The sequence below is a fragment of the Mameliella sp. MMSF_3455 genome, from assembly GCF_030733205.1.
Taxonomy (GTDB): domain Bacteria; phylum Pseudomonadota; class Alphaproteobacteria; order Rhodobacterales; family Rhodobacteraceae; genus Antarctobacter.
Genome location: NZ_JASHJL010000041.1, coordinates 1 through 47,274, shown reverse-complemented (window position 1 = coordinate 47,274; position 47,274 = coordinate 1). Strand labels below are relative to the sequence as shown.

Sequence of the window (47,274 nt, the reverse complement as noted above, 5' to 3'; positions counted from 1 at the left end):
CCCCCCCCCCCCCACGCAGGGGGCTCAAGGCGCGTTCTGTTGGTTCGCAGGCCGCTTGATCAGTCGAACTTGCGCGAGGGCGCCAGAACCTTGGCCTCGCCGATCAACACCTTCTTGCCATCGACCGAGCAATGGGTTTCCAGTGTCACGCGGCGCTTGGCGTGGTCGATGTCGACCACCTTGACCTCGGCATAGACCATGTCGCCGGGGCGCACGGGCCCAAGGAATTTCAGCGTCTGACCCATGTAGACCGTGCCGTGACCGGGGAGTTGCTCGCCGATGACGGCAGAGATCAGGCCAGCCGTCAGCATCCCGTGGGCGATCCGCCCCTCGAAGATCGTGTCCTGGGCATAGTCATCATCCAGGTGCACCGGGTTCCGGTCGGTCGAGACCTCGGCGAACATCTCGATGTCCTGGTCCGTCACCTGTTTGCGCAGGTAGCGGGTCATCCCCATTTCGATGTCTTCGATGCAGATCGTGCCGCGGGGCATATTGTCCAACATCCGGCCCTCCATGTGCAAAACGTGCGGTAATAAATGCGCGACATGTCCGCGCTTTCGGTAATTTTATTACTTTGCGGTTGCAGCAAAGGCAAGCAAAATCTGCCTCAGCGGAGGGTGCCAATGGTAAAGCTGGGATTGATCATTTCCTTTTCGGTATAGGCTTTTAGCGCGTCAGGGTCGGGTTGTTGCGTCGTTTTGGTCTCTGCCCGCGCCAATCCGCCGCTGATGAAGAGGGAATCGATATCCTCGCCCATCGCACCGTCGATGTCGGTGTGCGCACCGTCGCCGATGGCCAGGATGCCCGCGTCTTGCACCCCCTTGCGGTGTTCGGCAAGACGGCGGCGGGCAAGGTCATAGATCGGCGGATGCGGCTTGCCGAAATACAGGCTCTCTCCGCCCATCTCGGTATAAAGTTTCGCAAGCGCGCCGGCGCACCATTCGCGCCGCTCGCCCCGATCGACGACGATGTCGGGGTTGGCGCAGAGCAGCTTGATGCCCTTCTGCTTGGCATAGAGGAATTCCGGGCGGTTCACCTCGGGGTCGGCGTGGGGGTCGAAGGGACCGCAGCAGATGATGCCCTCGGCCTCCTCCAGTTCGACCCGCTCGATCTCGACCGGGTCCTCGATGATCTTGAGCGGTTCGAAAAAGGAATGGTCAAAGGCCTGTCCCATGAACCAGACCTTGCGCCCCACTGCGCCGCGGAACATCGCGGCGCGGGCGCTGTCACCCGAGGTGGCGATATCGTCCCAGGCGTCCTGCGGCACGCCGAAGCGGTCCAGCTGCTTGGCAACCTCGTGGCGAGAGCGGGGCGCGTTGGTCACGAGGATCACGCAGCCGCCGCGCTGGCGATAGCCCTGCAACGCCTCGACGGCCGAGGGGATCGCCTGCACGCCGTTGTGCACGCAGCCCCAGAGGTCGACGAAGAGCGCGTCGTAACGATCGGAGATTTCGGAAAGGGCGGTGATGATCTGGGTCATGTCGGCGGGTCCTCGTCGCGCGATTGTCGACCCGCTCATCCCATATACCGACCGCTCTGGAAAGGGCCGGGGCGCTCCGGCCCTTGTCAGGCCTGCTGGTTCATCCGCTCGACATGGGCGCGCATTTCTTCGGCGTCCGAGCGCGCCTCGCGCAGCCCTTCCATTGCAGCCGAAAGTTCGGCCTCCGCCTGCGCCAGCTGGTTGGTCAGCTCGGCCTCGCGCTGTTGCAGGTAGGTTATGGCCTGGTCACGGGTTTCCTCGGCCTCGTGCAATTCCTGGCTCATCTTTTCCAGCTGGTCCATGTCGGCCTGACTGACGCGCTTGAACCGATGCACCAGCCAATGGGCGAACCAGCCCAGCAGGAAGGCAACGAAGAGGATCGCTGCGGTCGTCACGATGAATTCGGTCCTATTCATCCCCAGTTCCTCTGCCCTTTGGCGGCCTGATCCTGCCCAGTTCCGGATCCGGTTGCGCCTCTGCCGGTGCACCGGGTTCGATTACGGGGGCGGCGTCCACCGTTTCCGGATCGGCGTCTGCCACCACAGGATCTGCATTTGCTGCCGGGTCCGAATCGCCCGGTTCCGCACCTTCTTCGCCCTCTTCCGGTTCGGGTTTCAAGAGCTTGAATTCGATCCGGCGGTTCGCCTCGCGGCCCTCTTCGGTGCCGTTGTCGGCAATCGGAACGGTCTCGCCATAGCCCTTGGCGGTGTAGGATCGCGTCGGGACCCGCCGCGCGCGCAGGGCATCCAGAACCGCCTGGGCGCGGTCGCGGCTCAGTTCCTGGTTCATGATCTCGCGCCCCTGGCTGTCGGTGTGACCACCGATTTCCAGCGCGATGTCGCCACATTGCTTCAGCAGGTCTGCCAGTTCGTCCATGATGTCCTCGGCCGAGGCATCCAGCCGGGCAGAGCCGGGTTCGAAGGTGATCTTCCGGTCGCCGATGATCTCGACGATCATCGCCTCGCATTCCTCGGGCGTGGGCAGGCCGGCAACCGGATCCAGCGCCTCGACATATTCCACGTCGATCTCGAAGGCCGCGGCCTCGCCCAGCTGGGCCACCAGCAGGTCGGCGATCTGGGCGCTGGCCTCGGTGTTGCCGGTCTTGCCGGTGACGGTCACAAGGTCGGGCGTCACCGTGACCGCGCCATGCGACAACAGCGCCAGCGCGTCCAGACCGGCCAGAACCCGCACCGTCCAGTCGCCGGGCACGCCCTCTGTGACACGGGCCGCCGTGTAGACCGCCTCGGAGCTGAAAAGTGCCCGGGCAAAGCTGTCCGCCGTGGCGCGGGCCTGCTCCGTGCCCAGCCTTCCGCGCAGTTGCACCGCGCCTTCGGGGCTGAGCGTGGCGACGAAATCCGGGGTTCCCTCGGGTTCCGCCTCGGGCGGTTTGGGCAGGTCGGCGGTCAGGGCAAAGAGATCGGGCAGGGCCGCATCCAGTTCGCCGACAACCCGGTCGAACAGGGCCTGGTTGGTGCCTTCGCGTGCCACAAGGGACACGTCCGCATTGGAAAAGGTCAGCGTGCCGCCACCCAGTTCCGCCAGCTTGGCAATGCCGATTTCCACCGCGTCGGCCCAGCGGCGCGAGGGCACACCCAGGCCCAGTCGGCAGGTTGCCTTGCCTTCCAGGCCCGCCTTGGCCGCTGCCTGCAGGATCCGGTCGCGCCCGGCCTCCGTGTCGGCGGAACAGGCGTCGAAGCGCGCTCCGTCCTCGTCGATGGCGAAGCGCAGGGTAAAGGGAGAGATGACCGGCCGCGGAGCCGAGAAATCCATCGCCAGGCCCAGATCCTCGGGCTTGCGACGGGTCAGCGCGGTTTCCAGTCGGCTACGCGCCTCATGGCTTTCGGTCATGGCCTTGATCGCCACCTGGTCGGCGGCAACGGATATCTTGGACCGGGGCAGGTCCTTGAGCGCGTCGGAGGCAAATCCCAGCGCGTCGGCCCAGCCCTCGGGGGCCGGGAAATCGGCGGTTTCCAGCAGGTCCATCACCTGACCGTCACCCGCAAGCCTGCGAAATCCTTCGATCAGCGCGTCGCGGTCCGTTGATGCCGGGACAAGCCCGATGACGGAAATTCCCGCATCATTGCGCAGGATCTCGACCGAGAAACTGGGTGGGGCGAGGTCCTCGGGTTCTTCGACCAGCATCTGGTCGATCACCCGGCTGGCATCCACCACGCGGCCTGCCGCGCTCAGAGCCTGGAAACGGGCCGCCTCATCAGGGGCCGTCCCGAAAAGGAAGACCTGCAAGCCGTCGGTGTCGACCTCGGCCCAGGTCAAACCATCCGAGTCCAGTTCGTTCAGGACGCCGGTGAGCGAGGCACGTTCCACTGCGTTTCCGGCAAAATTTGCAGTCACGAGGCTGAGCAAGCCCGCCGCAGCGAAAATGCCACCAGTGATGAAATACGAGGAGAGGCGCATGGGCGCTGGGTTTTCCTTGTTTTTTCAGAACTGATACGCAAGCGCGGAGGGTGGTGCAATCAGGCGATCAGGGCGATGGCGAAAAACAGCACAGGCAGCAACCCGGCGTCGCGGTTGGACCGGAACAGGCTCAGCAACCGGTCGTGATCGTCCATCTTCAGGCGCCGCAATTGCCAGACCATGTGCCAACCCATCGCCCAGGGACCGCCGATCATGAGGATCAGGGCCAGCAGGTTGCCGTCCGGGGCCGCGGCCACGATGGCCAGGCCCATCAGCACGACACTGGCAACCAGGAACCGGCGCAGCCATTTCGGGGTTTCATCGCCAAACAGGCGGGCGGTGGATTTCACCCCGATCAGCGCGTCGTCTTCCTTGTCCTGGTGGGCGTAGATCGTGTCATAGAACAGCGTCCAGGCCATCCCGGCAAGATACAGCAGCACCGCCGGCAGTTCCAACCGCCCGCTATGGGCGGTCCAGGCCAACAGGGCGCCCCAGTTGAAGGCGATGCCGAGGAAAATCTGCGGCCACCACGTGAACCGCTTGGCAAAGGGATAGACCGCGACGGGCAGCAGGCTCAGAACCCCCAGCGCGATGGCCGCGGGCGGAAAGGTGATGAGGATACAGAAGGCCACCAGCGACTGGATGATCGCCCAAGCCAGGGCCTGTTTCGTGGTCACCTGGCCCGAGGGAATCGGACGCGAGGCCGTCCGCGCCACCGATCCGTCGATGCCGCGGTCGGTGATGTCATTCCAGGTGCAGCCGGCCCCGCGCATCAGCACTGCGCCGATCCCGCAGCTCGCGAAGATCCACAGGTCGAACCAGTAGGCCTGCCCGTTGTTGACCATCGACAGCAGCAGCCCCCACCAGCAGGGCAGCAACAGCAGCCAGGTGCCGATGGGCCGGTCCGCGCGACTTAGTCGCAGGTAGGGCCGTGTCCATTGCGGCGCCCAGGTGTCGACCCAATTGCCATGCACGGCGTCGCGCACCTGTCCTTCGGCCTCTGGTCTCTGATGCGTCCCGGACATATGGTCCCCTCCATGACGGTGACACCGAAAATCCGGCTCTTTGTAGAGCACCCTTTGGCCGAGGAACAACAGGTGACCCTGTCGCGGGAGCAGGCGCATTATCTATTTGGCGTTATGCGGCTGACGACCGGTGCGCAGGTGGCCCTGTTCAACGGGCAGGACGGCGAATACCGCGCCGAGGTCGTCGAGGCCGGCAAGCGTGGCGGCACGCTGGTCTGTCGCGCCCGGACTGGGCCGCAGTCGATGCCGCCCGATCTCTGGCTGATGTTCGCGCCGATCAAGAAGGCGCGCACAGATTTCATCGTCGAGAAATCGGTCGAGATGGGCGCGCGCCGCATCGTGCCTGTCCAGACGGAATTCACGAATTCCGAACGCATCCGGCAGGACCGGCTGCAGGCACATGCCACCGAGGCGGCCGAGCAGTGCGGCGCCACCTTCGTTCCGCAAGTGACCGAACTGCACCGGCTGGACCGGCTTCTGGCCGACTGGCCCGAGGACCGACAGCTGATGTTCTGCGACGAGGCGCAGGCCGGGGCACATGCGCGCTTACCGGGCACCGGTGCCTCATGGGCGATACTCATCGGTCCCGAGGGCGGGTTCTCCGATGCCGAACGTGCCCGATTGCACGCGCTGCCCTTTGCGCATGCAGTGGCGCTCGGCCCGCGGATCCTGCGTGCGGACACCGCCGCCGTGGCGGCGTTGACCCTCTGGCAGACCACCCTGGGAGACTGGCGATGATCCGCAAGGCCACGCCCGCCGACACTGTCCCGATGGCGGCCTTTCTCGAAGCGCATGTCGAGACGTCGATGTTCCTTCTGGGCAATCTCGAGGCGCACGGCACCGAGGACACCGCACATCCGCATGGCACCGCGTTTTTCCTGCGTGAGACCGGAGATGGCATCACCGGGGTCTTCGGGTGTACCAATGCCGGCTTCCTGATGTGCCAGTTGCCCGACCTGACCGCGACAGAGGCGCAGACCTATGCTCACCTCCTGAAGGGGTACACGCTGCAGGGCATGACCGGCGAGGCGGACCAGGTACAGGTGATCGTCGATGCGCTGCCCGTCGCACCAGAGGCGTGGCGGTTGAACAGGGTCGAACCCCTTTACCGCATGGACATTCGCGGGCTGAGCTCTGGCAGCGCGATCCGTCCGCCTGCCAAGGCGGATGTGCCGGTGCTGACCGACTGGTTCGCAAGGTACATGACGGAAACGCAGACAGCCCCGCCGGGTAACCTGCACGCGGCCGCCGCACGCCGTGCCGAACTGGCCGTGGGCGCCCCTCGTATCCGTATTTTGGAGCGCGACGGCACTCCCGTGGCAATGGCGGCGATCAACGCCAAGGCCGGGCAGACGGTACAGGTCGGCGGTGTCTTCGTGCCTACGGACCTGCGCGGCCAGGGGCTTGGCGGGCAGGTGGTGCGGGCGTTGCTGGCCGAAATGGCGGGGCAGGGCGCCACAACCGCCATTTTGTTTGCCGCATCGCCGGAGGCGGCGAAGACCTATGAGCGCATCGGCTTTGCCCGTGTCGGCGGTTATCGCATCGCCATGCTGGAACAGGCCGCCCTGCTGGGAGAGTCCCGATGATCCGCCCGGAGGCGATGAACGCCATCCGCCAGTGGCAAGAGGCGCTGATCGGCCTCGCCGTCATGGCACTGGGCGCCTATTGGGGCTTTTTCACCGGCGGCGGGCTGTTGCACTGGATCGGCTATCTTGTCCTGCTGATCGGGGTCGCGCTGACCGTGACCGGCGTGCAGCGCGGGCGTTTTCGCCGGGGCGGTGGCGGTCCCGGCGTGGTGCAGGTGGTCGAACGTCGCGTCAGCTATTTCGGTCCGCTCTCGGGCGGGATCGTCGATCTCGACGCGCTCGAGGCGCTCAGTCTCGACCCGACCTCGGAACCGCCGGTCTGGCTGCTGATGGCGCCGGGCCAGCCGCGTCTTGAAATTCCGCTGACCGCCAAGGGCGCCGACCAGCTTTTCGATGCCTTCGCCACCCTTCCGGGCATCCGGACAGAGCACATGTTGCGCCAGATGCAAGAGGGCGCGGCACACCAGGTTGTCATCTGGCGCGCGTCTTCTGTGCGCGATGCCGCCAGAAGGCTGCATTGACACTCTGGCCGATTGGCGACAACAGGATAAGTTCAGAACCGCGAGCAGACCGGGAGCCCCCACATGTCCATTCCCCAATCCGGCGGCGGGCCGATCACGTCTCATGCACAATTGGCAGAGTATCTGGCCTCGGGCTGCAAGCCAAAGGACCAATGGCGCATCGGCACCGAGCATGAAAAGTTCGGCTATTGCAAGGACACGCTCAAACCCTTGCCCTATGACGGCGAGCGTTCGATCCGCGCGGTGCTGGAAGGGCTGCGCGACCGCCACGGCTGGGATCCGGTGTCCGAAGGCGGCCATATCATCGGCCTGACCAAGGACGGCGCGAACGTCAGCCTCGAACCGGGCGGGGCGCTGGAACTCTCGGGCGCGCCTCTGGAGACCATCCACCAGACCTGTGACGAGGTGAACGAGCACCTGGCCCAGGTCAAGGACATCGCCGACGAGATCGGCGTGGGCTTCATCGGGTTGGGTGCCGCCCCGATCTGGACGCATGAGGAAATGCCGCTCATGCCCAAGGGCCGCTACAAGCTCATGGATGCCTACATGGACAAGGTGGGCACCACCGGCAAACAGATGATGCGCCGGACCTGCACCGTGCAGGTGAACCTCGACTTCGCGTCAGAGGCGGACATGGTGCAAAAAATGCGCGTGGCGCTGGCGCTGTCACCCGTGGCCACCGCGCTTTTCGCCAATTCGCCCTTCTTCGAGGGCAAGCCGGTGGGCGTGAAATCCAAGCGGATGCAGATCTGGGAGACGCTGGACGATTCCCGCACCGGTATGTTGCCGTTCGTCTTCGATGAGGGCTTCGGGTTCGAACGCTGGGTGGAATACGCTTTGGACGTGCCGATGTATTTCGTCTATCGCGACGGCGTCTATGTCGATGCGCTGGGCATGTCCTTCCGCGACTTCCTCGAGGGCAAGCTGCCGGCTTTGCCGGGCGAGGTGCCGACGCTGTCCGATTGGGCCGACCACCTGACCACCGCCTTCCCGGACGCGCGGATGAAGAAGTACATAGAGATGCGCGGCGCCGATGGCGGCCCGTGGCGGCGGCTTTGCGCGCTGCCCGCCTTCTGGGTCGGGTTGATGTATGACCAGACCGCGCTGGATGCGGCCTGGGACCTCGCCAAGGGCTGGGACGCGGAAACGCGCGAGGCGTTACGGCTGGCGGCGACCCGCGATGGGTTGCAGGCCCAGGTCGGCGATATCAGGATGCATGACCTCGCGCGCGAGGTTTTGAACATCGCCGAGGCAGGCCTTGTGGCGCGGGCGCGCCCCGGTGCCGGCGGTCTTGTCCCGAACGAAACGCATTTCCTGAATGCGCTCAAGGACAGCGTCGAGTCGGGCAGCGTGCCGTCCGACGAACTTCTGGCGCGGTACAATGGCGACTGGAACGGCGATCTCAGCCGCATATACGCAGAATACTCCTATTGAGCCGTTTGATGGCCTAGGCGGCACGGGACCCCGGACTTGATCCCGGGTCCCGTGCGATATCGTCAATAGCCGATCGCGCAACCGTCCTTGCGCGGGTCGGATGCTCCTTGCAGCACCCCGTTCTGATGGATGCGGATCGCCTGCGCACCGCCGATCGGGGCGCTGGGCACTTCGATGTCGTGTCCCATCTCGGCCAGCTTGGCAAAGACCGCTTCGTCGTGGCCCCGTTCTAGCTGCAGCTTGTTGCCCTCGGCAAAGCTGCGGGGGGCGTCCAGGGCGGCCTGCGGGTCCATGCCGAAATCGATCATGTTGGTCAGCACGCGCGCATGGCCATTGGGTTGGTACTGTCCGCCCATGACGCCAAAGGGCATGGCCACGCGCCCCTCCTCGACCAGCATCCCGGGGATGATCGTGTGCATCGGCCGCTTGCCGCCTGCCATTTCGTTCGGGTGCCCCTCGGCCAGGGTAAAGCCCGCGCCGCGGTTCTGGAACAGGATGCCGTATTTCTCCGAGGCGATCCCGGAGCCGAAGCTGTTGAAGATCGAGTAGATCAGCGACACGGCCATGCGGTCGCGGTCGACCACGGTGATGTAGATCGTCTCGCGGTGCACCTCTTCGGACAGGGTCGTGGCCGAGGCCATCGCCCGCCCGGGTTCGATCAATTCTGCCAGCCTGGCTGCCGTTTCCGGGCTTTGCAGGTGGTCCAGACGCGTCATGTGGTCTGCATCGGCCAGGAAACGGTTGCGCGCATCATAGGCCAGTTTGGCGGCCTCGGCTTCGATGTGGATGCGCTGGGCGCCGAACGGGTCCATCGAGGCCAGGTCGAAATGCGACAGGATGTTCAGCAGCAGATGTGCGGTCACGCCCTGGCCATTCGGCGGGTGTTCCAGGAGTTCTCGGCCCTTGTACGTCCCCGAAATCGGGTCACCGATTGTGCAGGCGGTTGCCGCGAAATCGTCCAGGGTATGAACACCACCGGCGGCGTTCAGCGCGGCGCACATGTCCTCGGCCACCTCTCCGGCGTAGAAGCCGTCGCGCCCCTGTGTCGCGATTCGGCGCAGCACCTCGGCATTGCCGGGCAGGCGAAAGATGTCGCCGGTCACGGGCACCGCGCCGCCATCAAGGTAGTGCGTCCGGCCCGCGCCCTGCAGCCGGTCGTTTGCCTCGTCCCAGTCGAATGCGACGCGCGGAGCTACCGGCACACCGTCGTCCATTGCCCGGATCGCGGGCGCCAGGCTGTCCGCCAGGCCCAGGCGACCCCAGCGGTCGGACATGGTGCAGAAGGCATCGACCGCGCCCGGGATCGTGACGGCGTGGGCGCTGGCCACGGGCACCGCCTGGTGCCCCTCGGCGCGCAGGGCTGTGGCATTTGCCGCCGCAGGCGCGCGGCCGGATCCGTTGACCGCGATCACCTCGTCCCCGCCTGCGGGTGAGACCAGCGCGAAACAGTCGCCGCCCAGCCCGGTCATCGCCGGTTCCGCGACGCCCAGCAGGACCGCGCCGGCGATGGCCGCATCCATCGCGTTGCCGCCACGCTGAAGGATGTCGACCGCAGCCTGTGCGGCCAGCGGGTGCGACGTCGCGCAGAGCCCGTTCAGGGCCAGCACGGGGGATCGTCCGGGTCTGTGGAAATCGCGCATGTGCCTCTCTGCTCCCTTGTTGCCGGGCAGAGCATACGGTGGCGTCTTGCGGCGTCAATCGGGAGGACTGAACCTCGGCGCCGCGCACTGGGTGGGGGCTGAAAACGCGCGACGCCGAGGGAAGCCTTGTGCAGCTTACTGGAACAGGATGGTTGCGAATCCGGGCCGTATTTGGGCACGCGCTGGGCAATTCGGCGACAATTGGGCCGCAGGGCGGTTCAGCGCAGCGGTATGGACAGGCGGAGCCGGTTGCTATCCCCGTCGTGGCGGTAATCCAGGTTCTCGGACAGTGAGCGGATCAGGAGCCACCCAAAGCCGCCTTCCGGCAGATCCGCGACCGGGACGTCCAGATCAGCCGGCGCGCCCGATGGCGGCGTGCCGCTGGGCATGGGCAGGCCGAAATCGGTAGATTCGACCGACAACCTGTCGGGTGCGAACACCAGCCGCAGCAGGATGTCACCCCCGGCCCGATCCTCGTAGGCATGTTCGACGATGTTGTTGAGGACTTCGGCGACCACCAGTTCCCAGTTACTGTCCGGCGGCGGGGCCATCTCCTGGCCCTGCAACAGCGCGTTTATGCCTGTCAGGGTCACGCGCACATCCTCTGCCGTGCTGTCCATTCGGCAGCAAACCAGGAATGCGCCGTCCTCGAGCCGCTCCGCCTGCATGGTCTGTCGCTCCGGCCCGGGATCAAGCGCCTGCGGCGGAGTCGGCGGAAGGATGGATGGCAAAGATCGAATCCATCCGGGTCATGCGGAACACCTTGTCCACTGCGGGACGCAAACCGGCCAGTTCCAGCTTGCCGCCTTTGGGCATCAGTTTCATCGCCGCGACTATTGCGCCGAGGCCGCTGGAATCGATGAAATCGACCTGGCTCAGGTCCAGTACATAGCGCGGTTTTTCGGTTCCCAGGATCTCGCGCATGCGGTCCTTGAACTGGATCGCCACGGCGGCATCGATTCGGGCTGCGTCGACCGTGATGATGTCCACGCAGTCGCGGTGATCTGTGGTAAGTCTCATGCGGTACCCCAAAGTCATGGATCGGGAGGACCCTAGACGGCAATCCTTACCTTTCTGTATGCACATCAGGGGAAAGGGAGGCATTCGCATGGAAACTGTCGTGATCACCGGGGCGTCGCGGACGCCGATGGGCGGCTTTCAGGGGGTTTTCGCCGAACAGGCGGCCAGCACGCTGGGCGGTGCGGCGATCCGCGCGGCGCTGTCGCAGGCAGGGCGGCCTGCTGTCGACGAACTGCTGATGGGCTGCGTCCTGCCGGCGGGTCAGGGGCAGGCGCCCGCGCGCCAGGCGGGATTTGCCGCCGGTCTTGGCGAAGAGGTGCCGGCCACCACGCTGAACAAGATGTGCGGGTCCGGCATGAAGGCCGCGATGATGGCCTGGGATCGGCTTGCGTTGGGCCATGCCGCAACCATCGTTGCCGGCGGGATGGAGTCGATGACGCAGGCGCCCTACATGCTGCCCAAGATGCGCGCCGGGGCCCGCATCGGTCATGGACAGGTGGTCGATCACATGTTCCTCGACGGTTTGGAAGACGCCTATGACAAAGGGCGCCTCATGGGCACCTTTGCCGAAGATTGCGCCGAGGCCTTCCAGTTCACCCGCGAGGCACAGGACCAGTATGCGCTGGCCTCGTTGTCCAACGCACTGGATGCGGAACGCTCTGGCGCCTTCGACGACGAGATCACGCCCGTCACCCTGCACATGCGGCATGGCGAGGAAATCATCACCCGTGACGAACAGCCCGGCAAGGCCCGGCCCGAAAAGATCCCGATGCTGAAACCTGCTTTCCGCAAGGACGGCACGGTGACCCCGGCCAATTCCTCCTCGATTTCGGACGGCGCGGCGGCGCTGGTGCTGTCGACCCTGGATGCCGCGGTGGCAGCCGGGGTGACGCCGCGGGCCAGAATCCTCGGTCATGCCTCGCATGCCCAGGCACCCTCTCTGTTCCCGACGGCTCCCGTTCCGGCCGCGCGCAAGCTGTTGGAACGGATCGGCTGGAAGACCGGCGATGTCGACCTCTGGGAGGTAAACGAGGCCTTCGCCGTGGTTCCGATGGCCTTCATGCATGAAATGGGCCTGCCCCGCGACGTGGTGAACGTGAACGGAGGCGCCTGCGCGCTGGGCCACCCCATCGGGGCTTCGGGTGCGCGCATCATCGTCACGCTGCTGAACGCGCTGGAAAAGCGTGGGGCGAAACGCGGCGTGGCGGCAATCTGCATCGGTGGCGGCGAGGGCACGGCCATCGCCATCGAACGGATCTGATCCGGAAAGGTGCCGGGAGACCGGCGCCGCTCGCGCGCATTCCACGGACCATTCCGGACGCGCACTTTCCCGAGGCACTTTAAGTCTCGTGAAAAAATGCTTTGAGATTTCACGCGACTCGGGCATCGTGAAATTCGAGGTCATTTTTTCACGGGAAACACGATGTCGCATCCCTCTCCACTGCCCAAGTCGCTTGGCGCTGATCTGCGCGCGCTGCGGCGCACGCGTGGGTTGACCCTACAGCAGTTGGCCGACCGGCTTGGCCGCTCCGTCGGCTGGCTGAGCCAGGTGGAACGCGATCTTTCCGACCCCTCGATCACCGACCTGCGCCATCTTGCCGGCGCGTTGGAGGTCTCTGTGTCCACGCTGGCCCGGCACGAGGCGGCGGCTGGGCCTGAGACCGGCCGGATCGTTCGGAACGGCACGCGCCGCCCGATCGGATCTCGCATGACGGGGCTGGTGGAGGAACTGCTTTCACCCGACCTGACCGATGATTTCGAGATGGTGCATTCCACTTTCGAACCGCGTTCCGAGATCGGCGAGACGGTGACCCGGCCCACGCAGGAACTGGGTTACCTGGTGTCCGGAAAGCTGGTGCTGACGATCGGGGGCGCGCGTTTCACGATCCATCCCGGCGACAGCTTTCGCATCCGTGGTGAACCGTTCCGCTGGGAAAACCCCTTTGACGAGGCTGCGGTGGCGATCTGGGTGATCGCGCCGCCGGTCTACTGATGCCGGGGCTGGGCGCCGGTGGCGCGGTCGGATGCCTCCGGCGGGAGTATTTTTGCAAAGGAGAAGCGGCACAGCGCGCCTCTTCTCCGGGATCGGAGTCGAGATCATGACAAGGGGGCAATGCCTCTGTGGCGCCATCACCTTTGAAACCGACGCCGTGCCGAAGGGCGTCAGCGTCTGCCACTGCGGCCAGTGCCGGCGCCAGTCGGGGCATCTCTGGGCCTCCGCCTATGTCCCGCGTGCGGCGCTGCGGATCTCGGGAAACGTGCGCTGGTACGACAGTTCGGCAGGTGCACAGCGCGGGTTCTGCCCAACCTGCGGCAGCTTCCTGTTCTGGCATGCCCATGACGAGGACACGATGAGCTTTGCCCTCGGTGCCCTGGATCGGCCGACCGGGCTGCGCCTGGAAAAACACATCTTCACCGCCGACAAAGGCGACTACTACGAGATCGCGGACGGCGTTCCGCAGAAATGAACGAGGGGACCATGTCCGATTTTCCGTCACAGGCCCGCGTGGTCATCATCGGCGGCGGGGCCGTCGGCGCCTCTTGCGCCTATCACATTGCCAGGGCCGGGTGGGACTGCGTCCTGCTGGAAAAGAACGAGCTGACAGCCGGATCGACCTGGCACGCGGCGGGCAATTGCCCTTCGTTCAGCACGTCGTGGGCGGTGATGAACATGCAGCGCTATTCGCTGGACCTTTACCGTCGTCTCGCGGAAGAGGTCGATTATCCGATGAACTACCACGTCACCGGGTCAATCCGCCTTGGCCATTCGCGTGAACGCATGATGGAGTTCGAGCGGGCGCGCTCGATGGGGCAGTACCAGGGCATGAACCTTGAAATGCTCGCGGTTTCGGATCTGAAGGCGCGTTACCCGTTCCTCGAGACACATGACCTTGCCGGCGGGCTATTCGATCCCGATGACGGCGACATCGACCCGGCGCAGCTGACCCAGGCCCTTGCCAAGGGCGCGCGGATGGCCGGCGCGCGGATCGAGCGGTTCTGCCCGGCGACCGGTGTCAGCCGCGAAAACGGCGAGTGGATCGTTCACACCGACAAGGGCGACATCCGCTGCGAGAAAGTGGTGAATGCCGCCGGCTACTACGCGCAGCGCGTCGGTGAGTGGTTCAAGCCCTTCGGTGGCCGGACTGTTCCGATGGCCGTCATGAGCCACCAGTATTTCCTGACCGAGGAGATCCCGGCAATCAAGGAATGGTCGCAGGAAAACGGCAAGCTGCCCCTGCTGCGCGATGTCGACAGCAGCTACTACCTGCGGCAGGAGAAATTCGGCCTGAACCTTGGCCCCTACGAGCGGAACTGCAAGGCGCACTGGATCACGCCCGACGATCCCATGCCCCAGGACTTCTCCTTCCAGCTGTATCCCGACGACCTGGAACGGTTGGAATGGTACATTGAAGATGCAATGGCCCGCATGCCCTTGTTGGGTGAGGGGGGCGTGGGGCGCAATATCAACGGCCCCATCCCCTATTCGCCCGACGGATTGCCCTTGCTGGGTCCGATGCCCGGCGTGCCCGATGCCTTCGAAGCCTGCGTCTTTACCTTTGGCATCACGCAGGCGGGCGGTGCCGGCAAGGTGCTGGCCGAATGGGTCACCGAAGGTCAGACCGAATGGGACATGTGGGCCACGGACCCGCGCCGGTTTACCGACTATACGGACCCGCAGTATTGCGTGGACAAGGCGATGGAGGTCTACGGACACGAATATGCCATGCACTTCCCGCACCACTCCTGGCCTGCCGCGCGGGATCGCAAGATCTCGCCGGTGCATGAACGGGTCAAGGCGCTGGGGGGGGTCATGGGGGTCTACAACGGCTGGGAACGGGCCAACTGGTTTGCCCGGCCGGACGACGATACCTCCGAGGCCGGGACCCAGACCTGGGATCGTGCCGGCCCCTGGGAGCCGCGCGTGCGCGAAGAATGCGAGGCGGTGCGCGATGGCGTGGGTGTACTGGACCTGCCCGGCTTTTCGCGGTTCGACGTGCAGGGGCCGGGCGCGGCAGAGTGGTTGCTGTCGCGGATTGCCGGAACGCTGCCGTCGCCGGGGCGGATGAACCTGGCCTATTTCCCCGATGCGCGGGGCCGTATCCTGACGGAGATGAGCGTCATGGCACATGGCGCCGATCACTTCATGCTGATCACCGCCGCCGCCGCGCAGTGGCACGACCGTGATCTCTTGCTGGCGGACAAACCGGCGGAGGTCACCGTGACCGACCGCACGCGCGACGTCTCGACCCTGATCGTCACAGGGCCAAAGGCGCGCGCCCTGTTCGAGGCTTTGGGCACTGACGCGGACCTCGCGCTGCCCTGGCTGTCGGTGCAGGAGGCGGTCGTCGCCGGTGTCACCTGCGGGCTGGCGCGCGTGTCCTTTGCCGGTGAGCTTGGGTGGGAGATCCATGCGGCAACGGCAGAGATCCCGCCTCTGTACGAGGCCGTGCTGGCGGCCGGGGCAAGGCCATTCGGCATGTTCGCCCTCAACAGTTTGCGGCTGGAGAAGGGGTATCGTGCCTGGAAGGGCGATCTTTCCACCGACTACTCCCTTGTCGAGGCCGGGCTGGACCGATTTGTCAGGTTCGACAAGCCGCAGGACTTCCCCGGCAAGGACGCGCTGGCCGCCGAGGCGGCCGCTGGGCCGAAGAAACGCTTTGTCACGCTGAAGGTCGATGCGGGTGAGGCGGATGCCCCTTACATGTCGACCCTTTGGCATGACGGTGAAATCGTCGGAGAGACCACCTCCGGCGGTTGGGGATACCGTGTCGGCGCCTCCATTGCACTGGGCATGGTACGGGCCGACCTGGCTGTGCCGGGCACGCAACTGACCGTGGACATCTTCGGACAGAGGTGCCGTGCCACGGTCCAGCCGGACGGGCCGCTCTGGGATCCACAAAACCAGAGGATAAAGGCATGAGCCGCGTAACATTGCTGGATGGTGGCATGGGGCAGGAACTGCTCCGTCGCCACGGCGCTCCGGTCAGCCCGCTCTGGGCCACGCAGGTCATGCTGGATCGTCCCGGGCTGGTCGCGGAGGTGCACTGCGACTATGCCGACGCCGGCGCCACCGTGGCCACGACGAACACCTATGCCATCCACCGCGACAGGCTGCGGGGCGGGGCGTCCAACCACTATGCCGCCGACGGCACCGAACTGCTCGACCTCGAAGCAAAGTTCGCGGATCTGCATCGTGCCGCCCTGGACGAGGCCGGCGCGGTCCGCGATCGCGGCCGCATTGCGGGTTCCATCGGGCCGCTGGGCGCCAGCTACCGTGCCGACCTGCACCCGGACCAGGCAGATGCCATCCCGCTTTATGCCGAGGTGGCCAAGATCCTCGCGCCTTCCGTCGACCTGCTGCTGTTCGAAACCATCCCTTCGCTCTCCGCCGCCCGCGCCTGCCTTGCCGCGGGCCGGCAGACCGATCGACCGGTCTGGCTGGCCTTCACCGTCGACGACGAGGACGGCACAAGTCTGCGCTCGGGCGAGCCCTTGGCCGAGGCGGCGTCGATCGCGGGCGAGGCCGACGCGGTGCTCGCCAATTGCTCTGCGCCAGAGGCAATGCCGGCGGCACTCGACGCGATGTCCGTCGCAGGGGTGCCCTTTGGGGCCTATGCCAATGCCTTCACCACCCTGACCAAGGAATACGTTGCCGGGGGAAGTACCGCCGCCGCCCTCTCTGCGCGCCGCGACATGGGTCCAGAGGCCTACGCGGATCATGTCATGGCCTGGGTCGAACGCGGCGCCACCATCGTGGGCGGCTGTTGCGAAACGCGCCCCGCCCATATCGCGGAGATTGCCCGCCGCCTGCGCGCTGCAGGGCATGAGATCGTCTGATGTTTCTTCTCTCCAAAAATACTCCAAACCGCGCCCGAAGGGCGCGCCGGTCGGACGCGCGAGCGTCCGAAACCCCATGAGGTTCTGACATGCCCCTTCCCACCAAGGCCCGCGTCGTCATCATTGGCGGCGGTGTCATCGGCTGTTCTGTCGCCTATCACCTGGCGAAACTTGGCTGGACCGATGTGGTCCTTCTGGAACGCAAGCAGCTGACGTCGGGCACCACATGGCACGCTGCTGGGCTCATTGCCCAGCTGCGTGCCAGCGCCAACATGACCCGGCTCGCGAAATACAGTCAGGAACTCTATGGCCGGCTTGAAGAGGAAACGGGAATTGCCACCGGGTTCCGGCGCGTGGGATCGATCACGGCTGCCCTGACCGCCGAACGGCATGAGGAACTGCGCCGCTCCGCCGCGATGGCCCGTGCCTTCGGGGTCGAGATCGAAGAGATCGACACGCAGGAGATCGCCGGCAAGTATCCTCATCTCAACACGGATGGAGTGTTGGGCGGGGTCTACCTGCCCAAGGACGGCCAGGGCGATCCTGCCAATATCGCGCTTGCGCTTGCCAAGGGCGCCCGCCAGTGCGGCGCCACGGTCGCCGAGAGAACCAAGGCCACCGGCGTCACCGCCGAAGGCGGCCGTATCACGCAGGTTCACTGGCAGGCAGGGGATGGCACCTCGGGCAGCATCGCGGCGGAACACGTCGTCAACTGCGCCGGTATGTGGGGGCGCGAGGTCGGTACCATGCTGGGCACGGACGTCCCCCTGCACGCCTGCGAGCATTTCTACATCGTGTCCGAACCGATCGAGGGCCTGTCCCAACTCCCCGTCCTGCGCGTTCCCGACGAATGCGCCTATTACAAGGAGGACGCGGGCAAGCTGATGCTGGGCGCGTTCGAGCCGGGCGCCAAACCCTGGGCGCTGCAAGGCATACCTCAGGACTTCGAATTCGACCAGTTGCCCGAGGATTTCGACCATTTCGAGCCGATCCTTGAAAAGGCGGTTCACCGCATGCCCATCCTTGGCAGTGCGGGCATCCATACCTTCTTCAACGGGCCGGAAAGCTTTACCCCCGACAACGCCTATTACATGGGGCTCTGCCCGGGGCGCGAAAACGTCTGGGTCGCGGCGGGCTTCAACTCCATCGGGATCCAGTCAGCGGGTGGCGCGGGCATGGCGCTGGCGCAATGGATGAACGATGGCGAGAAACCGTTCGATCTTGGCGACGTGGACATCGCCCGTGCGCAGGGGTTCCAGACCAACACCAGCTACCTTGCATCGCGGGTTTCCGAAACGCTGGGGCTGCTGTATGCCGACCACTATCCCTATCGGCAAAAGGAAACCGCGCGCGGCATCCGCCGTTCGCCCTTCCATGACCGGCTGGCAGAGCGTGGCGCCGTCTTTGGCGAACTGGCGGGCTGGGAGCGCGCCAACTGGTACGCGCGCCCCGGACAGGAGGCGGACTACCGCTATTCCTGGCGCCGCCAGAACTGGTTCGACAACGCTGCCGAGGAACACCGCGCCATCCGCGAAAACGTCGCCATGTATGACATGACCTCTTTCGGCAAGCTGCGGGTCGAGGGGCGCGACGCCGAGAGCTTGCTGAACCTTGTCTGCGGGGCCGATCTGTCGACCCCGGTGGGCAAGATCACCTACACCCAGTTTCTCAACACCAGGGGCGGGATCGAGGCGGATGTCACCGTCACCCGCCTGTCGGAAACCGCATACCTGGTGGTCACGCCCGCCGCCACGCGCCGCGCCGACGAGACCTGGCTGCGCCGCCACGTCGGCGACCGAAACGTCGTCATCACCGATGTGACCGCAGCGGAAGGGGTGCTGGCCGTCATGGGGCCGAGGGCCCGGGACCTGATGCAGGCCGTTTCTCCCGGTGATTTCTCGAACGCGGCGAACCCGTTCGGCACCGCGCAGCGGATAGAGATCGGCATGGGCGAAGCGCGGGTTCACCGGGTTTCATACGTCGGTGAACTGGGCTGGGAGGTCTATGTCAGCGCCGACATGGCCACCCATGTCTTTGACACGCTCTGGCAGGCGGGGCAGGACCTTGGCCTGACCCTCGCCGGAATGCATGTCATGGACACATGCCGGGCCGAAAAGGCGTTTCGCCACTTTGGTCATGACATCACCTGCGAGGATCACGTCCTGGAGGCGGGGCTGGGATTCGCGGTCAAGACAACCAAGCCCGAATTCATTGGCCGTGATGCTGTGCTGGCAAAGCGCGAGGCCGGGCTGGACAGGCGACTGGTGCAATTCCTGCTGACCGATCCCGAACCGCTGCTCTACCATAACGAACCCGTCCTCAGGGACGGTCAGATCGTCGGCCACCTGAGTTCGGGTGCCTATGGTCACACGCTCGGGGGCGCGGTTGGGTTGGGCTATGTCCCCTGCAAGGGGGAAACCGCCGATCAGCTTTTGTCATCGACCTATGAAATCGACGTAGCGGGCACGCGGGTGCCTGCGCGGGCCTCGCTCAAACCGCTCTACGATCCGAAATCCGAACGGGTGAAGTTCTAGACCGTCGGGGTTGCGCCCGGGCGCAGCGCTTGTCAAAGGGGGGCATGGCATCAGACTATGACCCCCCCACAGGCGAAATCCCCGTCCTTTACGAGGACGCCGACCTGCTTGTCGTCGACAAGCCCGCAGGATTGCTGTCGGTTCCCGGCAAGGGCGAGGATTTGCAGGATTGCCTGTTGAGCCGGCTGGAAAAGGCATTTCCGACCGTCCGCCTCGTTCATCGGCTGGACCGGGACACCTCGGGTGTCATGGTCTTTGGCCTGACGCCCCATGCACAGCGCCACCTTGGCAACCAGTTCGAAACCCGCAAGACCAAAAAGACCTATCTGGCCCGCCTGCACGGCAAATTGGAGCCCGCGACCGGCGAAATCGATCTGCCGCTGATCGTCGACTGGCCCAACCGGCCCCGGCAAAAGGTCTGTCACGAAACGGGCAAACCCGCGCTGACCGGCTGGAAGGTGCTCAAGATCGGTGAGGGTGAGACCCGCGTGCGCCTCTTTCCGCACACGGGGCGCAGCCACCAGCTACGAGTGCACACCCTGGCGCTGGGCCATCCAATCCTGGGCGACACGCTGTATGCACCGGAGACGGCGGATCATTACCCGCGCATGATGCTGCACGCAGAAGAACTGCGCGTGAATCATCCCGAAAGCGGCAAGGGTATGAAATTCCGGGCACCGGCGCCGTTCTGACGTCGCCGCGTTCTTGATCGGAAAGAACGCCTAGGCGAAGGCGTGAAGCGCCGGGGGCAGAGCCCCCGGCCTGCGAAGATCACTCAGCCGCCCAGCCGGACACGGCCTTGATCTCGACGAAGTCATGGATGCCCCAGCTGCCGCCCTCGCGGCCATTGCCGGACATCTTCATGCCGCCAAAGGGGGCGCCTGCGCCGCGGCTTTCGCCGTTCATCTCGACCATGCCAGAGCGCAGGGCGCGGGCCATTCGCGCCCGCCGCGCGCCGTCCTGGCTCTGTACGTAATTGGTCAATCCGTAGTCCGTATCGTTGGCGATCTTCACCGCCTCCGCTTCATCCTCGAATTTCAGGATCGACAGCACCGGACCAAAGATCTCTTCCTGCGCGATGGTCATGTCGTTGGTCACGTCGGCAAAGACCGTGGGGCGGACGTAATAGCCCTTGTTGAACCCCTCGGGGCGGCCTGGACCGCCTGCGACCAGCCGGGCGCCTTCTTCGATGCCCTTCTCGATCAGGCCCTGGATCTTTTCCCATTGGGTGGCGTTCACGACCGGCCCGATGTGACGCCCTTCCTCGGACGCCGGACCCACGGTGATCTTCGAGGCGACGGCGGCGGCCTCTTCGACCACGCGATCATAGACCGACGCCTCGACCAGCATCCGGCTGGGCGCATTACAACTTTGGCCGGTGTTGTTCATCATGTGCAGCACGCCGCGCTTGACCGCCTTTTCGTCCGCGTCGGCAAAGATGAGGTTCGCGCCCTTGCCGCCAAGCTCGAGGTGCACGCGTTTCAGCGTCTCTGCCGCGGCGATCGAGATCAACCGCCCGGCACGGGCCGAACCGGTAAAGCTGACCATGTCGATGTCCGGATGGCTGGACAGTTGCGAACCGACGCCGGCGCCGTCACCGTTGACCAGGTTGAACACGCCCGGCGGCAGGTCGGCGGCATCCATGATCTCGGCAAAGATCATCGCGTCCAGCGGGCTTTCCTCGGAGGGTTTCAGAACCATCGTGTTGCCCGCCACCAGCGCCGCACCCACCTTGAGCGTGATCTGGTTCATCGGCCAGTTCCACGGCGTGATCAGCGCGCAGACGCCCACCGCCTCATGGATGATGCGGTCGTTCGGGGCGTGGTCGCCCAGCGGACGTTCCCAAGGGAACTCCTTGGCGGCCTGGATGAAGGTCTTGAGGTGGCGGATACCTGCGCCGGCCTGCTGTGTCTTGGCCATGTCGATGGGGGCCCCCATTTCCATGCTGATCGCCGTGCCAAGGTCCTCTGTCCGCGCCTTGTAGGCGGCGTAGACCCTTTCAAGCGCCGCAATGCGCTCTTCGACGGGCGTGGCCATCCAGCCGGGCAGGGCGGCCTTTGCGGCCGCGACGGCGGCATTGGTGTCCGCTTCGCCGCCCAGCGAGATCACCGCGCAGGGGTCTTCGGTCGACGGGTCAATCACGTCGTGAGCGGTGCCCGCCAGTGGTTCGACCCAGGCGCCGTTGATATAGAACTGACGTTTCTCGATCATGTCTTAACTCCTGCGTAGACAGACAGACGCCCGCCGTTCCGGAAGGGGTCCGAAGCGGTCGGGCGCCAGTTTTGCGGCACTCTGTCACCCCCTCCGCAGAGGCGCAAGACGGGGCTTTACATCCGGATTTTAGAATGTATCTAAACAGACATAGTCAAACCCGAGCATTTCGGACAGGAAAGGACATCTGATTATGGCCCTGCGCATCAACGACGAGCTTCCCAACCTCACCGTGACCACCGACCTCGGCGAGGTGACCCTGCACGACTGGATCGGCGACAGCTGGGCGATCCTGTTTTCGCACCCCAAGGATTTCACCCCCGTCTGCACCACCGAATTCGGCGCCGTGGCACAGCTGGCGGCCGAGTGGGAAAAGCGCGGAACCAAGGTGATGGGTATCTCCGTCGATGGTGTCGAAGAGCACAAGCAGTGGAAAGGCGACATCGAGAAGACCTCTGGTGCGTCCGCCGGTTTCCCGATCATCGCCGACGAGGATCTGGCCGTGTCCAAGGCGCTGGACATGCTGCCCGCCGACGCCTACCTGCCCGACGGACGCACCGCTGCTGACAGCGCCTCGGTGCGCTCGGTCTTCATCATTGCGCCGAACAAGAAAGTGCAGCTGATGATGACCTACCCGATGTCGGTGGGCCGCAACTTTGCCGAAGTGCTGCGCGCGCTGGACGCCCTGCAGGCGACCTATGAGACCCCGATTGCCACCCCGGCCAACTGGAGCGTCGGTCAGGACGTGATCGTGGCTCTGTCGCTGAACGACGAGCAGGCCAAGGAAAAGTTCGGCGAAGTCAACGCCGTGCTGCCTTACCTGCGCACGACCAAGATGCCGGCGTAAACCGCATCCGGAATCGACAGTCTGGCGGGCGTCCCACACGGGGCGCCCGATTTCATTGAAAGCCCGCGCTTGCGCGCCGCGCCGCCGCGGCCTAATCGGAGTGGAACAGGAGGCCTGACCATGCGGGACCCGTTCATTCTTGGCGACCAGAGGGTTGCCCCCGGCACGCGGCGGACGGTGGATCTGCCTGTGTCCGTCTTGTCCGACCATACGCCGGTGACGCTGTCGGCCCATGTGGTGCATGGCAAACGGCCTGGTCCGGTCATGTTCGTTTCGGCGGCCATCCACGGCGATGAGGTCATCGGGGTCGAGATCGTGCGGCGCCTTTTGCGTGCCGCGCCGGTTGCCAGGCTTTCGGGGACGCTGGTGGCGGTGCCGATCGTCAACTCCTTCGGGTTTATCAACCGCTCCAGGTACTTGCCTGACAGGCGCGACCTGAACCGCAGCTTTCCCGGCTCTCCGCAAGGGTCGCTGGCGGCGCGTCTTGCGCATCTGTTCCTGACCGAGATCGTGAGCCGCTGTGACGTGGGCATCGACCTGCATTCCGCTGCCGTGGGCCGCACCAACCTGCCCCAGATCCGTTTGACCGCTGGGAATGCGCGTCTTCGCGAACTGGGGGCGGCCTTTGCGGCGCCGGTGACGATGATGTCCAGGACCCGCGAGGGATCGCTGCGGTTGGTGGCGCAGAACGCCGGTGTCGATGTGCTGCTGTACGAGGCGGGCGAGGGGCTGCGGTTCGACGAACACGCGGCCCGCGCCGGGGTTTCCGGAATCCTGCGGGTGATGGCGCGGCTGGGCATGATCGCGGGGCGCGGTGTGCCGCGCGCGCGGGTCGGCTCGGTGATCTGCGAGCGGTCGTCCTGGGTGCGGGCCTCGTCCGGGGGACTGTTGCGCACGCTGAAACGGCGCGGGGATTTCGTCGAGGCCGGGCAGGTGCTGGGGGTCGTGTCCGACCCGTTCGGAGAGCGCGAAGCCGAGGTGGTCGCGGATGTGACCGGCATCCTTGTGGGGCGGTCCGACCTGCCCGTGGTGAACGAAGGCGATGCCCTGTTCCATATCGCCGAACCTCTGGAGCCGGAAAAGGCCGAAGCCGCGGCGGAACGGTTCGACGCCGATCTCGAGGCGCCGCCTTTGTTCGACGAGGATGAGATCATCTGATTGATATTAAATAGTTTATTCCTGAGATCCCCACCCGGTGAAACGTGGTTGCGCAGGCCGCCCCGGCTTGGCAGTCTCGCCGGGCCTGAAACCCGGAGTCGCCTATGCCCTTTACCCTTGCCACCTGGAACATCAACTCGGTCCGGCTGCGGGCGGGGCTGGTCGAGAAGCTCTTGACCGAGGAGGCGCCGGACGTGCTGTGCCTGCAGGAATGCAAGTCTCCCGTCGCCAAAATCCCGCACGAGAGCTTTGCCGCGCTGGGGTATACACACATGGTTGCGCGGGGTGAGAAGGGCTACAACGGTGTGGCGATCCTGTCGAAACTGCCCATCGAGGATGCGGGCGACAGGGATTTCGCGAACCTCGGGCATGCGCGCCACGTCGCAGCCCGCATGGATAACGGTCTGACGATCCACAATTTTTACGTTCCGGCTGGCGGTGATGTGCCGGACCGCGAAAAGAATGTGAAATTCGGGCAGAAACTGGATTACGTCGCGGAGATGCGCGACTGGTTCGCCGCCGAGAAACCGCAGAAGGCGATCCTCGTGGGCGATCTGAACATCGCCCCGCTGGAGGATGACGTCTGGGATCACAAGAAGATGCTCAAGGTGATCTCGCACACGCCGGTCGAGGTCGAGGCGCTGGGCGAGGCACAAGATGCAGGGGGGTGGGTGGATGTGACCCGCAAGGACTTGCCCGTGGGCAAGCTCTACAGCTGGTGGTCCTACCGCGCGAAGGACTGGGATGCTGCCGACAAGGGGCGCCGGCTGGACCATGTCTGGGCAACGCCGGACATCGTCAATGCAGCGCACGGCAGCCGCATCCTGCGCGATGCGCGCGGTTGGGAAAAGCCGTCCGACCACGCGCCGGTCTTTGCCAGTTTCGACCTGTAGCTTTTGTACAAAACGTACGTTTTGTACGTCGAAATCAGCAAAACGTACAAAACGCGCTGGCGGCGGCCAAACCGGATGAACCGGGCCGTCGCCCTTGCATCCCGGGCCACGCTACGCCATCTACGCCACTGAACATATTAAACCGCGTGAGGGCGACATGCTGGAACTGGGCGGCGGCCAACCGGCTGCGGACAACCTGATCAAAGACATCTCCGAAGCGGAGTTCATGGCGGAAGTCGTGGACGGCTCTGCAGAGGTTCCCGTCATCGTCGATTTCTGGGCGCCCTGGTGCGGCCCCTGCAAGACGCTTGGCCCGATGCTCGAGGACGCGGTCAAGGCGGCCAAGGGCGCCGTCAAGATGGTCAAGGTCAACGTCGACGAGGCCCAGCAGATCGCCGGGCAGTTGCGCATCCAGTCGATCCCGACGGTCTATGCCTTTTTCAAGGGCCAGCCGCTGGACGGGTTCCAGGGCGCGTTGCCGCAATCCGAGCTCAAGGCCTTTGTCGACCGGGTCGTGCAGGCGGCGGGCGGCGATGCGTCGGGTGGTCTGGATGACGCCGTGGCCGCAGCCGAAGAGATGCTGGACCAGGGCGCCGCGGTGGACGCGGCCCAGACCTTTGCCGCCATCCTCGAAGAAGACCCGGCCAACGCGGCGGCCTATGCCGGCATGGTGCGGGCGCATATCGCGATGGATGATCTGGACCAGGCCGAGGCGATCCTGAACGGCGCCCCGGTGGAGATTTCCAAGGCGCCGGAACTGGAAGCGGCCCATGCCGCGCTGGAACTGGCGAAACAGGCGGCGGACGCGGGCCCGGTGGCCGAGCTGACCGCCAAGGTCGAGGCCGACCCCGAGGACAAGCAGGCGCGTTTTGACCTGGCGCAGGCGATGTATGCCAACGGCGATGCCGCCGGTGCGGTGGACCAGCTGCTGGAGATCTTCCGCCGCGACCGCGAGTGGAACGATGGCGCTGCCAAGGCTCAGCTTTTCACCATTTTCGAGGCGCTGAAGCCCAACGATCCGGTGGCGCTGAACGGGCGTCGCAAATTGAGTTCGATGATATTTGCCTGACCGGTCGCGCAGTCTACCTTGTCGAGCATGACACGGCTCAAAGACCTGCCGGGGAAGATCCCGGTTTTTCCCCTGCCGGGCGCGCTCCTGCTACCGCGGGCGCGCCTGCCGCTTCACATCTTCGAGCCGCGCTATCTCGCGATGCTTGACGACTGCCTGAAGACGGAAACCCGGCTGATCGGCATGATCCAACCGCACCAGGTTCCTGGCCGCGAGGAGCGGGGCCTGCACCGCATCGGCTGTGCCGGACGCGTGACGCAGTTCTCGGAAACCGAGGACGGGCGTTACATGATCACGCTGACCGGTATCTCGCGCTTTCGCATCACGCATGAGGTCCAGGGGTTCACGCCCTACCGCTGTTGCGAGGTCAACTGGGACGGGTTCGAGCGCGACCAGCAAGGCACCGAGACCGACCAGCGTTTCGAACGGGTGCGTTTCCTGGACCTGCTGGACCGCTACTTTGCGGCCAAGGATCTGTCGGCCGACTGGGACACGCTGCAGCAGGCGGATGACGAATTGCTGGTGAACTCGCTGTCGATGCTGCTGGACTTCAACCCAGAGGACAAGCAGGCGCTCCTGGAGGCGCCCTCGCTGAGCACGCGGCGCGAGACGCTGGTGACATTGATCGAATATGCGCTGCGCGGCGGCGAGGAGGATCTGATCCAATGAGCGTTGAATTCGACCGGCGAATGCTGGAAGCGCTGATCTGCCCGGTGACGCAGACGGGCCTGCGCTATGACGTGGACCGGCAGGAACTGGTCAGCACGGCTGCCGGGCTGGCCTATCCGATCCGCGACGGCATCCCGGTGATGTTACAGGACGAGGCGCGGCGGCTGGACTGACCGGTATCAGTCCTGATCCGCAGGCTTGAGAACGCTGGAACTTTCGAGGATGCGGCCTATCGGGATCGCGTGTTCGATGCTCTTACTGAACCCGCTGAGCTGCAGGCCGATCACCCGGTTTTCGAAAGCGCCTACAAGCGGCGAGCCCTGGTTTCCGGGCAGGGTATCGCAGGTGTGCCGCAGATTCCCGTCCAGCAGCGCAGGGGTGGCTGTCCAACAGTCCGTGCGGGCGACATGCTGGGAATACCCGAAAGGATGCCCGAAGAGCCGGAGGAACTGTTGCTCACCCGGGGCTGTGGGGTCAAGCGCAAGGGTCCCATAGCGCTCTCCGGGCTGGCCCGACGTGACCCTGAGAACCGCATAATTCAGGGCCTCGTCGATTTCGACCGGGGCTGTATCGACCTCGAAGGCTTCGGCGCTTTCGGGGTCTGTTTCGTCCAGGTAGCCAAGGGTGAAACGGATGGCCTCGACCTCTGTGTTCTTGCCGCTCCGGCGAGGGGTGCCTTTGGCGCAGTTCGCGGTGGTCAGCAGCAGATCCGCGGTGACGAGAAACCCCGTGCAGGACAGGACGCCGGTACCGGTGCTGACATCCAGTCGACCGACCGGGCGCCCGGCCTGCGCGAGCGTTGAGGTCTTGCCGTAACGCGCGACCCGGTCGACTTCGGACATTCCGAAAGGCTGGTACCCTTCGCCATGATCGCCCTGATCGCGCTGCGCCCAGAGCGGTAGGGGCAGGACGATGTTCCCGAAGCTTTCGGTTGGAAAGATGTTTTCGTATTGGGACGCGGCGGGGCCGGCCAGAAGACAGGTTGCCGCCAGGGCGGTGAGCAAGGATCGGATCATCGGATTTGGGTCCTGTTTCGCGTTCTCGCACCTTCGTACGCGGGGGAAGGACAGGGGGGCAAGGCGGGCTGTGCCGGGCGTCAGGGCAGGAGCGAGCGCATCGCCTCGCGTGAGCGCGGGCCGATGCGGCCGTCGGTGGCGCCCTCGTAGACCCCCGCGCGGGCCAGCGCCGCTTGCAGGGCGCGGGCGGTGTCGCGCGGCCAGTCGGCGCTGTCACGGGTCACGGGCCAGTCGTTGCCTGCGCGCAGGGTCTCTATGTAGAGCCGCGCCGCCTCTGCCGGGTCGGCAGGGACGCCGCGCCCCTGCTCGGTGATCCAGGCAAGGCTGGCGAGCGAAAGCGCATTGCCCTGCGCCGCCGCCTTGCGATGCCATTCGACCGCCTTGGCATCGGATGCCGGGACGCCGGTGCCGCTGAGGTAGAGCGTGCCGAGCGCCTGTTGTGCCTCGGCGTGCCCCTGTTCGGCGGCGGCGGTGTGCCAGCGGGCCGCGGTTGTCATGGACTTGTCGACGCCACGACCCTTTTCGTACAGGAGCGCGAGGTTGAACTGCGCCGCGGCATTGCCCTGGTCCGCGGCCTTGGCGAACCAGTAGGCGGCGGTTTGGTCTGACTGCGCGACGATGGTTCCGGCCAGGTAGAGGTCTCCCAACTGGTCCTGCGCGCCGTGGTACCCGGCCTCTGCCCCCTCGCGATAGAGCGTCAGGGCGCGGGCGGGATCGGCGGGGACGCCCTGGCCGTGCTGATAGATCACGCCCAGCCCGGTCTTGGCGATGGGGTGGCCCTGGTCTGCGGATTTCTCGAACATCTCTCGGGCCTTGGAAACGTCCTTATCGGTGCCAAGCCCCCAGAGATAGGCAACGCCAAGGCCGGCCTGACCGATGGCATCGCCGGTCCGGGCGGCATCCTCGTAGGCGGCAAAGGCCTCGTCATAGCGTTCCGCCGCGCTGAAGGCCTCGGCCAGGAAGGCGGTCATGCGGGGGTGGCCGGGAAAGCTGTCCAGTGCCGCCTGGCAGGCCGCGATGGCGGCGTTGGCGTCGATGGCCTCGAAGACCGTGCCGTCGCTGCGCATCAGCCCGGCCGCGCGGTCGGGGTGGAAGCGGTCACCGGCGAGCCGGTCGCAGGCCTGCACATCGGCGTTTTCGGCCATGCGTTCCTCCAGCGTCGGCGCGGGCGGCGGGGCCGGTTGCAGCGCCGCCAACAAACGGGCGGCGGTGCGGGCGGCGGAGGTGCCAGGCGCCTCGGAGACCAGCGTTTCCAGCGCGATGCGGCGGGTGTCGTCGTCGTCGATCATCAGCGCGTCGGACAGGCGGGCCAGGGCGCGGCCCTCGGCATTGTCGGGTTCGGCTGACCGCTTGGCAGGGGTTAGCAGGTTCGAGGCGGCAAGGATCGCCGCCATCGGGATGGCGTAGTTGACGCTGTTGTTGGCCGACCCGGCGTGGTGCAGTCCGACCACCTGCCGGCTGCCTGCGTCGATCACCGGAGAGCCGGAGTTGCCCGGCATGGTATCGCAGGTGTGCAGCAGCTTGTTGTCGGACAGCGCGGGCGCATTGGCGCGGCATTTCTCGCGGCTGATGCGCTGCGCCTCTCCCATCGGGTGGCCGATGATCCAGTAGGGATCGTTGTCCTGTGGCGTGACGGCGGCCAGTTCCAGCGTGCCGAAATCGCGCCCCGGCGTGTCGCCCAGGATGCGCAGCAGGGTATAGTCCAGCGGTTTCGAGGTCTCGACCGGAACCGGATCTACGAGGAAGGAACTTGTGCCCTCGGTCACGCCCTCCTGCGTGTAGCCCATGACGAAGCGCACGCCGACGATCGATTTCGCCTCGGCCCGGCTGTCGTCGAGGATGCCGGGCACGCAGTGGTGGTTGGTCATCAGGATGTCGTCACCGACAAGAAAGGCGGTGCAGGGAAAAACGCCCTTGTCCGTCGCCACGTCCAGCCGCCCGACGGAGCGCCCGATGCGGGCAAAGACCGACTGGCTGGAATAAGTTGAGATGAACTCGTTGTTGTAAGCGCCGTAGGCGGCCTCGGGGATGACGTCGCTGCCGAACTGTTTGCGCGACAGGACGGTCTTGCCAAAGCTGTCGAGGTCGAAGCCAAGCAGGCGATCCTGCTGCGCGGCCAGCGGCGTGGCAAGCAGGAGAGCGGCGGCAGGGATCAGGCGGCGGAACATGGGTCTCTCCCAGGAGGGCGTGTCTGGCCTGCAGTATATCAGGTTGACGCAGCGTCGGGAGCGGGGGATTTCCGGACCTCCCGGCGTGTCTAGACCGCAAGCGCGCGGGCCAGCGTGGCCGGGTCCAGGTTGCCGCCGGAAATCGTGCAGATCACCGCGTCGCCCGCCAGTTCGTCGCCGTGAAAGAGCGCCGCCGCCAGGGCCACGGCGCCGCCCGGTTCGGCAACCAGCTTCAGGTGGCGCAGGGCCAGGGACATGGCGCGCAGCACCTCCTGATCCGTCACCACCACGCCGGGGCCGCAAAGGCGGGCGTTGATCGGAAAGGTCAGCTCTCCGGGCATCGGGGTCAGGATCGCGTCGCAAAGCCCGCCGGCCTCTTGCGCGTTGCGCTGGCGACTGCCGGAGTGCAGCGAGCGGGCGGTGTCATCGTAGCCCTCGGGCTCGGCAGGGCGCGCGCGCAGGCCGGGCGCGCGGCCCTCCAGCGCGAGGGCGATCCCGGCGGTCAGGCCGCCACCGCCGCAACAGACCAGCACGTCCGCCTCTGTCACGCCCGCCTCGGCGGCCTGTTCCGCGATCTCCAGCCCGCAGGTGCCCTGGCCGGCGATGACTTGCGGTTCGTCGTAGGGCCTGACCAGCGTCAGCCCGCGGTCGGCGGCAATCGTGGCGCCGATCTCTTCGCGGCTTTCGGTTGAGCGGTCGTAGAGCACGACCTCGGCGGCGTAGCTGCGGGTGCCCTCGATCTTGGCGGCGGGCGCGTCCGAGGGCATCAGGATCACCGCGGGCACCCCCAGCTTTTGCGCGGCCAGCGCCACCCCCTGCGCGTGGTTGCCCGAGGAAAAGGCGATGACCCCCTTGGCGCGCTGGTCCTCCGGCAGGGCGGTCAGGGCCGACCAGGCGCCGCGGAACTTGAAACTGCCGGTGTGTTGCAGGCACTCGGGCTTGACCAGAACGCGGCGCCCGGCGATGGCGTCCAGCGCCGGCGAGGACAACAGCGGCGTGCGGCGGGTGATGCCGCGGGCGCGGGTGGCGGCGGCCTCGATCATCTGGATGTTCATGGGGTGCTCCGTGACTGTGGCGGCAGGGGGCCGCAGGGCGGGCGGAATGTCAATCGCCCTTGAACCCCCGGCGTGGGCGGGGCAGCTTGCGCCCATGATCGAAAGGCACGCGGAAAAGGATGGAGAGCACAGCACGGCGTGGTATTCGCCTTGTGAGCGCTATCGTTACGGGCTGCGCCGGGTCTGGGATGCGGGCGCGGGCGAGGTGCTGTTCGTGATGCTCAACCCCTCGACCGCCAGCGAACTGGCCAACGACCCGACCATCGAGCGCTGCCAGCGGCGGACGAAGGCGCTGGGCTACGGGGCGATGCGGATTGCCAACCTCTTTGCGTTTCGCGCAACCCGGCCCCAGGACCTGCGCCGCGCCGAGGATCCGGAAGGGCCGGAGAACGCCGCGTTGTTGCGGGAGTGGTCGGGCGCGGCAGACCTGACGCTGGCCGCCTGGGGCGTGCACGGCGCCCTGCAGGGGGCCGGGCCACGGGCGGCGCCGATGCTGCGGGGCGACGTTCGGCACCTGGGCCTGACAAAGGCGGGTCACCCGCGCCACCCGCTTTATGTGTCCTACGCGGTCCACCCCGAACCCTGGCCGATGGAGATGCGCTATGCCGCCTGAAACAGAGACCGACGCCCTGCGGCAGGAAGTGGCGCGCCTGGCCGACGAGGTCACGCGCCTCAACCAGCACCGCTTTGTCCGTGTCCACAACAACCTGGCGCGGCTGATGGCCTTTCAGTTCCTGAGGGGCATGATGCTGGGTCTGGGCACGGCGCTGGGGGCGACGGCGCTGGTGTCCGTCGTGGTCCTGTTGCTGAGCCAGATCGAGTTCATTCCGATCCTTGGCGATCTTGCCTCTGCACTGATCGAGGAAATCCGGATCGAAGAGACCGAGTAAGCCTTGTTTTACTCCGTGGTGCCATAGTCGCTGCCTGAACCGGGGCGGCATGATGGGCCTGTTTGCGCCGGAAAAGCGGAAAACGGGGCTGCAGCGATGTATCTACTGGCGGGGCTCATGGGGCTGATGGCGCTTGGATCGGTGGCGATCGTCAGTATCGGCGACGACCCGGACGAGGCGCTTGCCGACGGGGGAGAGGACGGTGACGATGATATGCCGACCTCGCCTCTGTCCCCGGTCTCTCTGGGGGTGTTCCAGTTCTTTCCGCAGGGGATCGGGACCGAGGAGGGCGCGCCTGGGGAGGCTTCGCTTGAGGACGGGCGGTCGCTGTTTGCGCGCATGGGGCTGATCAACCTGCCCGGGCTGGACGCGGTCGAGGAGGCCGGGCCGGGGGCGGGTGCGTTGCGGCTGGATGCCTTCCGGGTTGAGGCAGCGGAGGTTCTGACCGGGACGTCTGAGGACGAAACGGCAGTTCTTGCCGCGGCAGACCGGCTGGACTACGACGACGCGGAAGATCAGCTGGTGATCGTCTATGACGACAGCGCCGGCGGACCGGAACCCGAACTGGATGTGTCCGCCCGCGAGGACGACCCGGACACGACCGACATTCGCCTGGGCGGGACGGTGCTGGCCAGCCTGCCCACCGCCGAGGCGCCGCCGCTGTCCTCGATCGTGCTGGTGGGCGAAAGCGACGCCGCCGCGCTGAACCTTGGGATGTAGGCGGGCGGGCTTGCCAAGCTGACGGGAATCGCGTAACTGCGCGCATCCGCTTTGGCGGACCTCTCCACGGGCCTTGCTGGACGACATCCCGGCTTGTGCCATAACCCTTTGATCCGAAAGGAGACCCCGATGTCGATCACTGCGGAAGAAAAGACCCGCCTGATGAAGGAATACGCCACCAAGGAAGGCGACACCGGTTCGCCCGAAGTTCAGGTGGCCATCCTGACCAAGCGTATCTCGACCCTGACCGAACACTTCAAGACCCACAAGAAGGACAACCACTCGCGTCGTGGCCTTCTGATGATGGTTGCTCAGCGCCGCAAGCTGCTGGACTACCTCAAGGGCAAGGACGAAGAGCGGTATCGCTCGCTGATCGGCCGCCTGGGCATCCGCCGCTAAGGCATTGCCCCGTCGCTGAACGGATTGACCGCGTTTCCCCCTGGGAAGCGCGGTTTTTCTTTGCGCGGTCGGGATTGGGGCTGGTGGTGGCTGTTATGTTATACTATAACAACAACCTGTTTCTTGCCGAATAGGGAGCTTGACCATGCCCGAGACCGATCCCCGCATCCCCGTCACCGTGCTTTCCGGATTCCTGGGGGCGGGCAAGACGACGCTGCTCAACCGGGTGCTGAACAATCGCGAGGGGCGGCGCGTTGCCGTGATCGTCAATGACATGTCCGAGGTGAACATCGACGCCGACCTGGTGCGCGCGGGGGGCGCGAACCTCAGCCAGACCGACGAGACGCTGGTGGAAATGTCCAACGGATGTATCTGCTGCACCCTGCGCGAGGACCTTCTGGTCGAGGTGCGGCGGCTGGCGGAGGAGGGGCGTTTTGACACGCTGCTGATAGAATCCACCGGCATCGCCGAGCCGCTGCCGGTGGCGGCGAGCTTTGCCTTCCGCGACGAAGAGGGCCAGAGCCTGTCGGATGTCGCGCGTCTGGACACGATGGTGACCGTGGTCGATGCCTGCAACCTGCTGGAAGACTTTTCCAGCCATGATTTCCTGGCGGACCGCGGCGAAAGCCTGGGCGAGGAAGACGAGCGCACCCTGGTCGACCTGTTGACCGACCAGATCGAGTTCGCCGATGTGATCGTGCTGAACAAGGTCAGCGATGCTGGCGCGGTCAAGGTGGACGCGGCGCAAAAGATCATCCGCAGCCTGAACGCGGACGCGCGCATCCTGTGCACGGATCACGGCGAGGTGGCGACCGAGGAGATCCTGGAAACCGGGCTGTTCGATTTCGACAAGGCGCATGAACATGCCGCCTGGGCAAAGGAGTTGTACGGATTTGCCGATCACGTTCCCGAGACCGAGGAATACGGCATCACCAGCCATGTTTTCCGGGCGCGCGAGCCGTTCGATCCCGAGCGCATCCACGCGCTGCTGAACGGGAACCTGCCCGGCGTGATCCGCGCCAAGGGGCATTTCTGGCTGTCGACGCGGCCCGACTGGGTGGCCGAGTTCTCGCTGGCCGGGGCCTTGTCGAGCGTCAAGCCGCTGGGCAAGTGGTGGGCGACGGTGCCGAAGGAGAACTGGCCCAAGGATGCGCGGGCGCAGGAATATTTTCTTGCCCATTGGGCCGAACCCTTTGGCGACCGGCGGCAGGAACTGGTCTTTATCGGTGCGGGTATCGACTGGGCCGACCTGAAGGCGCGGCTGGAGGCCTGCCTTGTGCCCGAGGTGACAGGCGCCGAACGGCCGGACCCGTTCCCCCGCTGGCGGGACGCGCGAGAGGTGGCCTGATGGCAGGCCGCCGCAACGGAAACCGCGGCGCCGTGGCGATCACGCCGCGCCGCCGCAAGCGCGACCCGATGCGCGTCTACGATGGCCTGCCGGCACCGCTGCGGCGCTGGATGGCCGGGGCCGTCCTGCCCTGGTCGCCCGAGTCCTGCCTTGCCATATGGCGGCGCGCCGATTGTCCGGACGAGGCGCTGGAGCGGCTGAACCGGGCAGAGCGCGCCACGCTGGAAAGGGCCGGATTGTGAGTCAGACGAGGTCGGGTTCGCGCCCGACCCGGCTGGCCAGCTTGCCGATGGTCAGCCCCTGCACGATGATCGAGAAGACGACGATCACATAGGTGACGGTCAGAATCAGCGGCTTCCACTCGCTGTCGGGCAGCGACAGGGCAAGGGCGACAGAGATGCCGCCCTTGAGCCCGCCCCAGGTCATGATCGGCATGACGCCGGGTGCAAATGTGCGGAAGGGGCGCAGCATCAGGATCGGCACCACCACCGCGCAGAGCCGCCCCAACAGCGCCAGCGCGATGGCGATCACGCCGGTCACCAGCATGTCGGTTTCCAGTTGCACGGCAAAGATCTCGACCCCGATCAGCATGAAGAGCACGGCGTTCAGGATCTCGTCCACCAGCACCCAGAACTTCTCGACGTATTCTCGGGTTTCCTCGGACATGCCGTGCTTGGCGCCGATGTCGCCGATCAGAAGGCCCGCGCAGACCGCCGCGATGGGGGCCGAGACATGCAGCGCGATCGCCAGTTCGTAGCCGCCGAAGGCCAGTGCGAGGGTCATCAGCACCTCGAGCGAGTAATCGTCGATATGACGCATGACCCGGAAGGTCAGCCAGCCCAGCACGAGGCCCAGAACCGCACCGCCAAGCGCCTCTTGCGCAAAGAGCCTGGCGGCGTCCAGAGCGGGGCTGGCATGGGCGGCATCGCCGTGCCCGTGCGAGAGCGCCGGAAAGGCCAGTCCGACCAGCACCAGGAAAACGACGTAGCCGACGCCGTCGTTGAACAGGCTTTCGCCCGCAACCTGCGTTTCCAACGACTTGCGCAGCTTGGCCTGTTTCAGGACACCCATGACGGCCACAGGATCGGTGGGTGAGATCAGCGCGCCAAAGACCAGTGCGATCAGCAGCGGCGCCCCGGTCAGCCATTGGAACCCCAGCCCGATGACAACCGTCGAGAGCGCCACGCCGATGGTGGCCATCAGCAGGACCGTCGGCCAGACCGCGCGCAGGTCCGACAGCTTGACGTGCAGCGCGCCCGCAAACAGCAACAGGCCCAGCATCCCCTCCAGCAGCGCGTCGGAAAAGTCGATGCCGGTGACGATGGCGCGCAGATCCTCGGCCAGCGTCAGCGAAGGCACCATCGTGTCCAGCCCCAGCGCTGCCATCGAGGTCAAGAGGGCGACGACGAGAATGCCGATGGCCGAGGGCAGGCGCAGGACGAAATAGTTGATCGCGCCAAAGACGGCGGCAAGGACGATAAGAAGGGAAGCAATCTGAAGAATGTTCATGGGTCTGGCCTGATGAAATCACGTTCCGCGCTGTAGCACGGCCCCCGGTGCCGGCAAATGGTAATGATCCGGGGCCGCCGTCCGCCCCGAACCTGCCGGGCCGAAAAAATCCGGTGTCGGGGCGTGTGGCATGGAACGCAACGGCTTCACAAAAGGCGCTTGCTGCTGTATGGCGCCAGACATCTGAGACGTGACGCTTTGACCCCGGCGCATGGGATGATGAAGGGGTCGGCGGCAATGGGGCCGCCAGTCAAACGGAGGACCGGCAGGGGCCGGAGCGCCTCCTAGAGGATAACTGATGTTCAAAGAAGTCAAAAAGTCGATGCAGTGGGGCGAGGAAACGCTCACACTGGAAACCGGCAAGGTTGCCCGTCAGGCCGACGGGAGCGTCATCGCCACCCTGGGCGAGACCAGCGTCATGGCCAACGTGACCTTTGCCAAGCAGCAGAAGGAAGGCCAGGACTTCTTCCCGCTGACCGTCCATTACCAGGAAAAATACTACGCCGCCGGCAAGGTGCCCGGTGGCTTCTTCAAGCGCGAGGCACGTCCGACCGAGAAGGAAACGCTGACCGCGCGCCTGATCGACCGTCCGATCCGCCCGCTTTTCGTCCCCGGCTTCAAGAACGAAGTGCTGGTGATGTGCACCGTTCTGTCGCACGACCTGGTCAATGATCCGGACATCGTGGCGATGATCGCGGCCAGCGCGGCGCTGACCATTTCCGGCGCGCCCTTCATGGGCCCGATCGCCGGTGCGCGCGTCGGCTTTGAGGATGGCGAATACGTCCTGAACCCGACCGTCGAGGACATGGACCAGCTGCGCAACAACCCCGAGCAGCGGCTCGACCTGGTTGTCGCGGGCACCAAGGACGCGGTCATGATGGTCGAGTCCGAAGCCTATGAGCTGACCGAGGACGAGATGCTGGGCGCGGTCATGTTCGCGCATGAAAGCATCCAGCCGGTCATCGACCTGATCATCTCGCTGGCCGAGGAATCCGCCAAGGAACCCTTCGACTTCCAGCCGCCGGATTACTCGGCCCTGTTCGACGCGGTCAAGGCTGCTGGCGAAGACAAGATGCGCGCCGCCTACGCGATCTCGGACAAGCAGGAGCGCGTGACCACGGTTGCCGCCGTCAAGGAAGAGATCAAGGCCGGCCTCAGCGAGGAACAGCTTGAAGATCCCAACTTGGGGTCCGCGATCAAGAAGCTGGAATCGATGGTGCTGCGTGGCGACGTGGTCAAGAACGGCCGCCGCATCGACGGCCGCGCCCTTGACGAGGTGCGCCCGATCGTCTGCGAAACCGGCCTGCTGCCGCGCACCCACGGGTCGGCGCTGTTCACCCGCGGTGAAACGCAGGGTCTGGTCGTGACCACGCTGGGTACCGGCGACGACGAACAGATCATCGACGCGCTGCACGGCAACTACCGTTCGAACTTCCTGCTGCACTACAACTTCCCGCCCTATTCGGTGGGCGAGGTTGGCCGCGTGGGGTCGCCCGGTCGTCGGGAGATCGGCCACGGCAAGCTGGCATGGCGCGCGCTGCAGGCGGTGCTGCCCGCCGCGACCGATTTCCCCTACACGATCCGCGTCGTGTCCGAGATCACCGAATCCAACGGTTCGTCCTCGATGGCCTCCGTCTGTGGCGGGTCGCTGGCGATGATGGATGCGGGTGTTCCGCTCAAGGCCCCGGTGGCCGGTGTGGCGATGGGCCTGGTGCTGGAAGAGGATGGCTCCTATGGCATCCTGACCGACATCCTGGGCGACGAGGATCACCTCGGCGACATGGACTTCAAGGTTGCGGGGACCGAAAACGGCATCACCTCGCTGCAGATGGACATCAAGGTCGCGGGCATCACGCCCGAGATCATGAAGGCAGCCCTGGCACAGGCCAAGGATGGCCGGATGCACATCCTGGGCGAGATGTCCAAGGCCCTGTCCTCGGCCGGTGAGTTCAGCGTGCACGCGCCGCGCATCGAGACCATGCAGATCCCGACCGACAAGATCCGTGAAGTGATCGGGTCGGGCGGCAAGGTGATCCGCGAGATCGTGGAAACCTCGGGCGCCAAGGTCGACATCAACGACGAGGGCATCATCAAGATCGCCTCGCCGGACGGTGAATCCATCAAGAAGGCCTACGACATGATCTATTCGATCGTGGCAGAGCCGGAAGAGGGCAAGATCTACAAGGGCAAGGTCGTGAAGATCGTCGATTTCGGCGCCTTCGTGAACTTCTTTGGCAAGCGTGACGGCCTGGTGCACGTCAGCCAGATCGAGAACCGCCGCCTGAACCATCCTTCGGACGTTCTGAAGGAAGGCCAGGAAGTCTTTGTCAAGCTGCTGGGCTTTGACGACCGCGGCAAGGTGCGTCTGGCGATGAAGATGGTCGACCAGGAGTCCGGTGAAGAGATCACCAAGCAAAAGGAAGAAGCGGAGGAGTGATCCCCGCTGTCCGCCGGCGGCAGGCGCCGTCGGCAGTTTCCCGGACGGGCGGCCTTTGGGCCGCCCGTTTGCACTTTGATACGAGACGACGACAGGACCCCATGCATCACATTGGCCGGGCCATTCAGCACCCCCCGACAGAGCTTCCCGTCCTGGAATGGTGGGCGCGCGACTACGACCATGTCTTTGCGGTCTACAATCCTTTTTTCACCGTTCCGGGGCATCATCCTGATACGACCCAATACGGACCCGCGCGCATCAACGTAACCTCCGCCGACGAGCTGAGCGCACTGGCCGAGGCCCCGCCCGTGCCGGAGAACCCGGCGCCGGATGAATTTCCGGACCTCATCAAGCAAAGCGGCAGCCCGCTGCGTTGGGAGGCGGTGCGCCAGGCGATCGGGGCCGAGGACCGGGCGCTCTTCGAGCGGACTGTCTGGCTCTGGGCGTTGAACATCGAGCGCGACGATACCGACGACGGGATGCGCGCGGCGCTGACCCGCCATTGCAAGGCACATGGAATCTATCCGCCCGAGGAAGACTGCCTGCCGGCGATCATGGAGCCGATGCTGGCCGGCTACCTGCAGGCGCTGGGGATCGACGAGATCATGTTGTGGGACGAATACCGCGAAAACGCCCTGCCGGCCCCGCGCGACGCGTTGGACCGGGACGAGGTCGCCGTCTGGTTGGACGGGGCGACGGGCAACTCAGTGCGCGCGATCAGCGCGCCGGGGTTCCTCATCAGCTGGGCCTTTGACGATGTGCACGGGGTGTTGGCCCTGACGGACGACCTGTACCGCCGCTGCGCGCCGGACCGCTTTCTGGAATGCCGGGCCTACGGGGTGGGGGGCTACGTCGATCTCTTCAACCCGACAGAGTTCCTGGACCGGCTGCCGCGCACCGGGACCCATTGAGGCGCCCGTGCTGGTCCTCGAGAACATCATCAGTGACCGGGGATCGCGCTACGCGGTCTCCGGCGGGCCGTGCCGCAATGCGGATGAGGCCGCGATTTTCCTCAAAGAGCTGAAACGGCGCAAGAAATTCGCCAAGGCCACGCATAACACCTGGGCCTGCCTCACCGCTGACGGCCCGCTGAAGAACGACGACGGCGAAAGCGGCGCGGGCATGGTCATCCTGCGGATGCTGGAGCGCGAGGACCTGCGCGACACCATCGTCGTGGTGACACGCTGGTACGGTGGCAAGCACCTGGGTGGCGACCGCTTCCGCCATGTGCAGGATGCGGTGCGCCAGTTTATCGAGGCGCAGGGCGGCTGAACCGGCCCCGCGCCAAAGGCCTCAGACGACTTCGGTCTCGACCTCGATGTTGCCCTTGGTCGCGTGCGAGTAGGGGCAGATGAAGTGACCGCGCTCGGCGATCTTTTCGGCGACTTCGCGTTCGACGCCGGGCATCGACACCGACAGTTTCACCTTGAGACCAAAGCCACCTTCGTCGCGCGGCCCGATGCCGACATGGGCCGTGACCTTGGCGTCTTCCGGCACGGTGCCCAGCTTTTCGTTCTGTGCGGCAAAGCGCATGGCGCCGAGATAGCAGGCGGCATAGCCGGTGGCGAAGAGCTCTTCGGGATTGTGGCCCTTGCCGGAACCGCCCAGCTCTGTCGGGCTGGTCATCGTGACCGTCAGCATCCCCGAAGCGAGGCCGGCAGATCCGTTGCGGCCGCCGCCGGTGGCCCATGCCTCGGTCCAGTATTTCGTGTCGACACTCATGACATTCTCCTTTCGCGCGGGAATTGATCGTGTGCGAAACATCTGTGTCGCGCGTGGATTTGTCAATGCTTGCGATTTCATCCTGCGCGATCTATTCCTGTGTCATGTCCAGTTCCCTTTCTCCCTCGGAAATGCTCTGCTTCGCGCTGTATTCGGCGGGCCATGCCATGCAGCAGGCCTACAAGCCTTTGCTGGATCCTCTTGGGCTGACCTATCCGCAATACCTTGTGCTGACGGCACTGTGGTCGGCGGATGACCGGCCGCTGGGATCGCTGGCGGTGCAGATGCAACTGGCCTCGAACACGCTGACGCCGCTGGTCAAGCGGTTGGAGACAAAGGGCCTGGTGACCCGCCGCCGCGACCCGGAGGATGAACGCCAGGTGCGCATTCGCCTGACCGAGGAGGGGCGCGCGTTGCAGATCCAGAGCGCGGATATCGCGCGCTGTTTCCTGGAGCGGTCGGGCCTGACCTTGAGTGATGCGGCAAGACTGCGCGACGAGGTCATGACCCTGCGCGACAACCTGCGCGACGAGGCGGAACTGGATCCCATGCCAAACGACCCCGCCTCATAGGCGATCATGGGGGCCGGCCAAGGGGAACGATGGCCGCTGGTTTACCCTTATGCCCGGTCGCGTAAACGTGGATACGACAGGAACGGGAACGACCCCTTCGTCACTCACGGTACGCACCCGGGGGTCCCGGTGCCGGCGCCGGGACCCGACCCTTTGCGGGTCTTCATTGAAACCCTTTGATGAACCAGAAAAAAAGGCCGGGCAAAGTGCCCGGCCAGGTCCAACAGGGAGGTGCATGCGATAACCCGCACATGCAACGGGAACTCATCGGTCCAGATTAAAACATGACCGAGTCATGAAAAAATGATCTGGGTCAAACCTGTCCGAAACAAGACTTACATGTGCACCTTTGTTCCGTGCAATGCGACCTAAGTGTGTGCTCGTCAGCTTACAAGGCGGTATCCGCCAGATTCCGTCACCAGCAGGCGCGCATTCGACGGATCGGGTTCGATCTTTTGTCGCAGGCGATAGATATGCGTCTCGAGCGTATGGGTCGTCACCCCGGCATTGTAGCCCCAGACCTCGTGCAGCAGCGTGTCGCGCGGAACGACACCCTCTGTCGAGCGGTAGAGGAACTTGAGGATGTTGGTCTCTTTCTCGGTCAGGCGGATCTTCTTTTCGTCTTCCGTGACCAGCATCTTCATCGAGGGCTTGAAGGTGTAGGGGCCGACGGTGAACACCGCGTCCTCTGACTGTTCATGCTGGCGCAACTGAGCGCGGATACGGGCCAGCAGGACCGGGAACTTGAACGGTTTGGTCACATAGTCGTTGGCGCCCGCATCAAGGCCAAGGATCGTGTCGGCGTCGCTGTCATGGCCGGTCAGCATGATGATCGGCGATTTGACGCCCTGCTTGCGCATCAGGCGGCACAATTCGCGCCCGTCGGTGTCGGGCAGGCCGACGTCCAGGATGATCAGGTCATAGATCTGCTCCTTGACCCGGGCCATCGCGCTGGCGCCTGCATCCGCCTCGAAGACCTCGAAGTCCTCGGTCATGACCAATTGCTCGGCCAGCGCCTCGCGCAGGTCCTCTTCGTCGTCGACCAGCAGGATGTTTCGCAGTTGCGCCATTGTGCGGCCCTCCGTGTTGCCTTTTCTCGCAGATGTGGACAGAGTGCGCCTCCGGCAAGCTTTGCTGCAATACTTTCACGTCCTCGTGTGCTGAGGGCGGAAATGTTACAGGATGCCGGGGAGTTGGCCAGCCGGAGGGTGTAGAGTTGGGACTGGGGCCGGACCTGAATGAAACATTGGCGCGGGCCCGTGCAGACCTGCGCATGGGCGTGCCCGTTGGCCTGCGCGCGGAGGGGGCACATGTGCTTGTCGCGGCGGCAGAGACCCTGTCCGAAGCGCGGCTTTGCGCGATGCGGGCGCTGGGTCCGCTGGACCTGGCCCTGACCGATCGGCGCGCGGCCACGCTGAAGGCGCGGGCCTATGACGGGGACGTAGCGCGGGTGATCGTTCCCGAGGATGCGCGCCTGTCCTGGGTGCAGGACCTGGCCGACCCCGCCGATGACCTTGCCAATCCGATGAAGGGGCCGTTGCAGACGCGGCGCGACGGATCGGTCATGCTGCACCGTCTGGGACTGCAACTGTGCAAGGGTGCGCGGTTGCTGCCGGCGGCCCTGGTCGTGCCGGTGGCGCCGGGAACCGCCGCGGCGCAGGGCCTGCTGGAGATCGACGGTGCAGGGGCCGCCCCCCTGCTGGAGGCCCTGCCGGAGCTGGATCATGTGGTGTCCGCCCGCGTGCCCCTGCGCGCAGCCGAGAACGCGCGGCTGCATATCTATCGCCCGGCAGACGGGTCCGAAGAACATTACGCCATCGAGATCGGCCGCCCCGACCGGGCGGAACCGGTGCTGGCGCGCCTGCATTCGGCCTGTTTCACCGGCGACCTTCTGGGGTCGCTGAAATGCGACTGTGGTCCGCAATTGAACGCGGCGCTGATGCAGATGGGGCAGGAAGGCGCGGGCGTGCTGCTGTATCTGCAACAGGAGGGCCGGGGCATCGGGCTGGCCAACAAGATGCGCGCCTATGCCTTGCAGGACCAGGGCTTCGACACGGTCGAGGCGAACCACCGGCTGGGGTTCGAGGATGATGAGCGCGATTTCCGGCTGGGCGCGCAGATCCTTGAAAAGATGGGTTTTTCAGCGGTCCGCTTGATGACCAACAACCCGGCCAAGATGCGGATGATGGAAAGCTGCGGCATCGGCGTGGCCGAGCGCGTGCCGCTGAAGGTGGGCGAGACCGTACACAACACCCGATATCTTGCGGTGAAGGCGGCGAAGTCGGGCCACCTGCTGTAACCGAGCGCATTTGGCGATCGCCGGGGGCTTTGCCCCCGGACCCCCAGAGGTATTTTCAACCCAAAGAAACTGGGGGCGGACCCAAGGCGGAGACGCGGGGCAGGGGGCGTTGTCAGCGCGACCGCGCATGCCTAGCTTTGGTCCAAAGGAGACGCACATGCATTATTCCCTGCTCGATCTGTCGCCCGTTCCCGAAGGGTTCACGGCCGCCGACGCATTGCGCAACACCGGCGATCTTGCCCGGAAAGCCGAGGCCTGGGGCTATCACCGCTACTGGATGGCGGAGCATCACAACATGCCGGGTATCGCCTCGGCCGCGACGGCGGTCCTGGTGGGCCATGTCGCCGGGCTGACCAGCCGGATGCGAGTCGGGGCAGGGGGCATCATGCTGCCAAACCATGCGCCTCTGGCCGTGGCAGAGGCCTTTGGCACGCTGGCGACTCTGTACCCCGATCGGATCGACCTTGGCCTTGGCCGCGCGCCGGGGGGCGACGCGATGGTGATGCGGGCGCTGGGGGTGCATCCGGAACGTGCCGAGCAGTTCCACGCCGAAGTCGGAGAGCTGCGCGAGTTGCTCGGACCGCCACAGGAGGGGCGCCCGGTGCGCGCGCTGCCCGGCGAGGGGACCGAGGTTCCGCTTTGGGTCCTGGGGTCTTCGCTGCACGGGGCGCAGGTTGCGGCGCACCTGGGGCTGCCCTATGCCTTTGCCTCGCATTTCGCGCCGCAGGCGCTGGAACAGGCACTGGAGGTCTACCGGCGGCATTTCCGGCCTTCCGCGACACTGGACAGGCCCCATGCGATGGTCGCGATCAACGTCTTTGCCGCCGATACCGAGGCGCGGGCGCATTGGCTGCGGACTAGCATGCAGCAGGCCTTTTACCGGCTCAGGACCGGCCAGCGCGGCAAGCTGCCCGCGCCGGTCGAGGACCTGTCCACGGTGGTGCCGGCGGGCGCCATGCCGGCGCTGGACGAGGCCCTGCGGATCAGTGCCGTGGGCGATGCCGGGCAGGTCGAAACGCAGCTGCGGGGTTTCATCGACCAATTCGCCCCGGACGAGGTGATCCTGACCGGGCAGATCCACGATCACGCATCGCGCCTGCGGTCCTTCGAGATCGGGGCGCAGGTGATGCAGCGCATCACCCGTGCCGAAGCGGCCTGACCCGTGCCGCAGCCCTGGACATACCGCCACGCCAGCCGCGAATACCGCGCCTTTCTGGACGATGTGAAAGCGCGGATGGAGCTAGACTCGGACAACATGGCCTACACGGCGCTGGACGGCGTGTTCCAGGTGTTCCGGCGACGGGTGACGGCGGAAGAGGGGCTGCGCTTTGCCAGCGCGCTGCCCAGCGTACCCCGGGCGATTTTCGTTGCCGGCTGGTGCCCCGAGGTGCCGCCAGCCCCTTGGGGGCCGCGCGATGACCTGATCCGCGAGGCACAGGCGCTGCGACCCAACCATAACCTGACTCCGGACAATTGCATCGCGGCGGTGGCCTGGGCCCTGCGGCGCGCCATCCGGGGGCCGGACTGGGAGAGCGCGCTGGCCGCCTTGCCGCCCGAGGCGCGCGACTTCTGGCGCGTCGAGGTCGACGACCCCGGCGAACTGGAGCCCGGAATTCGATGAGCGCCGGCGACATGATCCTGACGCCGCGCGGGCTGCGGTTCGCGGGTCGGCTCTGGCCCTGTTCGGTCGGGCGGGGCGGCGTGACCACGGACAAGCGCGAGGGCGACGGCGCCACCCCGGCGGGGATGCACCGGATCACGGGCATGCTCTATCGTCCCGACCGGATTGCGCGCCCGGCCGATTGGGCGGTGCCGATCGGCCCGGGCGATCTGTGGTCGGATGATCCCACGCACGAGGACTACAACCTGATGGTGCGCGCGCCCTACGGGGGCAGTCACGAGCGTCTGCGCCGCGCCGACCGCCTGTATGACCTCGTCTTGCTGACCGACTGGAACTGGCCCCGGGCCGAGCGGGGCAGGGGGTCGGCGATCTTCCTGCACCGCTGGCGTCGACGGGGTTTCCCGACCGAAGGCTGCATCGCTTTCCGGCCGGACCACCTGCTGAAGATCGCGGGCCGGATCACGCCCCGGACCCGGTTGATCGTGCCCGAAACCCTGGCCCGCCCCCTGTCCGGAGGCCGCCGCTGATCCGCCGTTCCGGGCGCGCGCGCTGCCCCCGTGTGTTCAGGGCCGCTGTCAAGGTCGCAGGCAAATTGCCCGAATCGGGTTGTTTCGCCTTCCGTTCGGCCGGTTGCGCGCCGCTTTAATGACCGGAAAAGCCGTATTTGCCTGCCGCATACGCAGATTTCAGTGATTTGCTTGCAAGTCCAAACGTCACGCGCTTTAGTCTGTTCACAATACAGCGGAGAAACATCCGCGAAATAACAGACAGGGAGTCTGACGTGGCTGATGGAGCTAGTGGCGACGCATTCGTCGCCTTTGAGCGCGTGCAAAAGAGCTATGATGGCGAAACGCTCGTCGTCAAAGACCTGAACCTCAGCATGCCGAAAGGCGAGTTTCTGACGATGCTCGGGCCGTCCGGCTCCGGCAAGACCACTTGCCTGATGATGCTGGCCGGGTTCGAGACCGCCACACATGGTGAAATCAAGCTGGACGGCATCAGCATCAACAACATCCCTCCGCACAAGCGCGGCATCGGCATGGTGTTCCAGAACTACGCGCTGTTCCCGCACATGACCGTGGCCGAAAACCTCAGCTTTCCGCTAGAAGTGCGCAAGATCGCCAAGTCCGAGCGTGAAAAGAAGGTCAAACATGCGCTGGACATGGTCCAGATGGGTGCCTTTGGCGGCCGCCGCCCGGCGCAGCTTTCGGGTGGTCAGCAGCAGCGGATCGCGCTGGCCCGCGCCCTGGTCTTCGAGCCGGAACTGGTGCTCATGGACGAACCGCTGGGCGCGCTGGACAAGCAGCTGCGCGAACACATGCAGTTCGAGATCACCAATCTGGCGCACCAGCTGGGCATCACCGTGGTCTACGTCACCCACGACCAGACCGAGGCGTTGACCATGTCGGACCGCGTCGCCGTCTTCAATGACGGGCGCATCCAGCAGCTGGCACCGCCGGACGAGCTGTACGAAAAGCCGCAGAACAGCTTTGTCGCCCAGTTCATTGGCGAGAACAACACGCTTGAAGGCGTGGTGACCGCGATGAAGGGCGATATCTGCGAGGTCAAGCTCGACAGCGGCGAAGTGCTGGACGCTACACCCGTCAACGTCAGCAAGGAAGGCGAGCGGACGCGGGTGTCGATCCGGCCCGAGCGCGTGGAATTCAACAAGGAACGCCTGCAGGAAGGCGCGCACACGTTGAAGGCCGAAGTTCTGGAATTCATCTACATGGGCGATATCTTCCGTACGAGGCTCCGTGTCGCGGGCAATGACGACTTCGTCATCAAGACCCGTAACGCACCGGACCAGGTGCGGCTGGAGCCCGGCAGCCAGATCGAGATCGGCTGGCTGCCCGAAGATTGCCGGGCGCTGGACGCCGGGTGATCCGAATGCCGTCTCCTGCGCCGTCGACACGCGCGCGGGGACGCGACCTTGGGGCGTGGTTCGTACCCGTAACATCGCCTCAACCAAGATAACGGGTGAACTAGGGAGTTATTTGATGAAACTCACAAAGACACTGCTGGCCTCCACGGCCCTGACCGTGGCAGCCGCGGGCGTTTCGGCTCAGGACATGGCGAAAGACATGACCATCGTGAGCTGGGGCGGTGCCTACCAGAACTCGCAGCTGAAAGCCTATGTCGAACCCTATCTGGAAATGCATCCGGATGTCTCGGTGGCGTGGGACGAAAGCTCTGCCGAGGCCGTGGCCAAGCTGCGTGCGATGAACGAAGCCGGCAACATCACCTGGGACCTCGTGGATGTGACCGCCGCATCGGCGATCCGCCTCTGCGACGAAGGCCTGGCGATGGAAATCGACTTTGACGACGCGCTGGCCGAGGCGCCCGACGGCACCGGTGCCGAAGACGACTTCGGCGACCTGATCGTCTCCGACTGCTTCATCCCGCAGATCGTCTACTCGACCACCTTCGGCTATCGTTCCGACATGGTGCCGGAAGGTGTCGAGCCGCCGTCCGACGTTTGCGCCGTCTTCGACCTGGAAACCTATCCGGGCAAGCGCGCGCTGGAAAAGCGCCCGCTGAACAACATGGAATGGGCGCTGTACTGTGACGGCGTGGCCAAGGACGAGATCTACGACGTCCTGGAAACCGACGAAGGCCAGGACCGCGCGCTTGCGAAGCTGGACACCATCAAGGACCAGGTCGTCTGGTGGTCGGCCGGCGCGGACACGCCGCAGCTGCTGGCCGATGGCGAGGTCTTCATGGGTTCGACCTACAACGGTCGTCTCTTCTCGGTCATCGAGGAGCAGGACCAGCCGGTGGCGATGCTGTGGGACATGCAGGTGTTCGACCTCGACGGTTGGATTGTCCCCGAGGGCCTGTCCGACGACGCCCTGGCGCGCGTGATGGACTTCCTCTACTTCGCGACCGACACCCAGCGTCTGGCCGACCAGGCCAAGTACATCTCCTACGGTCCGGCACGCGAAAGCTCGGCCCCGATGGTGTCGCAGCACGCGGAACTGGGCATCGACATGGCGCCGCACATGCCGACCGATCCGGCGAACGCGGGCAACACCCTGCTCTACAACTACGAGTTCTGGGCTGACTATCGCGACGACATCGACGCGAAATTCCAGTCCTGGCTCGCCCAGAACTGATCTCGCGCCGTGGCGGGGGTGATCCCCGCCCCGTGAGGACAAGATCGTTCGTGGGGGGGGGG

At 65.4% G+C, this 47,274-nt stretch carries 48 protein-coding genes; 33 read left to right on the top strand and 15 right to left on the bottom strand.

The window, feature by feature from the left end; genetic code table 11:
- Positions 1 to 59: 59 nt before the first annotated feature.
- The 5 genes from RBB42_RS22390 to ubiA all read right to left on the bottom strand — a co-directional run bounded on the left by RBB42_RS22390 (position 60) and on the right by ubiA (position 4,920).
- Positions 60 to 503 (bottom strand): MaoC family dehydratase, encoded by a 444-nt coding sequence (locus RBB42_RS22390; protein WP_305968715.1) that lies wholly within the window; start codon positions 501 to 503, stop codon positions 60 to 62.
- A gap of 104 nt (positions 504 to 607) precedes the next feature.
- The gene (locus RBB42_RS22385; RefSeq protein WP_305968716.1) at positions 608 to 1,480 is read right to left on the bottom strand and encodes a TIGR01459 family HAD-type hydrolase; all 873 of its coding nucleotides are present in this window, start codon (positions 1,478 to 1,480) and stop codon (positions 608 to 610) included.
- Positions 1,481 to 1,566: 86 nt separating this feature from the next.
- Positions 1,567 to 1,896, bottom strand: coding sequence for a hypothetical protein (locus RBB42_RS22380; protein ID WP_305968717.1), 330 nt, complete (start codon positions 1,894 to 1,896; stop codon positions 1,567 to 1,569).
- Positions 1,889 to 3,895: an OmpA family protein gene (locus RBB42_RS22375; protein ID WP_305968718.1), complete on the bottom strand. Its 2,007-nt coding sequence runs from the start codon at positions 3,893 to 3,895 to the stop codon at positions 1,889 to 1,891. The genes RBB42_RS22380 and RBB42_RS22375 overlap by 8 nt, the downstream gene beginning before the upstream one ends.
- 59 nt (positions 3,896 to 3,954) lie before the next feature.
- Entirely contained in the window at positions 3,955 to 4,920 is a 966-nt protein-coding gene (gene ubiA, locus RBB42_RS22370; RefSeq protein ID WP_305968719.1) for a 4-hydroxybenzoate octaprenyltransferase, read from the bottom strand.
- Positions 4,921 to 4,938: 18 nt separating this feature from the next.
- Here ubiA and RBB42_RS22365 point away from each other — a divergent pair, with 18 nt between their 5' ends.
- From RBB42_RS22365 to RBB42_RS22350, 4 genes are all read left to right on the top strand, one after another.
- Positions 4,939 to 5,658 (top strand): 16S rRNA (uracil(1498)-N(3))-methyltransferase, encoded by a 720-nt coding sequence (locus tag RBB42_RS22365; protein WP_305968916.1) that lies wholly within the window; start codon positions 4,939 to 4,941, stop codon positions 5,656 to 5,658.
- Positions 5,655 to 6,506 (top strand): GNAT family N-acetyltransferase, encoded by an 852-nt coding sequence (locus RBB42_RS22360; protein WP_305968720.1) that lies wholly within the window; start codon positions 5,655 to 5,657, stop codon positions 6,504 to 6,506. Before RBB42_RS22365 ends, RBB42_RS22360 begins: the two co-directional genes overlap by 4 nt.
- The gene (locus tag RBB42_RS22355) at positions 6,503 to 7,027 is read left to right on the top strand and encodes a hypothetical protein (RefSeq protein ID WP_305968721.1); all 525 of its coding nucleotides are present in this window, start codon (positions 6,503 to 6,505) and stop codon (positions 7,025 to 7,027) included. Before RBB42_RS22360 ends, RBB42_RS22355 begins: the two co-directional genes overlap by 4 nt.
- A 63-nt stretch (positions 7,028 to 7,090) precedes the next feature.
- A complete protein-coding gene (locus RBB42_RS22350; RefSeq protein WP_305968722.1) occupies positions 7,091 to 8,461 on the top strand; it encodes a glutamate--cysteine ligase in 1,371 nt (456 codons plus the stop codon).
- Between the two features lie 62 nt (positions 8,462 to 8,523).
- Here RBB42_RS22350 and RBB42_RS22345 read toward each other — a convergent pair whose 3' ends face one another.
- The 3 genes from RBB42_RS22345 to RBB42_RS22335 form a co-directional block, all read right to left on the bottom strand.
- The gene (locus RBB42_RS22345) at positions 8,524 to 10,101 is read right to left on the bottom strand and encodes a gamma-glutamyltransferase family protein (protein WP_306043832.1); all 1,578 of its coding nucleotides are present in this window, start codon (positions 10,099 to 10,101) and stop codon (positions 8,524 to 8,526) included.
- Positions 10,102 to 10,319: 218 nt separating this feature from the next.
- Positions 10,320 to 10,721 (bottom strand): ATP-binding protein, encoded by a 402-nt coding sequence (locus RBB42_RS22340; RefSeq protein ID WP_305968724.1) that lies wholly within the window; start codon positions 10,719 to 10,721, stop codon positions 10,320 to 10,322.
- A 70-nt stretch (positions 10,722 to 10,791) separates the two neighbouring features.
- Entirely contained in the window at positions 10,792 to 11,121 is a 330-nt protein-coding gene (locus RBB42_RS22335) for an STAS domain-containing protein (RefSeq protein WP_305968725.1), read from the bottom strand.
- Positions 11,122 to 11,209: 88 nt separating this feature from the next.
- Between RBB42_RS22335 and RBB42_RS22330 the strand changes: the two genes are divergently transcribed.
- The 7 genes from RBB42_RS22330 to RBB42_RS22300 all read left to right on the top strand — a co-directional run bounded on the left by RBB42_RS22330 (position 11,210) and on the right by RBB42_RS22300 (position 20,185).
- A complete protein-coding gene (locus RBB42_RS22330; RefSeq protein ID WP_305968726.1) occupies positions 11,210 to 12,382 on the top strand; it encodes an acetyl-CoA C-acyltransferase in 1,173 nt (390 codons plus the stop codon).
- A gap of 162 nt (positions 12,383 to 12,544) precedes the next feature.
- Positions 12,545 to 13,114 carry a helix-turn-helix domain-containing protein gene (locus RBB42_RS22325; protein WP_305968727.1) on the top strand — a complete coding sequence of 190 codons (570 nt, stop codon included), beginning with the start codon at positions 12,545 to 12,547 and terminating at the stop codon, positions 13,112 to 13,114.
- Between the two features lie 106 nt (positions 13,115 to 13,220).
- Positions 13,221 to 13,589, top strand: a complete 369-nt coding sequence (locus RBB42_RS22320; protein WP_305968728.1) for a GFA family protein — start codon at positions 13,221 to 13,223, stop codon at positions 13,587 to 13,589.
- Between the two features lie 11 nt (positions 13,590 to 13,600).
- Positions 13,601 to 16,042, top strand: coding sequence for a GcvT family protein (locus RBB42_RS22315; protein WP_305968729.1), 2,442 nt, complete (start codon positions 13,601 to 13,603; stop codon positions 16,040 to 16,042).
- Entirely contained in the window at positions 16,039 to 16,959 is a 921-nt protein-coding gene (locus RBB42_RS22310; protein ID WP_305968730.1) for a homocysteine S-methyltransferase family protein, read from the top strand. The genes RBB42_RS22315 and RBB42_RS22310 overlap by 4 nt, the downstream gene beginning before the upstream one ends.
- A gap of 89 nt (positions 16,960 to 17,048) precedes the next feature.
- Positions 17,049 to 19,493, top strand: a complete 2,445-nt coding sequence (locus RBB42_RS22305) for a GcvT family protein (protein WP_305968731.1) — start codon at positions 17,049 to 17,051, stop codon at positions 19,491 to 19,493.
- 44 nt (positions 19,494 to 19,537) lie between these two features.
- The gene (locus RBB42_RS22300) at positions 19,538 to 20,185 is read left to right on the top strand and encodes an RluA family pseudouridine synthase (protein WP_305968732.1); all 648 of its coding nucleotides are present in this window, start codon (positions 19,538 to 19,540) and stop codon (positions 20,183 to 20,185) included.
- A 79-nt stretch (positions 20,186 to 20,264) separates the two neighbouring features.
- Here RBB42_RS22300 and RBB42_RS22295 read toward each other — a convergent pair whose 3' ends face one another.
- A complete protein-coding gene (locus RBB42_RS22295; protein WP_305968733.1) occupies positions 20,265 to 21,704 on the bottom strand; it encodes an aldehyde dehydrogenase family protein in 1,440 nt (479 codons plus the stop codon).
- Positions 21,705 to 21,897: 193 nt separating this feature from the next.
- On the opposite strand from RBB42_RS22295, the gene RBB42_RS22290 reads away from it, so the two are divergent.
- The 6 genes from RBB42_RS22290 (at position 21,898) to RBB42_RS22265 (ending at position 26,513) form a co-directional block, all read left to right on the top strand.
- A complete protein-coding gene (locus RBB42_RS22290) occupies positions 21,898 to 22,551 on the top strand; it encodes a peroxiredoxin (RefSeq protein WP_305968734.1) in 654 nt (217 codons plus the stop codon).
- 120 nt (positions 22,552 to 22,671) lie between these two features.
- The gene (locus RBB42_RS22285; protein WP_305968735.1) at positions 22,672 to 23,709 is read left to right on the top strand and encodes a succinylglutamate desuccinylase/aspartoacylase family protein; all 1,038 of its coding nucleotides are present in this window, start codon (positions 22,672 to 22,674) and stop codon (positions 23,707 to 23,709) included.
- 104 nt (positions 23,710 to 23,813) lie between these two features.
- On the top strand, positions 23,814 to 24,602 hold the full coding sequence (locus RBB42_RS22280; protein WP_305968736.1) for an exodeoxyribonuclease III: 789 nt from the start codon (positions 23,814 to 23,816) through the stop codon (positions 24,600 to 24,602).
- A gap of 157 nt (positions 24,603 to 24,759) precedes the next feature.
- Entirely contained in the window at positions 24,760 to 25,671 is a 912-nt protein-coding gene (gene trxA / locus RBB42_RS22275; RefSeq protein WP_305968737.1) for a thioredoxin, read from the top strand.
- A gap of 27 nt (positions 25,672 to 25,698) precedes the next feature.
- Complete coding sequence (locus RBB42_RS22270; RefSeq protein ID WP_305968738.1) at positions 25,699 to 26,340, top strand: LON peptidase substrate-binding domain-containing protein; 642 nt, start codon at positions 25,699 to 25,701, stop codon at positions 26,338 to 26,340.
- Entirely contained in the window at positions 26,337 to 26,513 is a 177-nt protein-coding gene (locus RBB42_RS22265) for a Trm112 family protein (protein WP_305968739.1), read from the top strand. The genes RBB42_RS22270 and RBB42_RS22265 overlap by 4 nt, the downstream gene beginning before the upstream one ends.
- Positions 26,514 to 26,519: 6 nt before the next feature.
- On the opposite strand, the gene RBB42_RS22260 is transcribed toward RBB42_RS22265, so the two are convergent.
- The 3 genes from RBB42_RS22260 to RBB42_RS22250 all read right to left on the bottom strand — a co-directional run bounded on the left by RBB42_RS22260 (position 26,520) and on the right by RBB42_RS22250 (position 30,579).
- Positions 26,520 to 27,356: a trypsin-like serine peptidase gene (locus tag RBB42_RS22260; protein WP_305968740.1), complete on the bottom strand. Its 837-nt coding sequence runs from the start codon at positions 27,354 to 27,356 to the stop codon at positions 26,520 to 26,522.
- A gap of 80 nt (positions 27,357 to 27,436) precedes the next feature.
- On the bottom strand, positions 27,437 to 29,524 hold the full coding sequence (locus RBB42_RS22255) for a bifunctional trypsin-like peptidase domain-containing/SEL1-like repeat protein (RefSeq protein ID WP_305968741.1): 2,088 nt from the start codon (positions 29,522 to 29,524) through the stop codon (positions 27,437 to 27,439).
- Between the two features lie 89 nt (positions 29,525 to 29,613).
- The gene (locus tag RBB42_RS22250) at positions 29,614 to 30,579 is read right to left on the bottom strand and encodes a threonine ammonia-lyase (RefSeq protein ID WP_305968742.1); all 966 of its coding nucleotides are present in this window, start codon (positions 30,577 to 30,579) and stop codon (positions 29,614 to 29,616) included.
- A gap of 94 nt (positions 30,580 to 30,673) precedes the next feature.
- On the opposite strand from RBB42_RS22250, the gene RBB42_RS22245 reads away from it, so the two are divergent.
- From RBB42_RS22245 to RBB42_RS22220, 6 genes are all read left to right on the top strand, one after another.
- Positions 30,674 to 31,192, top strand: coding sequence for a DUF1643 domain-containing protein (locus tag RBB42_RS22245; RefSeq protein ID WP_305968743.1), 519 nt, complete (start codon positions 30,674 to 30,676; stop codon positions 31,190 to 31,192).
- Positions 31,182 to 31,469, top strand: coding sequence for a DUF5665 domain-containing protein (locus tag RBB42_RS22240; protein ID WP_305968744.1), 288 nt, complete (start codon positions 31,182 to 31,184; stop codon positions 31,467 to 31,469). Before RBB42_RS22245 ends, RBB42_RS22240 begins: the two co-directional genes overlap by 11 nt.
- 96 nt (positions 31,470 to 31,565) lie before the next feature.
- A complete protein-coding gene (locus RBB42_RS22235; RefSeq protein ID WP_305968745.1) occupies positions 31,566 to 32,189 on the top strand; it encodes a hypothetical protein in 624 nt (207 codons plus the stop codon).
- Positions 32,190 to 32,318: 129 nt separating this feature from the next.
- Entirely contained in the window at positions 32,319 to 32,588 is a 270-nt protein-coding gene (gene rpsO, locus RBB42_RS22230; protein WP_305968746.1) for a 30S ribosomal protein S15, read from the top strand.
- A 145-nt stretch (positions 32,589 to 32,733) separates the two neighbouring features.
- Positions 32,734 to 33,936, top strand: a complete 1,203-nt coding sequence (locus RBB42_RS22225; protein ID WP_305968747.1) for a GTP-binding protein — start codon at positions 32,734 to 32,736, stop codon at positions 33,934 to 33,936.
- The gene (locus RBB42_RS22220) at positions 33,936 to 34,178 is read left to right on the top strand and encodes a DUF6525 family protein (RefSeq protein WP_305968748.1); all 243 of its coding nucleotides are present in this window, start codon (positions 33,936 to 33,938) and stop codon (positions 34,176 to 34,178) included. Before RBB42_RS22225 ends, RBB42_RS22220 begins: the two co-directional genes overlap by 1 nt.
- A 1-nt stretch (position 34,179) precedes the next feature.
- On the opposite strand, the gene RBB42_RS22215 is transcribed toward RBB42_RS22220, so the two are convergent.
- Entirely contained in the window at positions 34,180 to 35,445 is a 1,266-nt protein-coding gene (locus RBB42_RS22215; RefSeq protein WP_305968749.1) for a cation:proton antiporter, read from the bottom strand.
- A gap of 298 nt (positions 35,446 to 35,743) precedes the next feature.
- On the opposite strand from RBB42_RS22215, the gene pnp reads away from it, so the two are divergent.
- From pnp to RBB42_RS22200, 3 genes are all read left to right on the top strand, one after another.
- Positions 35,744 to 37,882, top strand: coding sequence for a polyribonucleotide nucleotidyltransferase (pnp, locus tag RBB42_RS22210; RefSeq protein ID WP_305968750.1), 2,139 nt, complete (start codon positions 35,744 to 35,746; stop codon positions 37,880 to 37,882).
- Positions 37,883 to 37,983: 101 nt separating this feature from the next.
- The gene (locus RBB42_RS22205) at positions 37,984 to 38,793 is read left to right on the top strand and encodes a DUF2711 family protein (RefSeq protein ID WP_305968751.1); all 810 of its coding nucleotides are present in this window, start codon (positions 37,984 to 37,986) and stop codon (positions 38,791 to 38,793) included.
- 7 nt (positions 38,794 to 38,800) lie between these two features.
- Positions 38,801 to 39,154 (top strand): YigZ family protein, encoded by a 354-nt coding sequence (locus tag RBB42_RS22200; RefSeq protein WP_305968752.1) that lies wholly within the window; start codon positions 38,801 to 38,803, stop codon positions 39,152 to 39,154.
- Between the two features lie 21 nt (positions 39,155 to 39,175).
- Here RBB42_RS22200 and RBB42_RS22195 read toward each other — a convergent pair whose 3' ends face one another.
- Complete coding sequence (locus tag RBB42_RS22195; RefSeq protein WP_305968753.1) at positions 39,176 to 39,604, bottom strand: organic hydroperoxide resistance protein; 429 nt, start codon at positions 39,602 to 39,604, stop codon at positions 39,176 to 39,178.
- Between the two features lie 104 nt (positions 39,605 to 39,708).
- On the opposite strand from RBB42_RS22195, the gene RBB42_RS22190 reads away from it, so the two are divergent.
- Entirely contained in the window at positions 39,709 to 40,176 is a 468-nt protein-coding gene (locus tag RBB42_RS22190) for a MarR family winged helix-turn-helix transcriptional regulator (RefSeq protein WP_305968754.1), read from the top strand.
- Between the two features lie 383 nt (positions 40,177 to 40,559).
- On the opposite strand, the gene RBB42_RS22185 is transcribed toward RBB42_RS22190, so the two are convergent.
- Positions 40,560 to 41,246, bottom strand: coding sequence for a response regulator transcription factor (locus RBB42_RS22185; RefSeq protein ID WP_305968755.1), 687 nt, complete (start codon positions 41,244 to 41,246; stop codon positions 40,560 to 40,562).
- A gap of 146 nt (positions 41,247 to 41,392) precedes the next feature.
- Here RBB42_RS22185 and ribA point away from each other — a divergent pair, with 146 nt between their 5' ends.
- From ribA to RBB42_RS22155, 6 genes are all read left to right on the top strand, one after another.
- Complete coding sequence (gene ribA, locus RBB42_RS22180) at positions 41,393 to 42,475, top strand: GTP cyclohydrolase II (RefSeq protein WP_305968756.1); 1,083 nt, start codon at positions 41,393 to 41,395, stop codon at positions 42,473 to 42,475.
- A gap of 157 nt (positions 42,476 to 42,632) precedes the next feature.
- The gene (locus RBB42_RS22175) at positions 42,633 to 43,634 is read left to right on the top strand and encodes an LLM class flavin-dependent oxidoreductase (protein WP_305968757.1); all 1,002 of its coding nucleotides are present in this window, start codon (positions 42,633 to 42,635) and stop codon (positions 43,632 to 43,634) included.
- A gap of 3 nt (positions 43,635 to 43,637) precedes the next feature.
- Complete coding sequence (locus tag RBB42_RS22170) at positions 43,638 to 44,096, top strand: DUF2267 domain-containing protein (protein WP_305968758.1); 459 nt, start codon at positions 43,638 to 43,640, stop codon at positions 44,094 to 44,096.
- Positions 44,093 to 44,623 carry a L,D-transpeptidase family protein gene (locus RBB42_RS22165; RefSeq protein WP_305968759.1) on the top strand — a complete coding sequence of 177 codons (531 nt, stop codon included), beginning with the start codon at positions 44,093 to 44,095 and terminating at the stop codon, positions 44,621 to 44,623. The genes RBB42_RS22170 and RBB42_RS22165 overlap by 4 nt, the downstream gene beginning before the upstream one ends.
- A gap of 254 nt (positions 44,624 to 44,877) precedes the next feature.
- Positions 44,878 to 45,981, top strand: a complete 1,104-nt coding sequence (locus RBB42_RS22160) for an ABC transporter ATP-binding protein (protein WP_305968760.1) — start codon at positions 44,878 to 44,880, stop codon at positions 45,979 to 45,981.
- 115 nt (positions 45,982 to 46,096) lie between these two features.
- Positions 46,097 to 47,212 carry an extracellular solute-binding protein gene (locus tag RBB42_RS22155; RefSeq protein ID WP_305968761.1) on the top strand — a complete coding sequence of 372 codons (1,116 nt, stop codon included), beginning with the start codon at positions 46,097 to 46,099 and terminating at the stop codon, positions 47,210 to 47,212.
- The last annotated feature ends 62 nt before the right edge of the window (positions 47,213 to 47,274 follow it).

Bases quoted from the DNA above. Each gene is read 5' to 3' on its own strand.
- RBB42_RS22390 (WP_305968715.1), bottom strand. From the start codon at position 503: ATGTTGGACAATATGCCCCGCGGCACGATCTGCATCGAAGACATCGAA.
- RBB42_RS22260 (WP_305968740.1), bottom strand. From the start codon at position 27,356: ATGATCCGATCCTTGCTCACCGCCCTGGCGGCAACCTGTCTTCTGGCC.
- RBB42_RS22285 (WP_305968735.1), top strand. From the start codon at position 22,672: ATGCGGGACCCGTTCATTCTTGGCGACCAGAGGGTTGCCCCCGGCACG.
- RBB42_RS22185 (WP_305968755.1), bottom strand. From the start codon at position 41,246: ATGGCGCAACTGCGAAACATCCTGCTGGTCGACGACGAAGAGGACCTG.
- RBB42_RS22155 (WP_305968761.1), top strand. From the start codon at position 46,097: ATGAAACTCACAAAGACACTGCTGGCCTCCACGGCCCTGACCGTGGCA.
- RBB42_RS22265 (WP_305968739.1), top strand. From the start codon at position 26,337: ATGAGCGTTGAATTCGACCGGCGAATGCTGGAAGCGCTGATCTGCCCG.
- RBB42_RS22320 (WP_305968728.1), top strand. From the start codon at position 13,221: ATGACAAGGGGGCAATGCCTCTGTGGCGCCATCACCTTTGAAACCGAC.
- RBB42_RS22205 (WP_305968751.1), top strand. From the start codon at position 37,984: ATGCATCACATTGGCCGGGCCATTCAGCACCCCCCGACAGAGCTTCCC.
- rpsO (WP_305968746.1), top strand. From the start codon at position 32,319: ATGTCGATCACTGCGGAAGAAAAGACCCGCCTGATGAAGGAATACGCC.
- RBB42_RS22225 (WP_305968747.1), top strand. From the start codon at position 32,734: ATGCCCGAGACCGATCCCCGCATCCCCGTCACCGTGCTTTCCGGATTC.
- RBB42_RS22280 (WP_305968736.1), top strand. From the start codon at position 23,814: ATGCCCTTTACCCTTGCCACCTGGAACATCAACTCGGTCCGGCTGCGG.
- ubiA (WP_305968719.1), bottom strand. From the start codon at position 4,920: ATGTCCGGGACGCATCAGAGACCAGAGGCCGAAGGACAGGTGCGCGAC.
- RBB42_RS22195 (WP_305968753.1), bottom strand. From the start codon at position 39,604: ATGAGTGTCGACACGAAATACTGGACCGAGGCATGGGCCACCGGCGGC.
- RBB42_RS22245 (WP_305968743.1), top strand. From the start codon at position 30,674: ATGATCGAAAGGCACGCGGAAAAGGATGGAGAGCACAGCACGGCGTGG.
- RBB42_RS22290 (WP_305968734.1), top strand. From the start codon at position 21,898: ATGGCCCTGCGCATCAACGACGAGCTTCCCAACCTCACCGTGACCACC.
- RBB42_RS22300 (WP_305968732.1), top strand. From the start codon at position 19,538: ATGGCATCAGACTATGACCCCCCCACAGGCGAAATCCCCGTCCTTTAC.
- RBB42_RS22335 (WP_305968725.1), bottom strand. From the start codon at position 11,121: ATGAGACTTACCACAGATCACCGCGACTGCGTGGACATCATCACGGTC.
- RBB42_RS22240 (WP_305968744.1), top strand. From the start codon at position 31,182: ATGCCGCCTGAAACAGAGACCGACGCCCTGCGGCAGGAAGTGGCGCGC.
- RBB42_RS22175 (WP_305968757.1), top strand. From the start codon at position 42,633: ATGCATTATTCCCTGCTCGATCTGTCGCCCGTTCCCGAAGGGTTCACG.
- RBB42_RS22250 (WP_305968742.1), bottom strand. From the start codon at position 30,579: ATGAACATCCAGATGATCGAGGCCGCCGCCACCCGCGCCCGCGGCATC.
- RBB42_RS22360 (WP_305968720.1), top strand. From the start codon at position 5,655: ATGATCCGCAAGGCCACGCCCGCCGACACTGTCCCGATGGCGGCCTTT.
- RBB42_RS22190 (WP_305968754.1), top strand. From the start codon at position 39,709: ATGTCCAGTTCCCTTTCTCCCTCGGAAATGCTCTGCTTCGCGCTGTAT.
- RBB42_RS22340 (WP_305968724.1), bottom strand. From the start codon at position 10,721: ATGGACAGCACGGCAGAGGATGTGCGCGTGACCCTGACAGGCATAAAC.
- RBB42_RS22325 (WP_305968727.1), top strand. From the start codon at position 12,545: ATGTCGCATCCCTCTCCACTGCCCAAGTCGCTTGGCGCTGATCTGCGC.
- RBB42_RS22220 (WP_305968748.1), top strand. From the start codon at position 33,936: ATGGCAGGCCGCCGCAACGGAAACCGCGGCGCCGTGGCGATCACGCCG.
- RBB42_RS22315 (WP_305968729.1), top strand. From the start codon at position 13,601: ATGTCCGATTTTCCGTCACAGGCCCGCGTGGTCATCATCGGCGGCGGG.
- RBB42_RS22385 (WP_305968716.1), bottom strand. From the start codon at position 1,480: ATGACCCAGATCATCACCGCCCTTTCCGAAATCTCCGATCGTTACGAC.
- RBB42_RS22345 (WP_306043832.1), bottom strand. From the start codon at position 10,101: ATGCGCGATTTCCACAGACCCGGACGATCCCCCGTGCTGGCCCTGAAC.
- RBB42_RS22305 (WP_305968731.1), top strand. From the start codon at position 17,049: ATGCCCCTTCCCACCAAGGCCCGCGTCGTCATCATTGGCGGCGGTGTC.
- RBB42_RS22270 (WP_305968738.1), top strand. From the start codon at position 25,699: ATGACACGGCTCAAAGACCTGCCGGGGAAGATCCCGGTTTTTCCCCTG.
- RBB42_RS22235 (WP_305968745.1), top strand. From the start codon at position 31,566: ATGTATCTACTGGCGGGGCTCATGGGGCTGATGGCGCTTGGATCGGTG.
- trxA (WP_305968737.1), top strand. From the start codon at position 24,760: ATGCTGGAACTGGGCGGCGGCCAACCGGCTGCGGACAACCTGATCAAA.
- RBB42_RS22350 (WP_305968722.1), top strand. From the start codon at position 7,091: ATGTCCATTCCCCAATCCGGCGGCGGGCCGATCACGTCTCATGCACAA.
- pnp (WP_305968750.1), top strand. From the start codon at position 35,744: ATGTTCAAAGAAGTCAAAAAGTCGATGCAGTGGGGCGAGGAAACGCTC.
- RBB42_RS22215 (WP_305968749.1), bottom strand. From the start codon at position 35,445: ATGAACATTCTTCAGATTGCTTCCCTTCTTATCGTCCTTGCCGCCGTC.
- RBB42_RS22295 (WP_305968733.1), bottom strand. From the start codon at position 21,704: ATGATCGAGAAACGTCAGTTCTATATCAACGGCGCCTGGGTCGAACCA.
- RBB42_RS22255 (WP_305968741.1), bottom strand. From the start codon at position 29,524: ATGTTCCGCCGCCTGATCCCTGCCGCCGCTCTCCTGCTTGCCACGCCG.
- RBB42_RS22375 (WP_305968718.1), bottom strand. From the start codon at position 3,895: ATGCGCCTCTCCTCGTATTTCATCACTGGTGGCATTTTCGCTGCGGCG.
- RBB42_RS22355 (WP_305968721.1), top strand. From the start codon at position 6,503: ATGATCCGCCCGGAGGCGATGAACGCCATCCGCCAGTGGCAAGAGGCG.
- RBB42_RS22380 (WP_305968717.1), bottom strand. From the start codon at position 1,896: ATGAATAGGACCGAATTCATCGTGACGACCGCAGCGATCCTCTTCGTT.
- RBB42_RS22330 (WP_305968726.1), top strand. From the start codon at position 11,210: ATGGAAACTGTCGTGATCACCGGGGCGTCGCGGACGCCGATGGGCGGC.
- RBB42_RS22310 (WP_305968730.1), top strand. From the start codon at position 16,039: ATGAGCCGCGTAACATTGCTGGATGGTGGCATGGGGCAGGAACTGCTC.
- RBB42_RS22165 (WP_305968759.1), top strand. From the start codon at position 44,093: ATGAGCGCCGGCGACATGATCCTGACGCCGCGCGGGCTGCGGTTCGCG.